The organism is Curtobacterium sp. 320 (assembly GCF_031455235.1).
In the GTDB taxonomy this organism is placed as follows: Bacteria; Actinomycetota; Actinomycetes; order Actinomycetales; family Microbacteriaceae; genus Curtobacterium.
Genome location: NZ_JAVDSI010000010.1, coordinates 57,672 through 115,342, shown reverse-complemented (window position 1 = coordinate 115,342; position 57,671 = coordinate 57,672). Strand labels below are relative to the sequence as shown.

The following is a 57,671-nucleotide window of genomic DNA, read 5'->3' as shown; positions in this document are numbered from 1 at the left end:
GTCGTGCGCTCCGTGTGCGGCGCGACCACCCGGAGCTCTTCACCCGGTACCTCGCGCTCGAGGCGACCGGCAGCGCGGCGGACCACGTGATCGCGTTCGACCGTGGCGGCGCGGTCACGATCGCGACGCGCCTGCCGATCGGGCTCGAGCGGGTCGGCGGATGGGGCGACACCCTCGTGCACGCCGTGCCCCAGGACCGCGTCGACCTGCTCACCGGCCGCAGCGTGCCGGCCGGCCGGGGCATCGCCCTCGCCGAACTGCTCACCGACTACCCCGTCGCACTGCTCGTGCCGGCGCACGTTGCCGAGGCGACGGACCACGGCACGGAGACCCACGCCGACAGCGGGGCGCCCGCCGACAGCGGCTCCGGCTCTGCCGGTGAGTCCGACGCGCAGGCCGAGATCGACATCCTGGAGGGTCACGCATGACCGCACCCGACCGCTACGCCGTCTGGGCGCCGACACCGGAGCGCGTGCGCCTCGTGGTCGACGGCACCGAGTACCCACTGATCCGCGGCACCGACGACTGGTGGACGACCGACGCGATCGTCCCCGTCGTCGGCGCCCGCTACGGCTTCCGCATCGGCGACGACGACGCGGTGCGGCCCGATCCGCGCAGCCGCTTCCAGCCCGAGGGGGTGCACGGCCCGTCCGAGGTCGTCGACCCCGCACGGTTCTCGTGGACGGACGACGCGTGGACCGGGCGTCCGGCACGCGGCGGCGTGATCTACGAGATGCACGTCGGCACCTACACGCCCGAGGGCACGCTCGACGCGGCGGCCGCGAAGCTCGAGCACCTCGTCGAGCTCGGCGTGGAGTTCGTCGAGCTCCTGCCCGTCAACGCGGTGAACGGCGAGTGGAACTGGGGCTACGACGGCGTCGGCTGGTTCGCGGTGCACGCCCCCTACGGCGGCCCGGACGCGTACGACCGCTTCGTCGACCGTGCGCACGCACTCGGCCTCGGGGTCATCCAGGACGTCGTGTACAACCACCTCGGGCCGAGCGGCAACTACCTGCCGCTGTACGGGCCGTACCTGCTGCAGGGGCTCGGCAACACCTGGGGCGACTCGGTGAACGTCGAACACCCCGAGGTCCGTCGGTACGTGCTCGACAACGTCCGGATGTGGTTCCGCGACCACCACGTCGACGGGCTCCGGCTCGACGCCGTGCACGCCCTGCGGGACACCACCCGCCCGCACGTGCTGCAGGCGATGGCCTCCGAGACGGACGCGTACTCCGCCTTCGTCGGGCGGCCGCTCTCGCTCATCGCGGAGTCCGACCTCAACGACCCGATCATGTTCCGCCCGCAGGAGGCCTCGGGCTACGGTCTCGCCGGGCAGTGGTCGGACGACTTCCACCACGCGGTCCACGTCGCGCTGACGGGTGAGACGAACGGCTACTACGCCGACTTCGCACCGCTCTCCGCGCTGGCGAAGGTGCTCGAGCACGGGTTCTTCCACGACGGCACGTGGTCGTCGTTCCGGGGGAAGCGGCACGGGCGACCGATCGACCGCGGGACCTCGCCGACGACGGCCCTCGTCGTCGCGAACCAGAACCACGACCAGATCGGCAACCGTGCCGCGGGCGACCGTCTCGCGGCGACCGTGAGCGACGAGGGTCTCGTGATCGCGGCGGCCCTGACATTGCTCGGCCCGTTCACGCCGATGCTCTTCATGGGCGAGGAGTTCGCCGCCTCGACCCCTTGGCAGTTCTTCACGTCGCACCCCGAACCGGAGCTCGGCAAGGCCACGGCCGAGGGTCGCATCAAGGAGTTCGCCGAGCACGGCTGGGACGAGTCCGCCGTGCCGGACCCGCAGGACCCGACGACGTTCACGAACTCGAAGCTCGACTGGTCGGACGTCGATTCCGAGCGGGGTGCGGCGATCCTCCGGGCCTACCGCGTGCTCGTCGCCCTGCGGCGGACCGACCAGGCCTTCGTCGACCAGCGGTACGAGGCGAACGCCGTGCGCTGCAGCGAGGACCGGCGCTGGCTCGTGCTCACGCGCGGGTTGCTCGGCCCGGACGCCCGGCCGGTGCACGTCGTGGTGAACTTCCTCGACGACGCAGCCGAGGTGCCCGTCCCCGGCGCCACCGGCGAGGAGCTCTACCGCTTCGGCGAGGCCGACGTCGCGACGGACTGCGTCCGCTTCACCGGGCATGGAGTCGTCGTCCTGCGCTGACCAGCGCGAAGCTGGTCAGCCCGGAGCCGACCAGCGCGAACCGAACGGCCCGTGGCGACCCCGCCGCGGGCCGTTCGTCTGCCCGCCCGCACTCCTCGCCGGGCCTGCCTCGCCCCTCGACGGGCGCCTCCGCGAAAGCGACAGACACCCGCCGTCGTCGTCCGGGAACCTGTCGCTGTGCCGCCACGGACGGCGGACGGATCCGCACGGAGTCGCTTTCGCGCCACGCGGACGCGCCACGCGGACGCCCCGCGACCACGGACGCGCCGCGACCACGGACGGACCGGAGGCGCGGTGCCAGCCGGCACCGCTCCTCCAGGAAGCCCGTCAGCAGCCCGTCATGCCGCGTGGTCGGCGACCGCGTGCGCGTTCGCCCGCACCGACGGGAGCCGGCGGTGGTCCTTGACGAGGGACCGGGCCTCACGGATGCGCCGGTCGATGCCCCACTTCGTGACGAGGGTGAGGCTCTCGCGGACGATGTTGCCGCTCATCTTCGAGACGCCGAACTCCCGCTCGGTGAACGTGATCGGGGTCTCGACGACGCGCAGACCGGCCTCGAGCGCGCGCCAGCAGAGGTCGACCTGGAAGCAGTAGCCCTTCGAGGCCACGCCGCCGAGGTCGATGCGCTCGAACGCCCGCGAGGTGAACACCCGGAACCCGCCGGTCGCGTCACGCACCGCGATGCCGAGGGCGAGGCGCGTGTAGAGGTTGCCGCCGCGGGAGAGGAGCTCGCGGTACCAGGGCCAGTTCTCCACGGCGCCGCCCTTGATCCAGCGCGACCCGAGGACGAGGTCGTTCGTGTCGGCGAGCTCGATCATCCAGGGCAGGTACTCGGGGTGGTGGGAGCCGTCCGCGTCCATCTCGACGAGCTTGTCGTACCCGTGCTCGAGGCCCCAGGCGAACCCGGCGAGGTACGCACCGCCGAGGCCGTCCTTCACGGTGCGGTGCATCACGTGCACCCGGTCGGTCTCACGCGCGATCTGGTCGGCGATGTCGCCGGTGCCGTCCGGCGAGTTGTCGTCCACGACGAGCACGTGCACGTCGGCGTCGGTGGCCGCCAGGGTGCGCTCGACGATGGGGCGGACGTTCTCCGCCTCGTCGTAGGTCGGGATGATGACCAGTGTCGTGCTCATGGTGCTCCTTGCGCTTGACATCGAAGATATCGGCCGGTCGCTGCGTCAGTCCGACGAGAGGTCTGCGAACACGATCAGATTGTCCGTGTAATGACCTGTGGCCGTGTCGAACGTGCCGTCACACGTGATGAGGCGCAGCTGGGGTGTGGGGGCGGTGCCGTAGACGTCGCTCGTGGGGAACGCCGACTTCGCCGCCCGTTCGGACCGGTCCACCGTGAAGGTGCGGGTGGAGCCGTCGGACATGGCGACGTGGACCTCGTCACCGGGGACCAGTTCGTCGAGCCGGAAGAAGACGGCTGCGGCGGTGGGGCTGTCGACGTGCCCGGCGATGACGGCGGGGCCGACCTCACCCGGGACGATGCCGTCGCTGAACCACCCGGCGCTGTCCCAGTCCTTCGGCGGGTCGAGTTCGCCGGCGGCGCCGCGGTGGAGGTCCTCGAGCGACGAGGACACCCCGATGGCGGGGATGGTCACGCGGACCGGGGTGGCGTCGGACCGGGCGGCGGGGGCTGCCGGGTCCTGGAAGCCGTCGGTCGCGCTCCCGGCCGCGGGTGCCGCAGTGCCCGACGATCCGGCGGTCGGCGAGGCCGAACCGGCCACCGTCGGTCGCCCGGTCCCGTTGGTGGCCGCGACCGCGACGCCGGTGACCCCGCCCACCACGAGCACCCCGGCCACGACGGCCCCGACGAGGACGCCGCGCCGCCGCGGTCCGCCACCGCCGAGTCTCGGCTCGCCGGACACACCGCGGCCTCCGGCAGCGCGAACTCGTCCGCCCCGCCGAGTCTCGGGCGCGTCCCCGCCCGCCCCGCCCCGCCGAGTCTCGGGCGCGTCGCCGCTCGCACCGGCCCGCCGCCGCCCGCTCACGAGGCACCCCCGGCACGCGTCGCGCACCCACCGAGCACGTCGGACGTGAGCATCGTCGCGCCGAGCGCCGCCCACGCGTCCCCGTAGTACGTCGGCGTCGTCGCAGCCGTCCGGTCCGCCCGGCGCAGGTCCGTCGCCGCCGCTGCCGACTGCCCGGAGGCCTGCTCCGCCGCAGCCCGCGCCACGTACGCCAGCGCGTTCGTGTCCCCCGTCACGGCCGTCCCGCCGAGGTCGAGCTGTGCCGCCAACTGCGTCTGCCGCCGGAGCGTCGGCGCGATCGACCCGGCCAGGGACCGGTCCTGCGCGGCGCAGGCCTCGGCGTACCGGAGCGGCAGCCGCATGGCGTCGTACCCGTACAGCACCCGGTCGTCCCCGCCGGTCGCGGGCATCGGGTCGACCGTGCCGTCGGCGTGCACCTGGGACCAGTCACTCGGCAGGTCGGACCCGGCGAGCACGGCCCGCGTGACCGCTCGCGACCCGGAGCCGAGCGCCTCCCAGCGATCATCGCCGGTCGCCTTCGCCAGCACGTCGTACGCCGCCGGTGACGCGTACGAGGCGTCGTACCGGTACGGCTCGGAGTCGGCCCACGGCCCGGGCAGCAGGATCGTGCCGAGCTCGGTCGTGGCGGTCTCGTGCTCGAGGATCGCGGACGCCATGGTCTTCCCCGCCGTGGTGTACCGGGACTCGTCCCACGAGGACCCGGCGAGCACGAGTGCCCTGGCGGCGTCGAGGTCGGCGTCGCTCGCGGACTGCCCGTCGGCGATGCCGTCGTCCGGCGTCCACCGCCACGCGAGCAGGTGGTCGTCGGTGAGCAGGTGTCGCTTCGTCCACGTCCAGATCTGGCCGAAGCGATCACGGTCGCCGTTCGCGTAGGCGATCAGGAGCCCGTAGGCCTGCCCCTCGCTGACGGTGTCGCCGCCCTGGTCGGTGCGGACGACGCGGCCGTCCTGCACGTACCGGTCGAGGAAGTCCGTCCGCAGCTGCTCCGGCGAGCGCGCTGCGTCCGGCGCCGCCGAGGACGTCGGGGTCGACGCGCCTCCGGCCTCCGGCTGCGAGGCGCCCCACGGGCGCACCGCGACGAGCGCGATGCCGAGCGCGACGAGCACCGCGGCTGCGGCGGTCACGGGGATCCAGGTCCTGCGGGTCATGCGGCCTGCCTTCCTGACTGGGTGCGGTGTGGGACTGGGCCCACGCCGCCGGTTCCGGTCCGACGCGCCAGCGGCGGACCGGCCGTGCCGGTGGGGAGAGGCGCGGACCACGCGGGCGGATCCGCTGGGGTCATCCGCGCCTCCGTTCAGGCGTCAGCGGAACAGCGAGCGGAGCGTCGCGATCAGCTCGTGGGTGGCCTGCTCGACCGGGTCGGCGGCCGCGCCGCCACCACCGGTCTGCACCCCGCCGGACGGCGTGGACGCCGTGGCTGCCGCGTCCGTGACGGGCACGACCGTGAGGTCGCCCTTGCTGTCGTCGAGCACGAACAGCGTCGAGACGGTGTTGCCCGCGAGGTCGACCTTCGCCGTGCCCCGCTGCCCGCTGCCCGAGACGTCGAGCGTCCACTTGCCGGCGTCGACGGTGGCGTACTTCGTGGCGGTGCCGAAGGCGGCGTCCTCGGCGACGGCGGTCCCCTCGGAGGTGCTCACGTCGACCGACTTCGCGGTGGTCGCGGCCTGCACGAGCCGGAGCTTCGCCTTGCCGTCGCCGGGCTGCTGGAGGTCGTCGGTGAACGCGGTCGTCTTGAGCTGCGAGTTCTTGCCGTAGGCGACGACGGTGCTCGCGTCGCCCTTGTCGACCGTGACGTCGGTGGAGATCACCGGGGTCGACTCGGGGGCGTCGGCGGCGCGCATCGACAGGACGTAGGTGCCGACCGGGAGCTCCTGGTACGGGCTGACCTGGCCGTAGGTGACGTCGTCGAGCTCGAAGACCGTCTTGCCGCCGGCCAGGCTCGACAGCTCGACGTCGACGCCCTTCGTGTCCGGGGAGAGGTGGCCGACGCGGAGCCAGCCCTGGTCGCTCGAGGTGGCGGCGGGTGTGGCGGCGGTCGCTGCTTGCGGCGCGAGGCCGACGGCTGCGGCGACGAGGCTCGTGGCGAGGGCGCCGACGAGGAGGGTGCGACGAGGTGCGGGCATGGTGGTGCTCCTTCTGGTCGTGGTTCGGGTGTGGTGCGTGGGTGCGGCGGCGGTCACGATGCGCTCGTCGCGGTCGTGGTCGGGTCGGCGGGGGCGTAGACGACGGTCAGGCGCGACCCGTCCCGCTCGACCGAGTCGGGTCGGAACCCGCTGGCCATGGCGTCGAGGGTGGCCTCGACGCGGGACGCCTCGGCGTTCCCCGGGGCGTGCAGGACGACCCGGCGGAAGGGCTGCCCGGTCTCGCCGGACACCGGCGTGAACCGGTCGACCTCGACGAACCCGTCGGCGAGGACCTGCCCGAGCGCGATCATCGCCCGCGAGTCCACCTGCCCGGCGCGGAACTGCGACTTGGTGCCCTCGTCGGCGAAGAGCGCCGGGTTCGAGGCGAGCTCGGTCCCCATCGTCTTCCGGAGGTCGGTCGCGCGGGTGATGGCGGCCTCGGCGGCCGTCGACCCCTCGGCGTGGATGCGTCGGACGTCGACCCGCTGGTTCCCGGTGCCGAACGCGGCGACGGTCGTCGAGTTCTCGATCGCCTGGCGGATGTCCGACGACGAGTTGCCGCCGGTGCGCATGGAGTCCGTCGTGACGACGTAGTCCGAGTCCTTCCAGCCGTTCGGCGACTGGCGTTCGACCGCGGCGTCGGTGTCGAGCTTGTAGTACCAGATGACGTTGTTCCGGGCGAAGCCGTCCTGCACGAGGTCGACCCACATGGCGTCGTCCACGAGCAGCCGCGAGGACTTCGGGACGTTGTCACCGACCCACTGCTCGGCCTGCTGCATCGGCAGGTCGAGGTTGCCGAGCACGAACCCGCGCAGCTGCGTCCCCCAGAGCGGGAGTGCGACGAGGAGTGCCGCGGACGTCACGACCGCCCACGTGGTGCCGAGGCCCCGGCGGACGACGGCCCGCGCATCGGTCCCCGAGGTCCCGCGCAAGCGGCCGAGCACGGCGAGGACGGCACGTTCGGCGGTGTAGGCGACGAGGAGCGCGGCGAACGGGATCAGCATGATCACGTACGGCACGGGCAGGTACCCGTTCGGGCGGAACATCATGAGCAGCAGGAACACGAGCATCGCCGCGATCGGGCGTACCCGGCGGAGGAACAGCCCGACGAACGCTGCGGCCGAGCCGAGCACGATGAACACCGGGTCGAGCGCCCACCACTGCGCGGCGGCTTCGTTCGCGAGGCTCCCCGCGTCGAAGACCGATCCGCTGGCCGCCCGGGAACCGAGCTGGTAGGTGATGCCCTCGAAGAGGCTGACCCGACCGGTGCCGGGCAGGAGCTCGCCCTTCACCGCGGCGAGCAGCAGGTAGCCGCCACCGATCACGGCGAGCACGGCCCCGGCGACGCTGAGCGTGTACCGGCGAGTGCTCCGGTCGGCCCGGCGCACCGCGATCCAGATGAGGAACGGCAGGGCGAGCAGGTACGTCTCCTTCGAGAGCACCGCGATGCCGAGGCACGCAGCGGCACCGGCGAAGCCGGCGAGCTGCTGGCGACGGCTGAGCACGAGGACGAACGCGGCGAGGAGCCACGGCGTCGCGACGTTGTCGATGTAGACCGTGCGGTGGTACTGCAGGGCCAGGGGCGACAGCGCGAACACGAGGCCCGCGACCGCCGCGGTGGCACGGCCGGCACCGAGTCGGCGGGCGAGGACGAACAGCAGGATGCTCGACACGGCGGCGAAGAACACCATCGCCTCGCGCCCGGCCTCGACGGCGAACGGGTAGCGCGCGAACGCCCCGGTCAGCGAGGTGTACCCGGCGATCTGGATCCAGCCCAGCGGAGGGTGGTCGTACCAGTACGTGTAGTGGGTGATCTCGCCGAGGTGCGTGATCGCCCACGCCTGGGCGGTGTACGTTCCCTCGTCGTCGATCCGCTGCGGCGTGCCGGACATGTTCCACGACTGCACGACGACGGTCACGGCGAGGACGGGGAGGAGCCAGCCGAGGCTCGCGGCGTGCCGGCGGAACCAGGCGCCGACGCCGGAGCGCTGGCGGGCGACGGCGCCCCGGATCGGGATGCCGGTGGTGTCGGTGATGCTGGCGGTCATCGGGTCCCTCCGGTGGTCGACGCGACGAGTTCACGGTCGTCCGAGCGGTCGTCCGCCCGGTCGGTGGTCACGGCGTTCGCGAAGCCGACGACCTCGGCCGACTGCCCGGCCGTGCGGTGCTGCCCGGTGTGCTCGGTCTTCTCCCACCCGTTCTGCCCCTTGGCGTGCCGGACCACGGCCCGGACCGCCGCTGCGGCGAGGAAGATCTGGTACGGCACGAGGCCGAGCACGAGCTTCACGTAGTCGCGGATCCGGACCTTCTCCTTGTAGAGCCGACCGAACTCGTTGAGGCCGACGACCTCGACGGCGAGCAGCATGAGCGTCGGGGCGACGGGCACGAACGACACGAGGGCGATCGCCGTCGGCACCTTGACGAACAGGATCATCAGGACGCTGAGCGGGATGAGCAGCCCCGTGGCCGCCTGGATGAACGGCATCGTCAGCATGTAGCGGGCGAAGAACCGCTGGCGGAACGACGGGAGCTTCTTCCACTCCCCCTTGCCGAGCACCTGCAGGAAGCCCTGGTTCCACCGGGTCCGCTGCTTGAGCAGGGAGGCGAAGGTGGGCGGGGTCTCCTCGCGGGTGACGGCCTCGGGGCTGTAGGCGACGACGACCTTGGCGCCGTCGGCGGACAGTCGGACGCCGAGCTCGCAGTCCTCGGCGAGGCAGTGCGCGTCCCAGCCGTTCGACCAGTCCAGGCGTTCCTTCGTCACGAAGACGGTGTTGCCGCCGAGCGGGATGAACTTCGACCCGGCGTGGAAGTGCAGGCGCGAGCGGAACCAGAAGTAGTACTCGAGCACGTTCCGGAGCGACCACCAGCTCGACTTGAAGTTCATCAGCTGCACGCCGCCCTGCACGACGTCGGCGTCGGTCTCCTGGAAGCGCGAGTCGACCAGGGAGAGCAGCCGCGGGTAGACCTCGTCCTCCGCGTCGAACACGCCGACGATGTCGCCCGTCGCGTACTGGAGCGCGAGGTTCATCGCCTTCGGCTTGTTCTTCGGCGCGGTGTCGTCGACGACCACCTTGATGAGTTCGGGGTGCCGGGCCGCGGCGGCACGCACGACGGCGTCCGTCTCGGGGTCGTCCTCGCCGACGATCGCGATGATCTCGAAGTCCGGGTGGTCCTGCTTCGCGAGCATGTCGAGCGTCTCCCCCATGACGTCCTGCTCGTGGCGGCCGGGGACCAGCAGCGTGAACCGGTGCGCCGCCGGGCGCGGCGTCTGGCTGAAGCTCGTGGACTTGAGCGCGTCGCGCGAGCGCCAGGCGTGCAGCATCCACCACAGCGTGGTGAGCGCGATGATCGTGAGCAGCACGGAGATCGCGATGAGGGCCGAGTACCCGACCCACTCGCCGACCGACCAGGCGGCCTGCGGGAGCTGACCCGAGCCTCCTGTCGGGACGTCGGTCGTGCCGCGGTTCGGGACGCTCGACGGAGCCGTCCCCTCGTTCGGCTGGAGCAGCGGCCCTGCGGCCGTCCACAGCGTGGCGGAGATGGTCATTCGGCGAGCTCCTTCGCGTGAGCGTCGGTGGAACGGAAGACGAGGGCCTTGTACGCGGCGAACCGGAACGCGGTGCCGAGCACGAGACCCACCCCGTTGCCGGCGACGTTGTCGGCGAGGGTGGAGGTGAAACCGAGGACGTAGTGCGAGACGAACAGGCACGCTGCGGCGATGCCGAGCCCGATGAGGTTCGTGACCGCGAACAGGAGCCCCTCGCGGAGGGTCTCGCGGCGGCCGGTCTGCCGCTCGGCCCGGAACGTGATGAACCGGTTGCCGATCCAGGCCACGGCCGTGGAGACGACGGCGGAGACGATCTTCGCGGCGATCGGCCCGTCGGGCATCACGGTCGCGCGGAGGAGGTTGTAGACGCCGAGGTCGATGACGAAGCAGACGGCGCCGATGCTGCCGAAGGAGACGAGTTGCCGCGCGAGCACCACCAGGCGCGCGACGGCCGCGCGCGGAGGGACGGGTACCGCGCCGGTTGCGGATGGCACCACAACGGGGGTATCGGTTCGGGTCATGCCCCCGATTCGGGGGGCTTCTCGAGGCGGTTTGGGTGGGGTACAGACTTACGGATGGTTCTGCCAGTTTCGCGACACCCGCTGTTCACATGCGGGTCGCGGTGGACGCGCCTCCACGACGGACTGGAGGCGCGGTGCCAGCTGGCACCGCGCCTCCAGGTCGGAAGGGTGGTCGCGTCTACGCGGGGCGCGACGCCGGGCTGACGGTCTTCGACGCGTCGCGCTCCGGGATGTCCCCCAGGGCTGCGTCGATCGCCGCGAGGGCGTCGGCGTCCAGGCGCACTCCCGCGGCCTGCACGTTGTCGGTGACCTGCTCCGGACGGGACGCGCCGACGATCGCACTCGCGACGTTGTCGTTCTGGAGCGTCCACGCGATGGCGAGCTGCGCGAGGGTCAGGCCGGCCTGGTCGGCCACGGGCTGGAGGCGCTGGACGGCCTCGAGGACCTCGTCGCGCATGAACCGCTTGATCATGTCGGCGCCGCCCTTCTCGTCGGTGGCGCGGGAGCCCTCGGGGAGGGGCTGACCGGGCTTGTACTTGCCGGTGAGCACGCCCTGGGCGATCGGCGACCAGACGATCTGGCTGAGGCCGAGCTGCTTCGACGCGGGGACGACCTCGCCCTCGATGACGCGCCACAGCATCGAGTACTGCGGCTGGTTCGAGATGAGCTGGAAGCCGAGCTCCTTCGCGAGCGCGGCACCGGCGCGGATCTGCTCGGCGTTCCACTCGCTGACGCCGATGTACAGCGCCTTGCCCTGGCGGACGACGTCGGCGAAGGCCTGCATCGTCTCCTCGAGGGGGGTCTCGTGGTCGTACCGGTGCGCCTGGTAGAGGTCGACGTAGTCGGTCTGCAGCCGCTCGAGCGACCCGTCGATCGACTCCATGATGTGCTTGCGGCTGAGGCCGACGTCGTTGTGCCCCTTCGGCCCGGTCGGCCAGTAGACCTTCGTGAAGATCTCCAGCGACTGGCGGCGCTCGGCCTGCAGTGCCTCGCCGAGGACGGTCTCGGCGGCGGTGTTGGCGTACGTGTCCGCGGTGTCGAACGTGGTGATGCCGGCGTCGAGCGCTGCCCGCACGCACTGGGTGGCGACGTCGTTCTCGACCTGCGAGCCGTGCGTCAGCCAGTTGCCGTAGGTGATCTCGGAGATCTTGAGTCCGGAGTTGCCCAGGTACCTGAATTCCATGCTCCCGACGCTAGCGGGCTTCCCCGCGCCGTGAGGGGCCGTGCGAGTACCTGGGTGCGGGGGCGCGCGGCGCGCGCGGGGCGGGGGCGAGCGGGAGGGGATGCGCGAGCGGGAGGAATACCCACGGGACCGCGCTGGGACCGCGCCGGTTCCGCCCGCTCGCGCCGCGCCTCCCGAGCCGCCTCGAGCCTGCCATCCGTCCACAGGCGGTCGCTTGCGCCAGTCGTCCACAGATCGGGGCGGGCGCCAGTCGCGCGGTGATGCCAGCGGCCACGCTGGCCGCATGCACGTCGACGCGACCTTCCCGATGGCCCTCCGCGGCCGGCCGTTCCGCGTGTGCGAAGCCCTGCACCGCGGCGTCAGCGTCGGCCGACTCCGATCACGAGCGTTCCTCCGCCCGTTCCACGGCATCCGCGCCTGGACCCGTCCGCAGACGCACGACGAGCGCGCGCGAGCGGTGCAGCCGCGCCTGCGCCCGGACCAGGCGTTCAGCCACACGACCGCCGCAGCGATCCTCGGCTTCCCGCTCCCGCGCCGGCTCGAGCGCGATCCCCGCGTCCACGTGACGACGATCGGGACGGACCAGGCGCTCCGCGTCCGTGGGACGATCGGGCACCGCGCCCGCCGCGGCAGACTCCGGGTGGTCCACTCGGGCACCGCGGCGCTGACCCACCCAGCCGACACGTTCGTCGCGCTCGCGACCCTCCTGAGCCGCGACGAACTCATCGTGGTCGGCGACGCGATCATCGGCTGGCTCGGCTGGTGCGACCACGCCGAACTGGTCGCCGCGGCTCGTCGCTACCGCGGAGCGAGGGGCATCCGTCGCGTCCGAGCAGCCCTCGCCGAGATGCGCCCAGGGTCACGTTCGCCCGGCGAGACCCGGCTCCGACTCGCCCTCACGCGGCGCGGCCTGCCGCAACCCGCCCTGAACCACGACGTCGTGGCGGACGGCCGGTGGGTCGCCTGCGTCGATCTCGCGTACCCGGACGCCCGTGTCGCGATCGAGTACGAGAGCGACCTCCACCGCACCGACGATCGCACGTTCCGCAAGGACATCACGCGGGGTGAACACCTGAAGGACGCCGGCTGGTGGCTGCTGCGCGCCACCGCGGACGACGTGGGACCGGCGATCGAGGCGCTCGTGGCGCGCGTCCGTCGCCTCCTCGACGGCGTTGCGACCGGGAGGCACGACCCACGTCCGACACGCCGTCCAGCATCATCGAGATGAACATTGGTTGACGCTTCAACCAAACACGTGCAGAATGGGCTAGCATCAACTTCGATGCAGGCGCATGGAATCGTGGTTCCGCCCGGCGCCTGCTCGGGAACGCAGTCCACACGCTTCGAAGGAGTCACCATGACGCTCACCGCCTCGACCATCCCCGGCTACCAGACCGGTACCTGGAAGATCGACCCCACCCACTCCGAGGTCACGTTCTCGGTCCGCCACCTCGCGATCAGCAAGGTCAAGGGCAAGTTCGAGACCTTCGACGCCACCGTCGTCACCGCCGAGAACCCGCTCGAGTCGACCGTCGAGGCGAACATCGACGTCGCGTCGATCAACACCGGCCAGGAGCAGCGCGACCAGCACCTCAAGACGAGCGACTTCTTCCTCACCGAGGAGCACCCGCAGCTCACCTTCCGCTCGACGAGCATCGAGGCCAAGGGCGACGACCTGCACATCGCCGGCGACCTGACCCTGCGTGGCGTCACCAAGCCGGTCGTCCTCAAGGCCGAGCTCGGCGGCTTCACGACCGACGGCTACGGCCAGGTCAAGTTCGGCGCCGAGGCCACGACCAAGATCGACCGCACCGAGTTCGGCGTGAACTGGAACGCTGCGCTCGAGGCCGGTGGCTTCACGCTCGGCAACGACGTGACGATCAACCTCGACGTGCAGTTCGTCCTCCAGGCGGCCTGACACCTCGTCCCTCCTGACCCGAAGGTCATCGCGTTGCGCGTGACCTGAGGGACATCGAACCGCAGGACACTGCAGTACCCGAAGCGAACGGCCCGGCTCCTCCCCCACGGAGTCGGGCCGTTCGCCGTTGCGGGGTGGGGGCCGCGGGCCGCGGGCGGCGGGCGGCGGGCGGCGGGGCGCGCGGTGCTGGGCGTGAGCTGGGCCTGATCGCTCGCGCGTCCCACCGTCGAGCGGGCGGAGTACGCGCGGTTCGCGGCAAGCGCCCGCCGTCTTCCGCCCGCTCGCCACGACCGCCACGCGTTCCACGTGATCGGCTCCGTCGCGAGCGCCGGCGTCCTTGGTCGCGCGCGCCGGCGTCCCTGGTCGCGCGCGCCACACACGCCGATCGGGCGGATTCGGCGCCGATGGACGTCGCACCCCCGCACATTTCGCCCGCTCGCCCGGCGACCGCGCGCAGTAGCGTGAGACCGCAGCGTCCGCCGACCGGCACCGGGCGACCGCCGCGGGGAATCGGAACCCGAGCTGGAAGGTTGCAGGGGAGCACACGGGAACCCGCCTCCGGGCCGGTCGTCGAACACCCACCAACACGCAGCACCCCGCACCCCGCACCCGCAGGACCCACGAACAGGAGCACCACCATGGCCACCGACTGGATCGCGCTGCAGGCACTCGCGGCAGCCGAGTTCGGCCGCCGCGTCGCCGCCGTCACGGACTGGGACGCGTCGACCCCCGACTCCGAATGGACCACCCGAGACCTCGTCCGACACGTCGTCGAGGAGCAGCGGTGGATCCCGAAGCTCCTGACGGGGTGCGACTACGCCCAGGCCGAAGCGGATCTCGAAGCGGTCGGCTCCGACCTCGCGGCCGAGTGGGCGAAGTTCGCGGCCGAAGCCATCGAGGCGTGGCAGAGAACGCCCGCTGACACGCCGGTGCACCTCGCCACGGACGTCGTCCCGGCCGGGCAGTACCTCACCGAACAGACCAGCGACATCACGATCCACACGTGGGACCTCGCGCGGGCGACCGGCAGCGACGAGACCCTGCCGGACGAACTCGTGCAGGCCGTGTGGGAGCACTTCGAGCCGCAGATCGAGGACCTCGCCGCGACGGGCCTCTACGCCGCACCGGTCGACGTCGGCGAGGACGCGCCGCTGCAGGTCCGCCTCCTCGCGGTCACAGGGCGCGATGCCAGGGTGGCGGCATGACCGAAACCGCCCGCTCGACAAGCCCGGCACCCCCGACCACCCGCCTCGGCGCCTCCGGCCTCCAGATCAGCTCCGTCATCCTCGGCATGATGTCCTACGGCGACCCCGACAAGGGCGCCCACGAGTGGAGCGTCGGCATCGACGAGGCCCGCCCCTTCGTCCGCCGCGCCTACGACCAGGGCATCACCACGTTCGACACAGCGAACGTGTACTCCGCGGGCAGCTCCGAGGAGATCACCGGCACCCTCCTCAAGGAACTCGCCCCGCGCGAGGAGGTCCAGGTCTTCACCAAGGTCTTCAACCGGATGCGCCTGGGCCCCAACGGCGCCGGACTCTCGCGGGCGGCGATCATGCACGAGATCGACGCCTCGCTGACCCGCCTCGGCACGGACTACGTCGACCTGTACCAGATCCACCGTTTCGACCCGCACACCCCGGTCGAGGAGACGATGGAGGCCCTCCACGACGTCGTCAAGTCCGGCAAGGCGCGCTACATCGGCGCGAGCAGCATGTGGGCGTGGCAGTTCGCCGAGATGCAGCACGTCGTCGACCTGCACGGGTGGACGCGGTTCGTCAGCATGCAGGACCAGTACAACCTCCTCGAACGCGAGGAGGAGCGCGAGATGCACCCCTTCTGCGCCCACACCGGCGTCGGCGTGATCCCGTGGAGCCCGCTCGCCCGCGGCAAGCTCACCCGTCCCTGGGACGCGCAGGGCTCCGGCAGCAGGGCCGACACCGACGAGTTCGGCAAGACGCTCTACAAGCAGGACGAGGACGCCAACCGCGCGATCGTCGACGCGGTGCAGCAGGTGGCCGAGGCGCACGACGCGAGCATGGCGCAGATCGCCCTCGCGTGGGTCATGCGGCAGCCCGCGGTCTCCGCCCCGATCGTCGGCGCGACGAAGGAGCACCACATCGACGACGCGGTCGCTGCGACGACGATCGAGCTCACGGACGACGAGGTCACCCGTCTCGAATCCGCGTACACACCCCGGGTGCCGTCCGGTTTCTGACGCACCCACCGGACGGACGGGAGGCGCGGTGCCAGCTGGCACCGCGCCTCCCGTCCGTCAGACGGTCGCGTCCGGAATCCGCCGCTCGCCGCCCAGCCGCGCGATCCGCACGAGCGCCGCGCGCTCCGTCCCCGGCTGGTGCCCGAGCACGGCACCGATGCCGTCGAGCACCACGCCCGCCGTCCGCCGGACCGGGAACTCCACCGGCCCGACCGCAGGCGTCCGCAACCCGAGCATCGAGCGGTGCCGCGGATCGAGGGAGACGACCGCGCCGTCGAAGAGCGCCCGGTACCCGGGGCGCAGCAGGCGTGCGAGCGGCGGGTCCTTGATGAACCGGACGACGTCGAGCGTCCGTGCGGTCGCGACGAGTTCCCCGCGGTCGAGGTACCCGTTCATCTGGGCACGGAGCTCGGCGTCGGACTCGGGGGCGTCCTCGACGCCCATCAGCCGGCCGGCGATCGCCCACTCGCGCACGTAGGCGTCGGCGCCGCCGGGGATGGGGTCGCCCCACAGCTGCGCACTGCGGAGGAAGGCGTCGGTGAACGCGAGGTGCACCCACCGGGCGAGGTCCGGGTCGTTCGCGGCGTACGGCTTCGTGACCCCGTGGCCGTCGACGTACTCGCCACGGACGCGCTCGTGGAGCTTCCGGACCCAGGCGCTCGCGGACCGGGCCGCCGTGGTGTCGCCGTGCGAGACCGTGTAGATCCAGCGGATGGTGCCGGCGAGGCGGCCGAACGGGTCCTCGCGGTAGCGGGAGTGGTCGGCCACGCCGGCGAGCGCCCCGGGGTGGAGCGCCTGGACGAGCAGGGCGCGGACACCCGCGAGGATCGTCTGCTTCCCACCGTGCACCGACCAGGTGGCGGAGCCGGGCCCGAAGAACCCGGCGTCGGTGCCCTGTTCGAGCTCGTCGATCCAGGCCGGGCGCTCCGTCGCACCACCGGTGAACGTGTCGTTGAGACGGGATCGGAAGGCATCGGCGACAAAGGGCATGACGCCATCGTCCGTCGTGCCCCTGACAACGCGCTCGGGTGGCCCGCTAGGTTGGTCGGCGTGAGCATCGACACGCCTCGTCCCTGGCTTGCCTCGTACGCCCCGGGGGTCCCGCACGACATCGACGAGCCGACCGGCTCCCTGTACGACATCGTGGAGGGGTCCGCCAGGCGCTTCCCGAAGAAGGTCGCACTCGAGTTCTTCAAGCGGACGACGACGTACGCCGAGCTCGAGGAGCAGATCCTCCGGGCGGCGAACGGCCTCCGCAAGCTCGGGGTGACCGCCGGCGACCGGGTGGCGATCGTGCTGCCGAACTGCCCGCAGCACATCGTGGCCTTCTACGCCGTGCTCCGCCTCGGGGCCGTGGTCGTCGAGCACAACCCGCTGTACACGCCGCGCGAGCTCCGCCACCAGTTCGAGGACCACGGCGCGAAGGTCGCGATCGCGTGGGACAAGTCGGTGGCGACGCTGCAGGACTTCCCCTCGGACGTGAAGCTCGACGCGATCGTCTCGGTCGACCTCACCCGCGCGATGCCGCGCGGGACCCGGATCGCGCTGTCGCTCCCGGTCGCGAAGGCCCGCGAGTCCCGGGCGAAGCTGACCACCAAGGTGCGCGGCACGACGCCGTGGGACGACCTCGTGTCGAACCGGAAGCTGTCGAAGCGCCACCCCCGACCCGCCACCGACGACGTCGCCCTGATCCAGTACACGTCCGGCACGACGGGCGTGCCGAAGGGTGCGGTGCTGTCGCACGGCAACCTCATCGCGAACGCCGCACAGGCCCGGGCGTGGGTCCCGCAGATCCAGCCCGGTGACGGCAGCGTGGTCTACGCGGTCCTGCCGATGTTCCACGCCTACGGCCTGACGCTCTGCCTGACCTTCGCGATGAGCATGGCGTCGCGGCTCGTGCTGTTCCCGACGTTCGACCCGGCACTCGTGCTCGCCGCGATGAAGAAGCACCCGCCGACGTTCCTTCCGGCGGTGCCCCCGATCTACGCGCGGCTGCAGCACGCGGCGGACTCCGCGAAGGTCTCGCTCGAGGGGATCGAGATCGGCATCTCCGGGGCGATGGCGCTCTCGAAGGAGGTCGTCGAGCCGTGGGAGGCCCGTACCGGCGGCTACCTCGTCGAGGGCTACGGACTGTCCGAGTGCTCCCCCGTCCTGCTCGCGAACCCGGTGTCCCCGGCCCGGCGCCTCGGGTCGATCGGCCTGCCGCTGTCCTCGACCGAGGCGCGGGTGGCCGACCCGGACGACCCGACGAAGGTCCTCGGGACCGACGAGCCGGGCGAGCTCCAGGTCCGCGGGCCCCAGGTCTTCCGTGGGTACTGGGGCAAGGCCGAGGCCACCGACGAGGTCTTCACGCCGGACGGCTGGTTCCGGACCGGTGACATCGTGGCGATCGACGCCGACGGGTACGTCCGGATCGTCGACCGCCTCAAGGAGCTCATCATCACCGGCGGGTTCAACGTCTCCCCGACCGAGGTCGAGGACGCCCTGCTCAAGCACCCGAGCGTGCGCGAGGTCGCGGTCGTCGGGATCACCCAGGGCGGCAACGAGCAGGTCGTCGCTGCCGTCGTGCCGAAGGACCCCGCGACGTTCGACGCCGATGCCCTGCGGGCGTGGTCGCGCGAGCACCTCGCCGCGTACAAGGTGCCCCGCCGGGTGGTCGTGGTCGAGGACCTGCCGCGCTCGATGATCGGCAAGGTGCTGCGGCGGAAGGTGCGCGACCAGATCCTCGGCGAGTAGCGGCGCACCCGCACCCCCGGCGGCGCACCCGCACCCCCGGCGGCGCACCCCTGGCGGCGCACCCGCACCGCTAGGCGCGCGTCCGTTCCGGCACGGCCAGGACCGCCAGCCCGACGACCACCAGCCCGATGCCGACCCAGCCTCCGGCACCGAGGTGCTCCCCCACCACGAGCACGGCGAGCACCGCGGCCACGACGGGCTCGAACAGCGACAGCAGCGTCGCGACCGAGGCGCTCACGGACCGCAGCCCGACGGCGTACAGCGAGTGCCCGAGCACCGTCGGCACGAGCGCCAGGTACAGGAACACCGGCCAGTTCGCCGCGACCCCGAGCGACGCCTGCCCGCCCACGACGGCGAGCACCACGAGCGGGACCGCCGCGAGCCCGAACACCGCACCGACGAAGCCACGCTCACCCGGCAGGGACGCGCGAGCCGGCAGGGCCGCGCGAGCCAGCAAGGAAGCACGGTCCGCCACGGACACACCGCCGGGCAGCGCGACGGGAACGGACACCGCACGCATGCCCCGCGCGACCGCCCACGAGTACAGCGCGTACGTCAGCCCGGCGAGCAGCGCACTCCCCAGGCCGAGCACGAGCGACCCGTCCCGGTCGGCACCGTCCGACGCACCCGCGCCCGCGCCCGCATGCTCGGAGGACCGCGCGAGCGTCACGACGACCATCCCGACCACGCTCACCAGGGTGGCGACGACCCACCTGCGCGTGACGCGCCTCCCGTCCGCCACCCACTCGACGAGCCCCGCGAACACGGGCGACGACCCGATGGCCACCGTCGTGCCCAGCGCGACGCCCGCATCGGCGAGGGCCGCGTAGAACGCGACCGCGTAGACGACGAGCGACGCCGCGCCGAGCAGCGCCCAGCGACGGCTCGCCGGGTCGGCGACCGCGCGGAGCGTGCCGCGACCGGCGCCGAGGGCGAGGACGAACCCGCCGAGGCCGAACGTCACGGCCCCGAACACGAACGCGGGGACCCCGGGCGCGAAGTGCGTCGCGGTGCCGGTGGTCCCCCACACGGCCGCGGCGACGAGGACCGCCGCGAGTCCACCGACGGGCCCGGAGGCGCGGCTCGCGTCCGCCCCGCCCGTCACGACACGTGGACGCTCGGTCGGCGGTTCACGTCGGGCTCCGCCTCGCGCAGCACCTCGCGCGTCACGGGCGCGACGTCACCGACGCCGGTGAACACGAAGCGGATGGCGTTGCGGATCGGGCTGCCCTCGTTCCACTCGAAGTAGATGCTCGGGACGACGCCGGCGATGTCCCGGATCGCGAGGAGCGTCGACGCGATCGTGTTCGGCACGTTGCCCGACCGGACCTTGAGCACGCGGTGCCCGTGGATGACGTGGCCCTCGACGACGAGGTCCTCCTCGAAGTCGGAGGAGTCGGCGGGCAGGACCTCGAGGAACATCGTCGGCACGCGGGCGGGGATGCCGGAGTCGCGGCGTTCCTCGCGCCCCTTCGACCGGTACGCCTCGGCCGTGCCGGCACCCGGTTCGTTCGCGATGATGCAGACCGAGCTGAACTGGTCGGCGTCGGCCTCGATGAACTGCCGGGCGGTGGCGTCGAGCTCGATCGACGACGCACGGAGCTCGAACGACCGGCGGACGCGGGAGACCAGCGAGACCACGACGATCGCGATGATGAAGATCGCGGCGATCCGGACGCCGTCCGGCCGCTCGATGACGTTCGCGACGGTCGTGTACACGAAGACCACGGCGATGATGCCGAACCCGATCGTGCGCTTCTTCTGCTGCTTGCGTCGGGCCGACAGCGTCACCGCGACCGCGGCGCTCGTGATGAGGACGAGCACGCCGGTGGCGTAGGCGCCGCCCTGCGCGTCGACGTTCGCCTGGAAGATGATCGTGATCACGAAGGCGATGAGCGTGAAGATGATGACGAGCGGCCGGGTCGCCCGCGCCCACTGCGGTGCCATGCCGTAGCGGGGCAGGAACCGGGGCACGAGGTTGAGCAGACCCGCCATCGCACTCGCACCGGCGAACCACAGGATCGCGACCGTCGAGAAGTCGTACACGGAGCCGAACACGCCGCCGAGGTACTCGTGCGCCAGGTACGCCAGCGCCCGCCCGTTCGCGCCGCCGCCCGGCTGGAACTCGTGCTGCGGGATGAGGAAGGTGGTGACGATCGACGAGGTGATGAGGAACGAGCTCATGATGACCGCGGCGACGGTGAGCAGGCGCTTCGTCCCGCGGATCCGGCCCTCGGGTCGGGCGCTCGTGTCGTCGGACGCGTCACCGCGCACCTGCGGCATCACCGCGACGCCGGTCTCGAAGCCGGACAGGCCCAGCGCGAGCTTCGGGAAGACGACGAGGGCGATGCCGATCATGACGAGCGGGTTGCTGTGCTGCGCCGTGAGGCCGCTCCACCAGTCGCTCGCCACCATCGGGTGCTCGAACACGTGCCACAGGGACACCCCGACGACGACCGCGTTGAGCAGCAGGTACACCGCGACGAGGGCGACCGCGATGCCGATCGCCTCCTTGAAGCCGCGGAGGAACACGACCCCGAGCAGGAGCAGCAGTGCGAGCGTGAGCGGCACCGGGATCTCGGTGAACCAGTGCGGCGTGAACGGGTTCTCCGCGATGTGCGCCGTCGCGTCCGCCGCGGACAGCGTCATCGTGATCATGAAGTCCGTCACGGCGAACCCGAGCAGCACGAGCACGAAGAGCTTGCCGGCCCACCAGGGCAGGAGCTTCTCGAGCATCATGATCGAGCCGGCGCCCCGGAAGCTGTCCTGCGCGACCCGGCGGTACACCGGCAGGGCGCCGAACAGCGTGACGAGCACGAGCACGATCGTCGCGATCGGCGACAGGAGCCCTGCGGCGAGCGCGGCGATCGCGGGCTGGTACCCGAGCGTCGAGAAGTAGTCGACGCCCGTGAGGCACATGACGCGCCACCACGAGTGGGTCTTCTCCACCTCGACCTGGTGCGGGCCCTGGTGCGAGGCGCCCTGGTCGGCCCCGTGCAGCATCCAGCGACGCACACGGGTGCTTCGGTCGAGGGGAGGCTCGGTCGCGTCGCGTTCCGCGGCCCGCTCGGCGTCTGTCGCGGTCACGGACACGATCGTAGGCCGTCCTAGCGCCGTGGTCTCGCGATCACCGCCGCGACACCGGCCACCACGAGCAGGACCCCGGCGGTCAGGCAGGCCCCGAGCAGGAGCGTCATCGGGTCGACGGTGAACCACGGCAGGGCGCTCACGGCCATCGCGGCGGCGAACACGAGGAGGACGACCCCCCAGAACACCGTGCCGAAGCGGGGTGCGCGGCGCGGGCGGCGAGCGGGTGCCGGGGCCCCGTCGAACGGGGTGGTCGGGGTGGCCCGGTCGTACGGGGTGGCCCGGTCGTACGGGGTGGTCCGGTCGTACGGGGTGGTCGGGTCGACCGGGGTGGTCCGGTCGTCCGGGGTGGTCCGGTCGTCCGGGGTGGTCTCGTCGTTCGTCATCGTCTCGTTCCTCACTGGTCGACGGTCACGGCACGCGGCACGTCGACGCCGCCGCCGATGACCCACACGTGCACGGTCGTGGTCTCGGCGGCGTCCGCCGATCGCGCTGCCCGGTTCTCGACGGTCGTCGTGCCGAGCGCGCCACCGAGGCTGTCGTCCGCGTCGTCGTCCGGACGGAGCTCGACGCCGTACCCGACGCCGCTCACCCGGACCCGGACGGGTGCGTCGGTCGGCAGCTGGACCTCGGCTCCCCCGGCTCCGAGCCAGAGGTTCACCGTCCCGCCGCCGTCGGCCTCGTCGAGCCCGCGGAGGTCCAGCGTCGGCCCACCGACCACCATCGCGTAGTTCCGCTCGGTACCCGGCCGGACGTCGTCCACCCGCCAGGTGGTCCCGCCGACGACCGTGACCTGCGTGCCGGTGGGCAGCACCCCCGTCACGACGAGCGCGACGACCCCGATGGTCGAGAACAGCCCGAGGCCACCGCTCTCCCGTCCGCGTACGCCGGCCACGACGGTCGCCACGGCGAGCACGGCGACCGCGGCGGCGATCCCGAGCACCGGCACGGGCAGGTCGGTCTGCTGCGCCCACACCGCGACGCCGGCTCCGACGACGAGGGCGAGGCCCAGGCTCACGGCGACGTACCCGGCGCCGGGGAGCCGATCGGCTCGCTCCGCTCGCCGTTCCGCCTGACGCTGCCGTTCCGCGCGCATCCGCTCGGTGTGCTGACGGTGTCGGTCCGCCGCGGAGGTCGTGTCCCACTGCCAGGAGGCGCTGCTCGCCCCCGCCGCGGACCCACCGGGAGCGACGTGGTCGGGTCCACCCGCCGTCGTCGCGCCCGTCGCCGCCCACGGCGTCGGCGCGGGGTCGTCGGCACTCGTCCAGAAGTCGCGCCGCGTGCCCGGCTCCGCCGGCTCGCCGTGCGCCGCCGGCTCACCGGCCGCCGCCTGGACGCCGGCTGCCGACTGCGAGCCCCGGCGCGCCAGGACCACCACGAGCCACACGGCGCACCCCACGAGGGCGATCGTCCACGCGGTCCCGAGCGTGGCCGAGAGCCAGCCGGGCATCCCCCACGCCACCGGGACACCCTGCCACCAGATGCCCTGGACGGCGGGGACGAAGGTCAGCACCACGAGGACGCCGATGGCGATGAGCGCCGGGTCGAGCACCCCGCGGACCATCCGCTCGACGTGGATGCGTCCGGACGAGTCCGGCAGCAGCGCCCACCCCGCCGCGTAGGCGAGGAACACCGGGCCGCCGAGGAGCGCCACGACGATCGCGACGCCCCGCACCACGAGCGGGTCGAGCCCGGTGCGCTCGGCGACGGCGCCGCACACGCCGGCGAGCCAGCGGTCGTCGGACCGGGTGACGTGGATGCCCCGGATCCAGTCGAAGAACCGTGTCGCCGACGCGGGGCCGCCGGTGTCCTGTTGTGTCATGGCCACCAGCATCGTGGCCGTCGACGGTCGGCACCATCGGGGTTCACCCTGATCGTCCCCTGATCTCCGCCCCGGAGCCCGCGATCGGCGGACCCGGGGTGCCAGGATTGGCCCATGCCGACCGCCACGATGTCCCGCCCGGCCCTCCGGGTCGTCGGTGGCGTGTGCGGCGGGTTCGCTGCCCACACCGGGCTGCCCGTCGGCGCGGTGCGGCTCGCGACCGCGGTGCTGGCGGTGTGCGGCGGGGCCGGTGTCCTGCTCTACGCCTGGCTCTGGGCGACGACGCCGAGCCAGGGTCCGGCGACGCCGACGTCCCTGCGAGCGGTGCTGACCCGTCCCGCAGCGGACGCCGAGGCCGCGCCGGACGAGCCCGCGCGCCGGGCGCCGGTCGTGGAGATCCTGCTCGGCATCGCCCTGCTGACGGCGGGCGGCGCGATGGTCGCCTCACGGCTCGGCGCCGACGTCCCGCTCGCGTTCATCGTGCCGGCGATCGTCGTCGCCACCGGAGCGGCACTCGCGTGGCGGCAACTCGACGCCCTCCGGAACGTCCGCGCCGCGGGGTCCTCCGCCCTCGTCGTCCGGGCCCTCGGCGCGCTCGTGCTCGTCGTGCTCGGCATCCTGCTGTTCTTCACCTCGAGCACGCACCCGAACGTCTGGACGGTCCTCACCGCCGCGACCGCGGTGCTGCTCGGCGTCGCCGTCGTGGTCGCACCCTGGGTGGTCCGGCTCGTCCGCGACCTCGCCGAGGAGCGCGCCGCCCGCGTGCGGGACGTCGAGCGGGCCGAGATCGCGGCGCACCTGCACGACTCCGTCCTGCAGACCCTGGCGCTCATCCAGCAGCGGGCCGAGCCGGGCTCCGACGCCGCACGGCTCGCGCGGGCCCAGGAGCGCGAACTCCGGTCGTGGCTGTTCGCCGAGCAGGCCGAGCCGACCGCCGACCTCGGGGCCCAGCTCCGGGCGACCGCGGTCGAGATCGAGACCGAGTACCCGGCGCAGGTCGAGGTGATCGCGATCGGTCCGGCGCGGGCCGACCTGCCCGAGGGCATCGTCGCGGCCGCCCGCGAGGCGATGCTCAACGCCGCTCGGCACGCCGGCGGGACCGTCCGGGTGTACGCCGAGACCGCCCACGACCGCGTGGAGGTCACCATCGGCGACCGCGGGCCGGGCTTCGACCCCGCGGCCGTCCCGGAGGGCCGCTACGGCGTCCGCGAGTCGATCGTCGGCCGGATGCAGCGCATCGGTGGCACCGCGACGATCGCGCCGGGGCCGGGACGCACCGGCACCGAGGTCCGTCTGGTCCTCCCCCTGACCGCCCCCGACCGGCCGACCGAGGAGCACCCGTGACCGACGACCCCACCGCGCAGCCGCAGGCCGCACCGCTCACCGTCGCCATCGTCGACGACCACTCCATCTTCCGGGCCGGCGTGCGCGCCGGGCTGCCGCCGCGCCTCCTGGTCGTCGGTGAGGCCGCGACCGTCGACGAGGCCGTCGACCTCGTCGCCGCGACCCGACCGCGCGTCGTCCTGCTCGACGTCCACCTGCCCGGCGGTGCGGGCGGTGGTGGCGCCGAGGTGATCGCACGCGCCGCCCCGGGCCACCCGGACACCCGGTTCCTCGCGCTGAGCGTCTCGGACGCGGCGGACGACGTGGTGCGGGTGATCCGGGCGGGAGCGCGCGGGTACATCACCAAGAGCTCGTCGGAGGCCGACGTCGCCGAGGCGATCGACCGCGTGGCCGAGGGGGACGCGGTGTTCTCGCCGCGGCTGGCCGGTTTCGTGCTCGACGCGTTCGGCGCGGTGAGCGGCGAGACCGCGCAGGTCGACACGGAACTCGACCGCCTGTCGGCGCGCGAGCAGGAGGTGATGCGGCTCATCGCACGCGGGTACGCCTACAAGGAGGTCGCCGCGGACCTGTTCATCTCGGTGAAGACCGTCGAGACGCACGTGTCGAAGGTGCTGCGGAAGCTGCAGCTGTCCAACCGGCACGAGCTCACGGCGTGGGCGCTCCAGCGGAAGCTCCTCTGAGCTCTATTTCGAGCTGATCCGCGTGTACTTGTTCACCGACCACGGCACGAACACCACCAGCATCACCGCGATCCCGATCAGCACCGTCACGATCGGGTGCTGCATCGTCCAGATGTCCGGCACCGGCGCCGAGCCGACGTTGCCGAACAGCTCGCGGGCGGCCTGCACGAGCGACGACACCGGGTTCCACTCCGCGAAGACCCGCAGCACGAGCGGCAGCGTGTCGCTCGGGACGAAGGCGTTGGAGATGAACGTCAGCGGGAACAGGATCATGAACGAGGCGTTGTTGATCACCTCGGGCGTCTTGACGCTCATGCCGAGCAGCGCCATCACCCAGCTGAACGCGTAGCTGAAGAGCAGCAGCAGCGCGATGCCGGCGAGGAACTCCAGCGGCGACGAGTTCACCCGCCACCCGACCGCGAGCCCGGTGAGCATCATGATCGCCATCGAGATGCCGTTCAACACCAGGTCGGAGTTCGTCCGGCCGACGAGCACCGCTGACGCCGACATCGGGAGCGTGCGGAACCGGTCGATGAGCCCTTCCTTGAGGTCCTGCGCCATCGCCGAGCCGGAGAACGTCGCGCCGAACACGACCGTCTGGGCGAAGATCCCCGCCATCAGGAACTGCGTGTAGTCGGTCCCCTGCACCTGGATCGCGCCGCCGTAGACCTGGCTGAAGAGCAGGACGAACATGATCGGCTGCAGCACCGCGAACACGAGCATGTCCGGCGACCGCTTGATCTTGATGAGGTTCCGCTTGGTGACCGTCCAGCCGTCCTCGAACCAGACCGCCGCGGGCGACGTGACGACGACGGGCAGTTGCCGGCCGAGTGCCGTGGCGGGTGTGGTGGCGGTCATCGTGCCGCCTCCTTCTGCTTCGTGGCAGCCGGGTCGACCGCATCGTCGTCCGTCGCCGCGTGGCCGGTGAGCCGGAGGAACACGTCGTCGAGGGTGGGGCGTCGCATGCCGGCGTCGTGCAGCTCGATGCCGGCGTCACCGAGGTCGGCGAGCACCCGCTGGAGTGCCGAGGGTCCGGCCTCGACCGCGATGGCGTGGGTCCGGCCGTCGCCGGAGGCCTCGACCTCACCGACGCCGTAGCGACGCAGGACGGTCGTGGCGGCGTCCGCATCGGCCTGGTCGACCAGCGTGATGACGACCCGGTGGCCGCCGACCTGGGCCTTGAGGTGGTCGGAGGTGCCCTCGGCGATGACCGTCCCGCCGTCGATCACCGCGATGTCGTCGGCCAACTGGTCGGCCTCTTCGAGGTACTGCGTGGTGAGGAGCACCGTCGTGCCCTCGGCCACGAGCCCCTCGATGACGCCCCAGAGCGCGAGCCGGCTGCGCGGGTCGAGCCCGGTGGTCGGCTCGTCGAGGAACAGCACGCGGGGGTTCATCACGAGCGCGCCGGCGAGGTCGATCCGCCGCCGCATGCCGCCGGAGAAGCCCTTCACCGGACGGTCCCCGGCCTCGGCCAGGTCGAAGACGTCGATGAGCTCGCGAGCCCGTTCCCGCGCCGTCCGACGACCGAGGTGGTAGAGCCGCCCGATCATCTCGAGGTTCTCGAACCCGGTCAGGTTCTCGTCGACCGCGGCGTACTGGCCGGAGACCCCGATGGAACGCCGGGTTGCCTGCGGGTCGGCGATGACGTCGATGCCGTCGATCGTCGCCGTGCCGCTGTCCGGCGTGATGAGCGTGGTCAGCACCTTCACCGTGGTGGTCTTGCCGGCACCGTTCGGCCCCAGCAGCGCCTTGACGGTGCCCTGCGGCACCACCAGGTCGAGCCCGGCCAGTGCGTGCACGGGACCGGACTTCGATCGGTACGTCTTGGTCAGCCCGGAGGCTTCGATGATGGCCATGTCGCTCCCTTGTCGAGCATGGAACATATCAGGTGGTCGGTACCGACCGTGACGCGCTACACGTCGAAGTCACCACCGAAGTCGCTGAAGCCACCGCCGAAGTCGGATCCGCTGTCGCCCCAGCCCGCACTCTCGAACCCGCCGCCGTCGGACGCGCCGCTGTCGGACGCGCCTCCGTCACCGGAGTCGGCACCAGTGTCCTCCGAACCACCGTCACCCGCAGCATCGGTACCGCCGTCGAACGATCCGGGGTCCGGCAGGAAGGCGCTCATGATGGCCGAACCGATCACGTAGCCGGCGACCGTCCCGAGGATCGAGGCGCCGATCATGCTGCCGAACGAGGGACCGGAGCGCTGCCCGGCACCGCCGAACATCCCGCCGCGACCGTTCCCGACACCGCCGAGCGAGCGCTCCATGAACCCGGGCTGCCGGATCTCGGAGCGCGTCGCGGCCTGGGCCAGGGAGCGCGGGTCGTCGCCGCGCGGGGCCTCGCCGGCCGGCGCGGACCGGGTGAACTCGTCGTAGACCATCCGGCGCTGCTCGTCCGTGAGCTTCGCGAAGGCCTCGGCGTGGACCTCCTCGATGCGCTCCGGCGGGGCCGTGCGGAGCAGGTAGCGGTAGCGCTCGACCGCACGCTCGTCGTCGGTCGACGCCTGCTGACCACCGGTCGGGTCGCCGCCGCCCCACTGCGGCGTACCGTACTGGCCGCCGGCCGCCGGCGCTCCCGTGGGCGCGGGCTGGTGGTAGGACTGCTGGCCGTAGCGGTACCCCTGCTGCTGCGGCTGCTGCGGCTGTCCCCACTGGTTCTGCTGCGCGGCGCCGTTCTGGTCGCGCTCCGGACGTCCGAGCAGGCGGTCGAGGAATCCCATGGTCGATGCTCCTTCGGGTGCGCCCCGCCGGCGGCGGAGCAGTGCGGCCCGCCGTGGAGCGGTGCCGTGGACTGCCACCCTAGGGAGCGCCGGCGACCACTGACTGAACGCCCGCACAGAGTCACCCGAGAGCCGGCGGTTCGTCACGCGCCCACCTGTGGGCCTGGAGGCGCGGGTCGGGCCCGCACCGCGCCTCCAGGCCCACAGGGGTGACGCTCAGACGGCGGCGAGCGCCGCCGTCCACACGGCGTGCAGTTCGTCCGCCGCACCCGGGTGCGCCACGAGGAACGGCTCGCCCGCCGGCGGGAACCCGTCGACGGGGCCCTCCCGGGTCAGCACGACGCCGCCGGCCTCGTGCACGAGCAGCACCGCAGCACCGTGGTCGATCGGGTCGAACGCCGACACGCACCCGCCGATCCCCCGCCCGGCCGCGACCTGCGCGATCGTCAGCGTCCCGGACCCCTGCACCCGCAGCGTGCACGAGCGGGCCGCGAGGGCGTCGAGGAACGCGCCGAACCCGGGCCACGGCCGGTGCCCGTCGAGCTCGGTCCCGACCACGGCTCCGGCGAGTGCCCGCGGGGCGTCGTCGAGGCGCAGCGTCCGGTCACGGAGGGTGGCTCCGCGGCCGCTCCGGGCCTCGAGCACCTCGCCGCGCCACGGATCGGCGACGACGCCGACGAGCGGACGACCGCCGCGGGTGAGACAGAGCGACATCGAGGTCCACGGCACCCCGTTCGCGAGGTTCGTCGTCCCGTCGACCGGGTCGAGGTACCAGCGGTGCCGGTCGCCGGGTGCCGCGCCGTACTCCTCGCCGGTGAAGCCGTGGGTCGGGAACACCGTCCGGACCCGGGAACGGACGTGCTGTTCGACGAGCCGGTCGACGTCGGTGACGAGGTCGGCCGGGTGCGCCTTCGTGGTGACCTCGCCGACGGGGTGCTCGCGGGTGAAGGCGATCACCTCGTGGGCGATCCGGTACGCCAGTGCTTCGGCGCGTGAGGCCACCTCGGTCTCGGTCGGATCGCGGTCGCGCTCGGGCCAGCCGTCCCGTTCCGCCGCTGCGAGTGCCGCTCGGACCGCGGCGACGTCGTTCGTGGTGATCGAGTCGACGCCGGACATGGCGGCCCAGACCGCCGGCTCGGGGCCGTCCACGGTCCACACCGACACGAGGAGGCCGAGGTCGTGCGCGGCCCGGACGGTGCGCGGGGTGAGGAACGCGACGTCGAGGTTCAGCGTCGAGGGCGCGAGCGGCGCCAGGTCCGCCGGGGTCGGCGCCTCGAGCGACTCCCACGCGAGCCAGACGTCGGCGTCCGGGAGGACCTCGCGGACCGCCGCCATCGCGTCGGGCGCGCCGCACCACGCGACGCCGGTGCTCCCCCGGTGCGCCGCGACGGTCCGCGCGGCGACGAGGGCGTCCTCCGGGTCGGTCAGGTCGACGAGCAGCGAGGTCCGGCAGCCGTCGAGCCGTTCGAGTGCGGCGTCGAGTCGTGGGATCCGGTCGAGGCCGTTCCCGAGCCGGGCGACGTCGCACCAGTCCACCTCTGACACGCGTCGGGCATCGCCCCACATCCGGCCGAGGGTCTCGTCGTGGAGCAGCACGGCGACGCCGTCGGCGGTGCGGCGGACGTCGACCTCGATGGTGTCGGCGCCGAGGGCCTCGGCGACGGCGATGGCCGGCAGGGTGTTCTCGCGCCGGACGCGCGGCGCACCCCGGTGGGCGACGAGGCGGGGCCGACGTACGACGCGCCCGGCGCCGGGGATCGTGCCGGTACCCGCGGCGGCCGGCGCGACCGTGGCCATCGGGCCGCTCTCGGTCGCGGGTGCGTCCGCGGTCGCGGGTGCGTCCGCGGTCATCGGGCTGCCTCCACCAGGACGCCGTCGCGGTACACGAGCACGTCACCGATCCGGACACCGGTCTCAGTGCCGACCGCCGGCGCGACACCGGTCACGAACGCCCGGAGCTCGGCACCGTCGGCGGCGAGCACCACCTCGGCGAAGTGGCCGCGCATGAGCACGCGCACCACCGTCGCGCGGACCGGTGACCCGTCGGTGAGCGTGACCTGCTCCGGCCGGACGAGCACGGCGTCGTCGGCCCTGGGCACCACCGACGTCGCGGCTAGGAACCGTCCGGCGACGACGCTCGTCGACCCGATGAACGACGCGACGAAGCCGGTGGCCGGACGTGCGTACAGCTCGGCGGGCGCGGCGATCTGCTCGATCCGTCCGTCGTGCATGACCGCGATCCGGTCCGAGACGCTGAGGGCCTCGTCCTGGTCGTGCGTCACGATCACGGTCGTGATGCCGAGGCGCTGCTGGATGCGTCGGATCTCGTCGCGGACGCTCACCCGGAGCTTTGCGTCGAGGTTGGAGAGCGGCTCGTCGAGCAGCAGGACGTCCGGCTCCTGCACGATCGCTCGGGCGAGGGCGACGCGCTGCTGCTCGCCGCCGGAGATCGCCGTCGGCTTCGATCCGGCGTGGTGCGTGAGCCCGACGAGCTCGAGCGCCTCGCGGACCCGCTCCGTGGCCTGCTGTCTCGGCACGCGTCGGGTGCGCAGCGGGAACGCGACGTTCTGCGTCACGGTCATGTGCGGCCAGAGTGCGTAGTTCTGGAAGACCATCGCGCTCGGCCGCCGCTCCGGGCCGAGCGTCGTCACGTCGCGGTCCCCCATCGTGACCACGCCCCCGTCGACGGGCAGGAACCCGGCGACCATGCGGAGGGTCGTCGTCTTGCCGCAGCCGGACGGGCCGAGCAGCGAGACGAGCTCGCCCTTCGCCACATCGAGGTCGATGCCGGCGACGACGTCGCGGCCGCCGAGCGTCTTGCGGAGTCCACGGACGGTCAGTCCGCCGTCGGGCGTCGCGTCCGGACGCACGGCCGGGTCGGTGCGTGCCGGGAGGCGCGGTTCGCGTTCCGCGAGGATCGTTGCGTCCGTCATCGGGTCGCCTTTCGAGCTGGGATCGGTCCGGGACGGACGCGCGGTCGGGCCGGGACCGGTCGGTCTGGTCGGTCGGGTGGATCGGGTCGGTCGGTCCGGGCGGGTCATCGGATCTGGAACCCGTCCGCGAGTCGGCCGCCCATGATGTGCTTCCGCGCGAGCGTCATGAGGACGACCGAGGGGATGCTCAGCGCGATCGCGAACACCGCCGAGACCTGGCGTGGGGAGTTCAGCACGAGCGAGTACATCGCGGTGGGCATCGTCATGTAGGTCGGGGCTCCGACGAGGTAGGTGCCCTGCGCCTCGTCGAACGAGGCGAGGAAGCTCATCACCACGGCGACGAGGATGCCCGGCCACGCGATCGGGAACGTGACGCTCCAGAACGTCCGCCAGCGGCTCGCACCCGCGTCGCGCGCCGCTTCCTCGAGGGAACGCGGTACGGCGGAGAACGCCGCCGCCGGGAGCCAGGTCATGAACACGACGCAGCCGAGGACGTGCACGATGAGTATCCCGGTGACCGTGTTCATGAGGTTCAGCGCGGTGAACATCGCGGACATCGTCACGAAGAGCCCCATCTTGGGGAAGGCGTTCGTCGCGAAGAGGCCGACGAGCACGAGCCGCCGCCCGGGGAACTCGATGCGGCTGATCGCCCACGCCGCCGGCAGGCAGATGACCGCGGCGATCGCGACCGTGAGCGGGGCGAGCACGAGGGAGTTCTGGACGGCGACACCGAGGTTCGGGTCGTCGAACACCCGCCCCCACCACTCGAGGGTCCACCCATCCGGCAACAGGTTCGGGTAGGTCCACGTCGTCGCGAACGCCCGGACGGCGAGCCAGAGCAGTGGACCGGCGATGAACACGGCGAGGACGACGGCGGCGGCCCATACGAGAGCGGTGCCGGTGAGACGACGGATCACGACCGACCCTTCTGCTTCTCGAGCTCGCTCGCGTTCGACCGGACGGTGGAGCGGAGGTAGAACACGCTGGCGGCGGCGGCGAAGGCGAAGACGACGAAGGCCATCGCGGTCGACTGCTGCGGACGGTTGTACGCCTGGAAGTACTTCGAGATGTCGACGCCGAGCATCGTCGGCGCGTTCGGTCCGGTGAAGTACGGCACCGTGAAGGCCCCGAGCACCCCGATCACGGTGAACGTCGTGGCGATGACGAGGGGCGTCCTCGCCATCGGCAGGAGCACCTGCCAGACCACACGCCACGTGCTCGCACCGGCGTCCCGGGCGGCCTCGATGAGCGCGTCCGGGGTGCCCTGCAGCGCGCCGGCGACCATGAGGACCGCGAACGGCAGGCTCGTCCACACGCTGCCGAACACGACGGCGACCAAGGTGTACCCCCAGACGGGGACGTCCACGCCGAACTGGGCGCCGAGGCTGCGGAGGAAGCCCTGGGCGTCGGTGAACGTCAGGATCGACCAGCTCGCGATGACGACGGGCACGAAGATCGGGACGACGGCGAGCACGCTGAGTGTCTTGCCGAGGAACCCGCCGCGGAGCCGCAGGATCACGGCGACGACCACGGCGAGTGACACGGTCACCCCGGTGGAGAGCGCCGTGACGCCGAGCGTCGCCGCGAGGTCCCGGAGGAACGTGGGATTGCCCAGCAGCGTGCCGTAGACCGCGAGCGAGAACCCGTGCACCGTGTCGCCGCCGATGTCCGCGAGCGCCTGGTTCAGGCCGCCGGTGAAGCCGAGGCTGAACAGCGCGGCATTGACGACCGGGACGCCGACGAACAGCACGACGACGAGGACCGGGGCGGCGACGAGTGCGAGGCCCTGCCGCCGCCGACGGCGGTCCAGGCGTTCCTGGGTGGTGGGCCGATGCGCGGTGTCCGGCGTGCCGTGGCCGCGGGACGGGGCGGCCGGGAGGCCCGGGGCGGAGTCGCCGCGGGCCTCCCGGTCGACCGCCGGGCCGTGCTGGACGGTGTCCGTCACTGCGGGACCTTCGCGTCCCACGCCGCGTTCATGTCGGCGGCGAAGTCGCTCTGGAAGCCGAGGCGGAGGTTCGAGGGGTCCGCGTCGGCGAACTGCTCGGAGACCGACTTCGGCAGCGAGTCGAGCGGGACGACCGGGTACCCGGAGACGGCGCTCGCGACGAGCTGCTGTCCCTTCGAGCTGAGGACGAAGTCGGCCAGCTCCTCGGCGGCGCGCTTCTTGGCGGCGGGCTCGGTCTTCGGGATGCCGAGGAAGCTCGCGCTGCCGGTGAACGAGGGGTCGGCGATCTGGACGGCCTTGACGGTCTTCGGGATCACGCCGGTCTTCTGCGAGGTGATGAACTGGTCGCTCCAGACGGGCGCCATCGAGATCTGCCCGCTGCCGAGCAGCTGCACGACCTGGTCGTTCCCGTTCGGGTACACGCCCTTCTGGTACGTGGAGGGCCCGAGGTCCTTCAGGGTCCGGAAGCCCTCGTCCCACTTCGACTCGAGCGACTTGTCGTACGTGGTCTGCATCGTCTTCTGCTCGGACGCGGTCAGGTACTTCGCGAGGACGGTCGCGACGAACGAGCCGCCCGAGCCGCCGGACGACGGTGAGTTGTACGCGAACTGCCCGGGGTTGTCCCGGATCCAGGAGAGCAGGTCGTCGAGGGTCTTCGGCGGGTCGGAGACCTTGTTCGAGTCGTAGGCGAGCAGGACGCTGGAAGCACGGTACGGGATCGCGCTCGTGCCGCCCTGCTGCTTCGTCGCCTCGGGGACGTCCTTGAGGTTCGGGATGCTGCTGTCGCTGACCTTCGTGAGGAGTCCGGCCTTGCCGGCGGTCGAGACGAACCCGGCGTCGACGAGGTCGTACGCGACGTCCTTGCCCGCCTTGACCGCGGTGGCGAGGTTCGCCTGGGTCTGCGCGTCGTGCTCGCCGTGCAGGTCGATGCTCGTGCGCACGGAGATCGTGGGGTGCTGCTCCTCGAAGGCGGGGATGAGTGACTTCTCCCAGAGGTCCTGGACGTTGGTGTCGCCGCTGATGAACACGGTGAGGGCGGTCGTGCCGCTGCTGGAGTCGGCGGCGTTCGAAGCGTTGGCGCTCTGCACGCAGCCGGACAGTGCGACGGTCGCGACGGCGGCGATCGCGAGGCCGGCGAGGGCTCGGGTCTTCACGGCGGTGGTCTCCCTGGGGTGTGGGGTGCGGGGTGTGGGGTGTGGGGTGGCTTGCGGAGTGAGTGCGAGTGTTTGCGGGAACGTTCCCGCATGTGCGACCAGTGTGACGCCGCGGGGTGAACGGCGGGTGCCGTTGGGATCGCCCGCGGATGAACTCCGCGCGGCGCGCACGGTGCCGACTCCACCGACCCGTGCGAGGTTGCCCACCCCGTGTCCGCCTATAACCTCGCACCGAGTGGTCACGTCCAACTCGACTGAATCGCCCCGCACGGTGCCGCGGCGACACCCGCAGCCGACGACCTCGCACGGAGCGACCACGCCGCACTCAGACGTCGGCCGGCGCACCGTGCGGGTTCCCCCTCGGTCCCACGAACCCACACGGTGCGAGCTCGATCAGCGTCAGCGCGACATCCGCACGCCCGCTCTGCGGAGCTTCGCGCGCAGGACCCACTCGTTCTGCAGGTCGGACCAAGTCAGCCTGAGCACGAAGCGAACCTCGGGGAACGACCGGAGCCGGTCCTCCCGGATCTTCTCGGCGACCAGCGCCTGCGCGGGGGTCCGTCCACGGAGGTACTCGCTCTTCTCGTACTTCACCGCCCCGTCGAACTCGATCACGACACCGGCGTCGGGGAACCAGAAGTCCACGACGATGTCCGGCTCTCCCGCCGCACGGAAGCGGTGTTGGAGCACGGGCGCGGGCGTCCCGAACTGGTCGAACCGCGCGCGAGCGAACGACTCCCCCGGAGAGTCCGACGCGCCGTCCGCGAACTCGATCGCGCGCAGGGCACGCCGCCGTCCCTTCTGCCCTCGTCGCTTGGCCGCCGACCGCACCGATCCGCGGTCGACCCCGCGCCGGAGGACGGCGTCGAGCGCGACGACCGCATCGGCGAACGGGAGGGTGAGCGCGAGGTCGGTCGCCAGCCGGTCGAGGGCACAGAGCAGCAGTCCGTCGGGAGTCGCGACGACGGTCCGGTTCCGCTCGGGGTCGAGGTCCGCGTGCACCACGAACGTCGCGTTCGTGGTGCGGCGGTCAGCCCCGCGGGAGGTCACGTGGATCCTCACCGGCGGGGGCGTGAGGAGCGGCACGCCGAACACGACCGCCGCCGACACGTGCGACACCAGGTCGCCGGGCCGGACCCGGTCGGCGAACGCGCGCACCCGCACGTGGTGGCGGCCGGTGGCGTTCAATCCGGCCCACGCCGACGTCTCCGCGTAGAGGCCGCGTGCGACGCGGGTGAGTTCTCCTGCGGCGGCTCGGCGACGGATGACCTCGGACTCATCGGGGCGTCGTGCGGAGGTTCGGTAGGTGATGACTTCGGGAGCCGGTGCGAGTTTCAGATCGATCGTCATGCGCCGATGCTCGACAGTCGCATCCCCGAGCCGGACCCCGTCGATGACAACTGTGGATGGTCTTTCCTGCCTCGACGATGTGGACGAGCAGCCCCGGGCGCGAGACTGCGAGAATGATGGGGTGAACACACGCACCTGGGGTTGGCTCGCAGCCGTCGTCGACGTCGTCCTCATCGTCGTCTTCGCGCTCGTCGGTCGGTCGTCCCACGGCGAGGGCAGCACGGCTCTGGGGGTATGGACGACCGCGTACCCGTTCCTCGCGGGGTGGGCGATCGCCTACGTCACGAGCGGTGCGTGGTCTCGTCCGCTCCGGTTCTGGCCGACCGGCGTCGTCGCCTGGATCCTCACGGTTTTCGTCGGCATGGCGATCCGTGTCGCGACCGGCCAGGGCGACGTGGACGGCAACCCCCTGCCGATCTCCTTCGTCATCGTCGCCACGATCGTCCTCGGACTGTTCCTGGTCGGCTGGCGTGCGATCGCTCAGGGCGCCATCCGTCTCGTCCACCGACGCACACGCGCCGAAGGCAGGCCCGCAGGCCGCGGCGGTGACACCGCAGACGGCAACGGGCCGCAGGAAGCCGCAGCGTCCGACGCGTGAACGGCACCCGCGTGTCTCAGCCGACCATCCTCGACGTCGCCGCCCGCGCCGGCGTCTCGAAGTCAGCCGTGAGCCGCGTGCTCTCGGGCACCGGTCGGTTCTCCGACGAGACGCGGGAACGGGTGGAACGAGCTGCCGCCGAACTCGGCTACGTGGCGAACGCGATGGCTCGGGGACTCGTGAGCGGCCGAACGCACACCATCGGCATGCTCGTGCGAGATGCCTCGTCGATGGTCTACACCGCGCTGCACGCTGTCATGGAGCGTCGCGCGTCGGAACTCGGGTACCGCGTCGTCACCACGACCGGCGTTGGTCGTGTCGAGGACGAGAAGTCCGCGCTCGCGGCGCTCGTCTCGATGCGGGTCGACGGACTCGTGGTCTGCAGCGGCCTCATGCCAGCGGCGGACATCGCCGAGTTCGCACCGCGCATCGCAACCGTCGTCGCCGGACGTCCGGAACTGCACCCGGCTCTCTCCAGCGTCTACTGCGACGAGACCGACGGCGGAGCGACCATCGCCGACACTGTCGCGAACGCCGGCCACACCACGGTCGTCGTCCTGACAGTCCCCCTCGACAACGCGATCACCCAGCACGCGCGCTCGAGCGCGATGGTCGAGCGACTCCGCTCCCGTGGAGTGCGCGTGATCGACATCGACGCGAGCTTCGTCCGCACGGCCGACGCCCTCGCCGCCGACGTCGTCGACGCCGTGGCCGAGTCCGGGGCATCGGCGGTGATGTGCCCCACCGACCGGCTCATGCTCGACGTGTGCGACGCTCTCTCCAAGCGGGGCGTGCGAGTCCCGGCGGACGTGTCGGTCACCGGCTTCGACGGGGTGTACCCGCTCGCGAACGACTGGATCGGGTTCACGACGCTCGAGCAGCCGATCGAACGGATCGGCCGGGAGGCGATCGACCTCGTCATCGGCCGCATCGACGATCCCGCTCGGCCCGTCGAGCACCGATCGTTACGCGGCACCGTCATCCCCGGGCGCACGCTGCTCCGACGCTGACCGCCGGACTCAGCACCGTGCGAGGGTGGTCGTCCGGTGGCCTGTTCATCCGGCGCGCACGGTGCGCGGTCGATCAGCTGGTGCGGCCTGCGGCGGCCGGTGCGAGGCTGGCGCAAGGGACACCGTGCGAGGTTGATCGGGCCGTGCGCCGGCCGCGGCTCGGTGCGGTGAAACAGCGACGCACGGAGTGGTCAGGCTCGCACGGCAAGGCGAGCACCGCACCCGACCGCACGCAGCCCGACCCGGCCCGCCTCGACCGCACACCGGTCAGAACAGCCCGGCGCGTGGTGCCTCCGGCCCGTCGAACCCGCGGAACATGTCCGACACCAGGGCCTCGATCTGCGGCTCGACGAGTCGTTCGACCGCCTCGGCGATCCGCGGTCGGTGGTCGATGAGCGCCAGGCAGACCGCCGTGCCGGTGGAACGGGCGCACTCGTCGGAGAGGGCGATCTCGTGACGGAGCGCCGACTTCGCCTCGTCCGACAGGGGTTCGCGCGGCGCCTGCTCGTGCGCGCCCGTGCCGGTCAGCTCGCCGAGGGTGAAGAGGAACGGCTCCCCCGGTGACGGCTCCGGGTCGACGTCGAGGCCCTGGAACTCCGGCTGCAGGCCCTCGGTCGGCTGGTACCCGGCGTGACGCTTGCGTGCCGCGGCCCGCTCGAGTTCGCGCTGCAGCAGGGGCAGGTTCTTGGCGGTGTAGTCGTCGACGGCGTCCTCGATGATCGTCGAGATGCGGCCGATCAACGCGTGCTGGACGGCGTGCGGCACGTCCGGTCCGAAGCCCGCGGCGGTGGCGATCGGTGAGCCGGTGCACTTGCGGCAGATGCGTGTCCGGGGCCGGGCGGTGCCGATCTGCCACCGGGGCAGCCAGCGCAGCCAGACCTCGACAGCGCTGCGCACGCGTCCGTCGATGCCGTCCATGCTACAAGCGTAGGCCTGGAGGCGCGGATCACCCCCGGCATCCCGCGGAAGTCGACGAAACGGCCGGGTCGTCAGTCCTTCGGCTCGGTCACGAAGTCGATGAGCTCCTCGACACGACCGAGCAACTGCGGCTCGAGGTCGGCGAAGGTGCGCACCTGCCCGAGGATCCGCTGCCAGGCCCGGGCGATGTCGGCCTGCTCGGCGGAGGGCCATCCGAGCGCCTGGCAGATGCCCTTCTTCCACTCGATCGAGCGCGGGATCGTCGGCCACGCCTGGAGTCCGACGCGGGCGGGCTTCACCGACTGCCAGACGTCGACGAACGGGTGCCCGACGACGAGCACGTGCGCGCCCCACTTCCCCCGCATCACGGCGTCGGCGAAGCGGGACTCCTTCGACCCCGGCACGAGGTGGTCCACGAGCACGCCGACACGACGGTCGCGCGACGGCCGGAAGTCGTCGAGCACGTCGGCCAGGTTGTCGACGCCGGAGAGCTCCTCGACGACGACGCCCTCGACCCGGAGGTCGGCTCCCCAGACCTTCTCGACGAGTTCGGCGTCGTGCTTGCCCTCCACCATGATCCGGGAGGGCAGTGCCACCCGGGCGCGCTGCGACTCCACGGCGAACGATCCGGACGCGGTGCGGAGGCGACCACCGTCGGACGCGTGCCGGACCGCCGGGGCCGAGCCGCGCCTCCCGGGACCCGCGCCGTCCGCCGGACCGGCACCCGCACCGCCAGCCGGAGCGCGCCGCCCCACCGGCGCCTGCGGGCGGCCCAGCGTGACGAGCTCGCCCTCGAGCAGGAACTGCCCGCTGAAGGGGAACGACCGGGTGCGTCCCTTCCAGTCCTCGAGCTCCACGTTGCCGGCCTCGAGCCGCACCACGGCGCCGGCCCAGCCGGTCGTCGGGTCCTCGAGGACCATGTCCCGCTCGAGCGGCACCTGCCGCACCTTCTGCACCCCGCGCGAGCGCCAGTCGCCCGAGAGCACGTCACTGCCGTACCGGTCGTCGTCCACCCGTACGAGGGTACTGTCGTCCCGGGCCCGGACGACGTCGACCGGCCGCACACCCCACCATCTCGACGGAAGGCACACCCTTGCGCGCTGCGATCATCCACGCCCCGAACGACATCCGTGTCGAGGACCGCGACCAGCCCGACCTCATCACGCCGAAGGACGTCGTGGTCAAGGTCGTCGCGGCGTGCGTGTGCGGGTCGGACCTCTGGCCGTACCGGGGCGTCACGCCGACGAAGCAGCCGCGTCCGATCGGCCACGAGCTCGTCGGCGAGGTCGTGGCGGTGGGCGACGCCGTCACGGACCTGCACGTCGGCGACTTCGTCATCTCCCCCTTCACCATGAACGACGGCACGTGCCAGGCCTGCCGCCACGGCATGACGACCGGCTGCGACCACCTGTCCGGCTTCGGCGGGAAGGACGCGTACGGCCACCCGGTCGGCGGCGCCCAGGCCGAGTACGTCCGCATCCCGGACGCCTCCGCGACGCTCGTCGCGGTGCCGGGCCCGGTCGACCCGGCGCTCGTCCCCTCGCTCCTCACCCTGTCGGACGTCTTCTCCACCGGGCACCACGCCGCGGTGTCGGCAGCCGTGGGCCCGGGCAAGACGGTCGTCGTGGTGGGCGACGGCGCGGTCGGGCTGTCCGCCGTCCTCGCGTCGAAGCGGCTCGGTGCCGAGCGGATCATCGCGATGAGCCGGCACGCCGACCGACAGGCGCTCGCGCGCGAGTTCGGCGCGACGGACGTCGTCGAGGCGCGTGGCGAGGAGGGCGTCGCGGCGATCCGCGAGTTGCTCGGCGGCGACCTGGCCGACTGCGCGGTCGAGGCCGTCGGCACCGAGGAGAGCATGGACCAGGCACTGCACTCGGTCCGCCCGGGTGGCAACCTCGGCTTCGTCGGGGTCCCGCACGGGGTGCCGACGATCGGCACGCGGTACCTCTTCGACACGAACATCACCGTCGCGGGTGGCATGGCCCCGGCGCGCAAGTACATCCCCGAGCTGCTGCCGGACGTGCTCTCGGGTGCGATCGAGCCGGGCCGTGTCTTCGACCTCGAGCTCCCGCTCGACGAGGCGGCGGAGGCGTACCGCGCGATGGACGAGCGTCGCGCGATCAAGGTGCTCCTGCGCCCGTAGTGCCCGTCCGCGACGTCGACGTTCCGCTCCACGCGTTTCGCGGAGCGGAACGCGTGTTTCGAATCGGTAAACAAACCTTTCAGTAAAGAAGGTTGTCCGTTACAGTCCTCGACATGACCACTCGAGGACGCACCCCCGGCCAGCCCGGCCTCCTGCGAGTCCTCAACGACCGGGCCGCGCTCGAGCTCCTGCTCGACGACGGGCCGCTCACCCGCAACGAGATCGCCCAGCGCACCGGCCTCAGCAAACCGACCGCGGCCGAGATCATCCGGCGGCTCGAGGCGGCGGACCTCATCCGCGAAGCCGGCACCGCATCGCAGGCCGGTCGCCGGGGCCCGAGCGCGGTGGTCTACGAAGCGATCACCGACCGCGACCTCGGCGTGGCGGTCGACGTCCAGCTCGTCGACGTCCGGAGCACCGTGGTGGACGCCGCGGGCCGGACCTTCCCGGTCGCGACCCACACGATGTCCCCGGCCGAGATGCGCGCGCCCGGTGCCGACATCGTCGCCGCCGCGATCTCCCGGGCCGCGGCGGCCGCGGGCGTCGACCCGGACCTCGTCACCGCGGTCGGCGTCGGGGTCCAGGCGAGTGTCGACCACGCGACCGACACCCTCATCTTCACCGACGGCCTGCCCGGCTGGCCCCGTGACCGGGTCGCCGCGACGCTCTCCGCCGCACTCGGGGTCCGCGTCGTCATCGAGAACGACGCCAACCTCGCGGCGATCGCCGAACGGAACATGGGCGCCGGACGGACCCCCGGGTCGTTCGCCCTGTTCTGGATGGCCGAGGGCCTCGGCATGGCGCTCGACCTCGGCGGCCACCTGCACACCGGCGCGTCCGGTGCCGCCGGCGAGATCGGCTACCTCGGCGTGCCCGCAGACGCACGCTCCATCGACCCGACGGCCACGATCGTCGCGGACCTCATCTCCGAGTCCGCGATCATCGCACTCGCCGCCGAACACGGGATCACGGCACCGGACGGCACCGCTGCCGACTGGCGCCAGGTGCTCCCGCAGCTGCCCGGGCTCCCCGAGCAGCACCCGTTCACCACCGCCCTCGGCGAGCGTGTCGGGCACAACGTGCTCCCCGCCCTCGCCGTCGCCGATCCCGAGACGGTCGTGCTGCACGGCCCGACCGGGATCGCGGGCGGACCCGCCCTGGCCGCCGCCGTGACCGCCTGGCTCCGGACCCGCACGCGCTGGTCCACCGCCGTCGTGGCCCCCGGCGTCCCCGACACCCCCGTCCTGCACGGTGCGCGGCACGTCCTCATCGACGTCGTCCGCACCGCGCTCGCGGACCGGCTCGAACGCATCAGTGACGATGTGCCCGCACCGGACCCGGCCGAGCGCCCCTGACCAGCACCACCCCACCCGCACCACTCGAGGCACCATCACCCGGCCCTGTCCCAGGGCTCTTCGGCGCGCCCGGAAACGACGTCGCACGCCCGGATCCGTCCGGCGTGCGGCACCGCGACCGCACCGCGTCGGAGCGAGACCAGAGAGCGAGTACCGCAGTGTCCCTCCCCCAACCGAACGTCCCGCACCGCCGGACGTTCCGCCGCATCGTCACCGCCACGGCCGTCGCCGCCGTGGGCGCCCTCGTCGTCGCGGGCTGCAGCTCCGGCAGCAGCGCCGACTCGATCGAGAAGAGCGCACCGAAGGACCTCAAGGGCACCGTGTCCCTGTGGCACTTCTTCACCGGGCGCGAAGCCGGCGTCGTGAAGAGCGCCGTCGCCGGCTTCGAGAAGGAGAACCCCGGCGTCACGGTCGACATCCACGCCGGCCAGGACGACGAGAAGCTGCAGAAGGCGATCTCGTCCGGCCAGAACATCGACGTGGGCCTGTCGTACTCGACCGCCATCGTGGGCAGCTTCTGCTCCTCGGGCGCCTTCCGCGACCTGTCGCCGTACATCAAGCGTGACAAGGTCGACCTGTCGGACATCCCGAAGGCCGTGCAGTCGTACACGCAGTACAAGGGCACGCGCTGCACCCTGCCGGCCCTCGCCGACGTCAGTGCGCTGATGTACAACAAGCCGCTGCTCGCGAAGGCGGGCATCACGACCCCGCCGAAGACGCTCGACGAGCTCAAGGCCGACGCCCTGAAGCTCACCACGTACAACGCCGACGGGTCGATCAAGCAGCTCGGCTTCAACCCGCTCATCGACTTCTACGAGAACTCCCCCGAGCACTGGGCCCCGATGGTCGACGGCTCGTGGCTCGACGCGAAGGGCAACAGCGTGATCGGCACGTCCGACGCCTGGAAGAAGCTCATCACCTGGCAGAAGGGCTTCGTCGACGAGATCGGCTACGACAAGCTCAAGGCCTTCACCTCGGGGCTCGGCCAGGAGTTCGCCGCCGACAACGCGTTCCAGACCGGTCAGGTCGCGATGCAGATCGACGGCGAGTACCGCACCGCCTTCATCAAGGACCAGAAGCCGGACCTCGACTACGGCACCGCACCGACCCCGGTGATGGACGGCCTCGGCAACTACGGATCGACCTACATCGCGGGCAACGTGGCGGGCATCGCGAAGGGGTCGAAGCACCCCGAACTGGCCTGGGCGCTGCTGAAGTACCTCTCCACGAACACCGACGCGCAGGTCACGATGGGCAACGGGCTCAAGAACATCCCGACGCTCACCTCGGCCCTCGAGTCACCGAAGCTCGAGGTCGACGAGAACTACAAGACCTTCGTCGACGTCGCGGGCGACAAGGACACGATGACCTCGCCGGGCACCGCGGACGGCGCCGCCTACATCGGCACCTTCACGAAGTTCTGGCAGGCGTACCAGCAGAACGGCGGCGACCTCGACGCGAAGCTCAAGAAGCTCGACTCGGACATCGACAACGCCAACCAGCTGGCTGGTCCGTGACCATGACCGACGTCACCACCCCTGAGACCGGCAGCCTGGAGGCGCGGCCCACCCGCGCCTCCCGGCCGCCGGTCAGCGCCGGGTCGCGTTCGACGGCCCCCGGGAGTCGGCCACGTCGGCGCCGCTCCGCCGAGTCCCGCCGTCGCCTGGTCGCGCTGACGATGCTCGCCCCGGCCCTGGCGGGCCTCGTGATCTTCTTCGCGTACCCGCTCGTCGCGTCGATCTTCTACTCGTTCACGCGCTACAACCAGCTGCAGGAACCCGAGTTCGTCGGGTTGCTGAACTACCGGTTCCTCTTCACCCAGGACCCGCAGATCGGCCCCGCGGTCGTGAACACGCTGTGGTTCGTGGTCATCCTCGTGCCGGTCCGGATCGTCTGCGGGCTGCTCGTGGCGGGACTGCTCAGCCGCGCGAAGACGGCGACCGGGTTCTGGCGGACGCTGTTCTACCTGCCCGCCCTGGTGCCTCCCGTCGCGAGCGTCGTCGCGTTCGTGTTCCTGTTCAACCCCGGCACCGGCCCCGTGAACCAGATCCTGCGGGTGTTCGGCATCGACGGCCCGCTGTGGTTCAACGACCCCGCGTGGTCGAAGCCCTCGCTCGTGATCATGGGCGTCTGGGTGATGGGCGACATCATGATCATCTTCCTGGCGTCGCTCCTCGACGTGCCGCGCGACCTGTACGAGGCCGCGTCGCTCGACGGGGCGAACGGCGTCCAGCAGGTGCGGCACATCACGCTGCCGACGATCGCTCCGGTCATCGGGTTCGCCGCCGTCACGGGGGTGATCGCGGCCCTGCAGTACTTCACCGAGGCCGCCGTCGCGTCGGGCGTCGCCAGCGGCAAGGCCACGATCGGCGGAGGCACCGCGGCGCAGCTCGGCTACCCGGGCACCTCGCTGCTCACCTACACCGAGCTGCTCTACCAGCACGGGTTCGCGAACTTCCAGTTCGGCTACGCGTCCGCGATGGCCGTGGTGCTGTTCGTGGTCACCGCCGTGGTGCTCGTCCTCACGATGCGCCGCATCTCCGTCTTCAGACCCGAGGAGTCCTGATGACCGCCGTGTCCCAGTCCCCGCTCGCCCGGGCTCCCCGCGGTGCGGCGTCCGGCTCCGCACGCGGTCCGCGCCGCAGCCTGCTGGTCTGGATCGCCGAGCACGCCGCACTCGTCGCGCTCGGCGTCCTGACCATCGCGCCGATCGTGTTCGTCATCCTGACGTCGCTGATGTCGAGCAACCAGGCACTCACCGCGTCGATCGTGCCGCGCCCGTTCGACTTCTCGAACTACGGCCGGGTCTTCACCGAACTGCCGCTCGTGCAGTGGTTCGGCAACTCGTCGATGTACGCCGTGCTCGCCACCGCGTTCATGCTCGTCAGCTCGGTCCCGGCGGCGTACGCGCTCGCCCAGATCAAGTTCCGTGGCGCGAACCTGATCTTCACCGTGATCATCGTCGCGATGCTCCTGCCCCCGCAGGTCACCGCGGTGCCGGTCTACGTGATGTGGTCCGAGCTGCACCTCACCGGCACGCTCTGGCCGCTCATCCTGCCGAACCTGCTCGGCGACGCGTTCAGCATCTTCCTGCTCCGTCAGTTCTTCATGACGATCCCGAAGGAGTACGGGGACGCCGCTCGCATGGACGGATGCAGCGAGTGGGGCGTGCTGTGGCGCGTGGTCGTCCCCATGGCCCGCCCGGGCATCGCGTCGGCGGCGATCTTCATGTTCTTCCACTCGTGGAACGACTACTACGGACCGCTCCTGTACGCCTCCGAGAACCAGGCCGCCTGGCCGGTGGCGTACGGGTTGGCCACGTTCCGCGGCCAACACGGCACCGACTGGTCGATGACGATGGCGATGACCGTCGTCGTCATGGTGCCTGTCGTCATCATCTTCTTCTTCGCACAGAAGGCATTCGTCGAGGGCATCGCGCTCACCGGCGTGAAGGGATAGCACCACAGTGAAACTCGCAGTCATCGGTGGCGGATCCACCTACACCCCCGAACTCGTGGACGGCTTCGCCCGGCTCCGTGACCAGCTGCCCATCGACGAGCTGTGGCTCGTCGACCCCGATCCCGTCCGGCGCGAACTCGTCGGCGGTGTCGCGAAGCGGATGTTCGCCCACGCCGGCCACCCGGGCACGATCCACGTCACGGACGACGTCGTCGCCGGGGTCTCGGACGCCGACGCCGTCATGTTCCAGCTCCGGATCGGCGGGCAGGCCGCCCGGCACCAGGACGAGACCTGGCCGCACGAGGCCTGCTGCATCGGGCAGGAGACCACCGGGCCCGGCGGGTTCGCGAAGGCGCTCCGCACCGTGCCGGTCGTGCTCGAGTACGCGTCGCTCGTCAAGCGGTACGCCAAGCCGGACGCGTGGATCGTCGACTTCACGAACCCGGTGGGCATCGTCACCCGAGCACTGCTCGAAGCGGGGCACCGGGCCGTCGGGCTCTGCAACGTGGCGATCGGGTTCCAGCGGCGCTTCGCGAAGGAGTTCGACGTCGCTCCGTCGGCCGTCCGGCTCGACCACGTCGGTCTGAACCACCTGACGTGGGAGCGCGGCGTCCACGTGTCGGACGGCTCCGGTGAGCGCGACGTCCTGTCCGACCTGCTCCGTGCCGACACCGGTGCCCTCGACCGGATGGCGGAGAGCGTGCACATGCCGGCCGACCTCATCCGGCTGCAGCACGCCGTGCCCTCGTACTACCTGCGCTACTTCTACAGCCATGACGTCGTGCTCGAGGAACAGCTGCACGCGCCCACCCGTGCCGAGGCCGTCATGGAGACCGAGCGGGCCCTGCTCGCGAAGTACGCGGACGAGTCCGTCGTGACGAAGCCCGCCGAGCTCGAGCAGCGGGGCGGCGCCTACTACTCCGAGGCGGCGATCGACGTGCTCTCCTCGATCCTCGGCGACCGCGGTGACGTGCAGGTCCTCAACGTGCGCAACGACGGCACGTTCCCGTTCCTCCCCGACGACCACGTGATCGAGGTCCCGGCCCGGGTCACCCGCGCGGCGATCACACCGTTGCCCGTCGCGCCGCTCGACGCCGACATGGTCGGACTCGTGTCGCACGTCGCCGGGTACGAACGCCTCGCCCTCGACGCCGCCGTGCACGGAGGCCGCGACCGCGTGCTCCGCGCGATGTGGGCGCACCCGCTCGTCGGGCAGGTCGACAAGGCCGAACGGCTCACCGACCTGCTCCTGGCCGCGAACGCGGAGCACCTGCCGTGGACGCGATCGGAGCAGCTGACGTGGGCGGGCTGAACGGAGCCGGAGCGTCCGGGGGCGGCGTCGGCACCGCCCGAGCGACCCGTCCGCCCGCTCCCGTCCCGCCGGCGCCGAGCGACGTCGTCCTGGCCGTCGACGGTGGCGGCAGCAAGACGGACGTCGTCGCGATCGCACTCGACGGTTCGATCGTCGGGCACGCACGGGGCCCCGGCTCGAACCCGCAGACCCGCGGGTGGGACGTCGCCGGGCCGATCCTCGACGACGTCCGGGCGCGGGTCGTCGGCGACCTCGGCGACCGTCGGATCCGGACGACGCACGTGTACCTGGCCGGGCTCGACCTGCACGACGAACTCGTCGCGGCAACCGAGGCGCTCACGCACTGGGAGGCCGACGGCGGCGCGCCGCACGTCCTCGACAACGACCTGTTCGCACTGCTGCGGGCGGGGACGCTGTCGCCGGACGCCGCCGCGGTCGTCTGCGGCACGGGAATCAACGCGCTCGCGGTCCGGGCCGACGGCACCACCGCACGGTTCCCTGCCATCGGGGACGTCTCGGGCGACTGGGGCGGCGGCGCGTACCTCGGCAACCGTGCGCTGTGGCACGCAGCCCGCGCCGACGACGGTCGCGGACCGGCGACGGCCCTGGTCACGGCCGTCCCGGCGGCACTGGGTCTCCGCAGCGTCCGCGAGGTGACCGAGGCCATCCACTTCGGCCGCCTCGACCAGCGGGTGTTCAACCGGCTGTGCCCGGTGCTGTTCGAGGTCGCCGGCACGGGTGACGCCGTGGCCGTCGGCGTCGTCGCGCGGCAGGCCGAGGAGATCGTCCTGCTCGCCGCGGTCGCGCTCGAGCGTCTCGGTCTGGGTGGCTCGGCTTCGAGCCCGGTGCCCGTGGTCCTCGGCGGCGGCGTGCTCGCGGCACGGGATCCCCTGCTCGTCGAGGGCGTCGTCGACGGCCTCGCTGCCCGGGTGCCCGGAGCGGTGCCGACCTGGGTGACCGATCCTCCCGTGCTCGGGGCGGGGTTGGCGGCGCTGGAGTCCGTCGGGGCCGACGACGCCGCGCTCGACCGCTACCGGCAGGCCGTGCGCTCCCGCGCCTTCGCGAGCACCACGGCGCTGATCCGCTGACGCGGCGCACGGTGCGCCGCGCGGCCGCACGCCGCGCCGCGCGCGCCTGCGCGGCCGCCGCGTCCGCGGCGCCCGCCGCGTCCGCCAAAGCGACAGTGCACCGCACAACGATCGCGGCACACTGTCGCTCCAGCGGCAGCACCATCGCGCGCACCCTGTGCGCTGTCGCTTCCGCGGCACGACCCACACCGCGCCCGAAACGCACGCACGCACGGACGGGAGGCGCGGTACCAGCCCGCACCGCGCCTCACGTCCGACCGTGCTCGCGACCATCCCGTGGTCGCGCGCTCCGAGACTCGGCCGGGCGGACGAGATGCGGGCCGCCGCGCCGCGAGACTGTCCGCCGAGCCGAGACTCGGCGAGACCGCCGCGCCTTGCCGCGCGCCGCGCTACGCGCGCGCCAGCAGCCCCAGCATGTCGACCACCCGGTTCGAGAACCCCCACTCGTTGTCGTACCAGGCGACCACCTTCACGTGCCGCCCCTCGTCGACACGGGTGAGCAGCGAGTCGAACACGCTCGACTCCGGCCGCCCCGTGATGTCCGTCGACACGAGCGGGTCCGCCGTGAACGCCAGCACCCCCGCGAGCGGCCCGGCGGCGGCGGCACGGTAGGCCTCGTTGACCTCCTCGACGGTGACGTCCCGCGACACCACGGTGTTCAGCTCGACGATCGACCCCACCGGCACCGGCACCCGGATCGCGTCACCCGACAGCTTGCCGTCGAGCCGCGGCAGCACGAGCCCGATGGCCTTGGCCGCTCCGGTCGACGTCGGCACGATGTTCACCCCGGCGGCACGCGCCCGACGCAGGTCGCGGTGCGGACCGTCCTGCAGGTTCTGCTCCTGCGTGTAGGCGTGCACGGTCGTCATGAACCCGTGCTCGATGTCCGCGAGGTCGTCGAGCACCGACGCCAGCGGCGCGAGCGCGTTCGTCGTGCACGAGGCGTTCGAGACGACGGTGTGCACCGCCGGGTCGTACACGTCGGAGTTCACGCCGTACGCGATGGTGGCGTCCGCGCCGGTGGCTGGCGCGCTGATGAGGACGCGGCGGGCTCCCGCGGTCAGGTGTCCCGCCGCTGCGTCGCGCGCGGTGAACCGGCCGGTCGACTCGAGCACGACCTCGACGCCGAGGTCACCCCACGGGAGCTCCGCCGGCTCGCGCGACGCGAGGACGCGGATCCGCCGTCCGTCGATGACGAGGGTGTCCCCGTCGACCTCGACGGTCCCGGCGAACGGGCCGAGCGCAGAGTCGTACCGGAACAGGTGGGCGAGCGTCTCGGGTGCGGTGAGGTCGTTGACGGCGACGACCTCGAGGTCGTCGCCTCCCCGGGCGAGGAGCGCGCGGAGGGTGTTGCGTCCGATGCGGCCGAAGCCGTTGATCGCGATGCGGGTCATGTGGACTTCCTTTCGTTCCGCGGTCCATGCTCACGGCCCGGGAGGCGCGGCTCCAGTGGCTGGGAAGCCAGCGTTCGAAAGGATGTCGCCACCACGGCGGCGGCGAGGTCAGTCCTGGAAGGTCCGCCGGTACTCGGTCGGCGAGGTCCCGAGGATCCGACGGAAGTGCGTCCGCAGGTTGGCGTCCGACCCGAGCCCCGCCCGCTCGGCGACCTGGTCGACGGCGAGGTCCGAGCGCTCGAGCAGCTCCCGTGCGAGGTCGACCCGAGCCCGGAGCACCCACTGCATCGGCGTGTACCCGGTGTCCTCGACGAAGCGCCGCGAGAACGTCCGCGGCGAGACCGTCGCGTTCCGGGCGAGGACCTCGAGCGTCAGCGGGTCGGCGAGGTGCCGGAGCGCCCACTCCCGCGTCTCGGCGAAGACGTCTCCGAGCGGCTCGGGCATGCTCCGCGGGACGTACTGCGCCTGCCCGCCGCTCCGGTACGGGGCACTCACGAGGCGCCGAGCGACGTGGTTCGACAGCCCGACCCCGTGGTCCTGCCGGACGATGTGCAGGCACAGGTCGATCCCGCTCGCCGCTCCCGCACTCGTCAGGACCGACCCGGCGTCGACGAACAGCACGTCCTCGTCCACGTCGACCTCGGGGTACCGGTCACGGAGCACCCGCGTGTAGTGCCAGTGCGTGGTCGCACGGCGGCCGTCGAGCAGTCCGGCGGCGGCCAGGGCGAACGCCCCGGTGGAGATCGCCGCGATCCGGACGCCCCGCTCGTGCGCCTGCCCGAGCGCCGCCACCACGTCGGCCGGGGGTGGCGTGTCCGCGGGGAACCGGTACCCCGGCACGAAGACCGTCTCGGCCCACTCGAGGGCGTCCAGCCCGTGGTCGACCGCGTACGCGAGGCCGTCGCCCCCGGCGATGCGTCCCACGCGGGGGCCGCACACCCGGACCTCGTACGGCATGCTCGGGCGGTTCGAGAAGACCTGCGCCGGGATCCCGACGTCGAGCGGCTTCGCCCCGTCGAGCACGAGGACCGCGACGCGGTGCAGGTGGGGCGTAGCCATGCAGCGACGCTAGCGCCCTCCGGGGACGTCAGGCGTCGCGGATCGCGAGGACCCGGTGCGGTGCCGCCCGCTCCGCCCGCCACCCGGTGGGCAGGACGTCCTGGAGTTCCGGCAACGTGAAGCTCCGCCGGATCGAGCGCAACCCGTCGACCCGCACGAAGGTGCCGGCCGCGATCAGCGTCGAACCGACCGCGTACGCCCGGTAGGCCGAGCGCGACCGCCGGATGTCCGAGTGCAGGCTGCGGCTCGTCGCCAGCTGTTCGGAGTCCGCGAGGAACCCGCGCCGCTCCTCGTCGCCGAGGTGGTGCAGCACGTGGTTCGACACGACGACGTCGAACCGCTCCCCCGCGGCGATGAGCTCGGCGCTCGACTGCTGCCGGAAGGTGACACCGCGCGGGGTGGACCGGGTCGCCGCGTCGATCGCCCGCGCGTCCGGGTCGGCCCCGACGACCTCGACGTCGAACCCGTCGGCAGCGGCCCACCGGACGAGCGCCCGCGCGAGGTCGCCGCCACCGCACCCGAGGTCGAGCACGCGCCCCCGCCCGTTCGCGGGGAGCGCCGGCGCGACGTGCGTCCGCCACGCGGAGCGCCAGCCGCTCACGAGTGCGTTCACCACGGCGAAGCGCCGGAACGTCCGAGCGAGCGCGCGCGGGTCGCAGTCCGGGTCGTCCATGAGTTCGTGGAGGTCCAGTGCGCGCGTGGTCAGGTCGACGGCCGGGAGGCGCGGGTCGATCCCCTCGGTGCGGCTCACGAGACGCCCGTGGTCGCCGTCTCGACCGCGTGGTCGCGGGTCTCTGCCGTCGCCGCCTTGGCCGGTTCGTCCTGCTCGCGGGTCGGGATCGACGGTCGCGTGCTGCCGACGGCGGTCAGTCGGGCGGCCTCGACCGTCAGGCCCGGCCCGAACGCGAGCGCGATGACGGGGGCACCGTCGTCGATGCCGTCGTCGAGCACCTGGCGGAGCACGAAGAGCACGGTGGCACTCGAGACGTTCCCGTGGTCGCGCAGGACGGCACGGCTCGCCGAGAGGGCGGCGTCCGGCAGCCCGAGGGCGACCTGCGTCCGGTCGAGGATCGCGCGACCGCCCGGGTGCACGGCCCAGGTCGGGACGTCGACGGCGGCGGAGCCCACGGCGGACAGCAGCGGTGCGACGGCCTCGGCGACCGTGGCGCCGACGAGCTTCGGGACGGCCGTGCTGAGCACCATCTCGAAGCCCTCGTCGCCGATGTTCCACGCCATCTCGGACGCGCCCTCGGGCACGACCGTCGTCGCGAAGTCGTCCAGGCGGAGTCCGGCGCCGTCGGCGGTGACCACGGCCGCCGCCGCACCGTCCCCGAAGACGCTGTTGGCGACGATCTGGTCCGGGTCGTCGCTCGCCCGGACGTGCAGCGTGCAGAGCTCCGCGCAGACGACGAGCACCACGGCGGACGGCACCGACTCGGCGAACGCCGCAGCGATGCGGAGCGCCGGGAACGCCGCGCAGCACCCCATGAACCCGATGTGCTGGCGGAAGACCGTGCGCGGGATGCCGAGTTCGGTAACGACGTCGAGGTCGGGGCCGGGCTGGGTGAACCCGGTGCACGAGACGGTCACCACGTGGGTGATCGATTCGGGTGTCACACCCGCGCGGTCCACGGCGTCGCGGGCGGCCGCCACGAACAGGGCCGGGGCGAGCTCGCGGTACCGGTCGTTCCGGGTGCCGGTCGACGGGGACCGCAGCACGCCGTGGTCGTCGCGGAAGGCGCCGGACGGCCGCGTGCTGTCGAGTTCCTCGAGCACCGTGTGCCGGTGCTCCACGGCGGAGGCGTCGAACGCGGCGGGGACGAGCCGCCTGCCGAGCCGGCCCAGGTCGGGCTGCGACGCGAAGAGGTCGCGCACCGCAGCCTGCTCGAGTGTCGTCTCGGGGACGGCGGTACCGATGGCGCGGATCGTTGCGGACACGACTCATCCTGTCACCGGGTCGCTGACGCGTCCCCAGGATCGACGGGAGGCGCGGTGCCAGCCGGCACCGCGCCTCCCGTCGATCGTGTGGTCCGGACTACGACTGCTGCGCGCGCTCCAGCACCAGCTCGCGGACGCGGGCGGCGTCCGCCTGGCCCTGCATGGCCTTCATGACGGCACCGATGATGGCGCCGGCGGCCTGGACCTTGCCGTCCTTGATCTTGGCGAGGACGTCGGGCTGCGCGGCGAGCGCCTGGTCGACCGCGGCGGTGAGCGCCGAGTCGTCCGACACGACCTTGAGCCCACGAGACTCGACGACCTGCGACGGCGACCCTTCGCCGGCGATGACGCCTTCGAGGACCTGGCGTGCCAGGCGGTCGGTCAGGTCACCGGACTCGACGAGGGCGATGAGCTCGGCGACGTGCTGCGGCGAGACGAGGTCACCGGGGGCGGCGTCCCGCGTGTTCGCGACACGGCTGATCTCACCCGTCCACCACTTGCGGGCGGCCTGCGGTGCGGCACCGGCGGCGACGGTCCCCTCGAGCTCGTCGAGCAGCCCGCCGTTCACGACGTCCTGGAACTCGAGGTCGGTGAACCCCCAGTCGCCCTTGAGCCGACGGCGTCGTGCCACCGGGGCCTCGGGCAGGGAAGCGCGGAGCTCCTCGATCACGGCCGGGTCCGGCACGACCGGGAGCAGGTCGGGCTCCGGGAAGTAGCGGTAGTCGTCGGCGTCGGACTTCGGACGACCGGCCGAGGTGCGACCGGTGTCCTCGTGCCAGTGCCGGGTCTCCTGCGTGATCGAGCCACCGGCGGCGAGGATCGCGGCCTGACGCTGGATCTCGTAGCGGATGGCCCGCTCGACGGCCCGGAACGAGTTGACGTTCTTCGTCTCCGTGCGCGTGCCGAGCTTCTCCTGCCCGCGGGGACGCAGCGAGATGTTCGCGTCGCAGCGGAGGTTGCCGCGTTCCATTCGCGCCTCGGAGACGCCGAGCGCCCGGACGAGGTCACGGATGACCTGCACGTACGCCGCACCGAGTTCGGGTGCGCGCTCCTCGGCGCCGAAGATCGGCTTCGTGACGATCTCGACGAGCGGGACCCCGGCGCGGTTGTAGTCGACGAGCGAGTACTCGGCACCCTGGATGCGGCCCGTGGCACCGCCGACGTGCGTCAGCTTGCCGGCGTCCTCTTCCATGTGGGCGCGCTCGATCGGCACGGTGAAGATGGTGCCGTCGGCGAGCTCGACCTCGACCTCGCCCTCGTACGCGATCGGCTCGTCGTACTGCGAGATCTGGTAGTTCTTCGGGTTGTCCGGGTAGTAGTAGTTCTTCCGGGCGAACCGCGAGGACTCGGCGATCGAGCAGCCGAGCGCGAGCCCGAGCTGGATCGAGTACCGCACGGCCTGCGCGTTGACGACCGGCAGCGACCCGGGGAGCCCGAGGTCGACCGGCGTCACGTTCGTGTTCGGCTCGCCACCGAAGAAGTTCGGCGCGTCCGAGAACATCTTGGTCTTCGTCGCGAGCTCGACGTGGACCTCGAAGCCGAGGACCGGCTCGTACAGCCGGAGTGCCTCGTCGAAGTCCATCAGCGCGTCCTTCTGCGCCATCAGATCACACCTTCCTGCGCAGCGGACTGCTGACTCTGGTCGAGGTCCGGGATGCTGTCGATGAGCGGGCGGCCCCACTGCTGCTCGAGCAAGCGTTCGAGGGCGGCGCCGTACCGGTAGAGCCGGGCGTCCTCGCGCTGCGGTGCCATGAGCTGCACGCCCGTGGGGAGCGAGTCCTCGGGAGCGAGGCCGTTCGGGATGCTCATGCCCGGGACGCCGGCGAGGTTCGCCGGGATCGTCGTCAGGTCGTTGAGGTACATCGCCAGCGGGTCGTCGATGCGCTCACCGATCGGGAACGCGGTCGTCGGGGCCGACGGGCTGACCAGCAGGTCGACCTGCTCGAACGCGGCCTGGAAGTCGCGCTGCACGAGGGTGCGGACCTTCTGCGCCGACCCGTAGTAGGCGTCGTAGTAGCCGGCGCTCAGCGCGTACGTGCCGAGGATGATGCGGCGCTTCACCTCGGGACCGAAACCGGCCTCGCGCGTGGCGGCCATGACGTCCTCGACGGTGGCACCGTTCTCGGGCGTCACGCGGAGCCCGAAGCGCACGGAGTCGAACTTCGCGAGGTTCGACGACGCCTCGGCCGGGAGGATCAGGTAGTAGGCGCTGATCGCGTAGGCGAACGACGGAGCGTCGATCTCGACGACGACCGCACCGGCCGACTCGAGCAGGGCGACGGTCTCGTGGAAGCGCTGGGTCACGCCCGCCTGGAAGCCCTCGCCACCGGCGAGCTCCTTCACCACGCCGACGCGCAGGCCGCGCAGCGTGTCCGCCTGCAGGCCCTCGCGCGCAGCGGCCGCCATCGACGGCCAGGCGTCGGGGATGCTCGTGGAGTCACGCGGGTCGTGCCCGCCGATGACGTCGTGCAGCAGCGCGGCGTCGAGGACGGTGCGCGACACCGGGCCGACCTGGTCGAGGCTGGAGGCCAGGGCGATCGCGCCGTAGCGGCTCACCCCGCCGTAGGTCGGCTTCACGCCGACGGTTCCGGTGACGGCGCCCGGCTGACGGATCGAGCCGCCGGTGTCCGAGCCGAGGGCGAGCGGTGCCTCGTGCGCGGCGACCGCGGCCGCCGAACCACCACCGGAGCCACCGGGGATGCGGTCGAGGTCCCACGGGTTGTGCGTCGGGCCGTACGCCGAGAACTCGGTCGTCGAGCCCATGGCGAACTCGTCCATGTTCGTCTTGCCGAGCGGCACGAGGCCGGCGGCACGGAGCTTCGCGACCGGGGTGGCGTCGTACGGCGGCACCCAGCCTTCGAGGATCTTCGAGCCGGACGTCGTGGGCATGTCCTGCGTGCACAGGACGTCCTTGATCGCGATCGGCACGCCGGCGAGCGGACCGAGGTCGTCACCGGCGGCACGGCGGGAGTCGATCGACTTCGCCGCGGCGATCGCGTTCTGGTTGACGTGCAGGAAGGCGTGGACGTCGCCGTCCACCGCCTGGATGCGGTCGAGGTGCGCCTGGGTGGCCTCGACGCTCGAGACGTCGCGCGCCACGAGGGCGTCGGCGAGCGCCGCGGCGCTCAGCTTCGTGATGTCGGTCACTGCTCTTCTCCCAGGATGGCCGTCACGCGGAACCGTTCGCCGTCGGAGTCGGGTGCGCCCGAGAGCGCCTGCTCCTGCGTGAGGGTCGGACCGACCACGTCGGGTCGGGTGACGTTGCCGAGCGGCACGGGGTGGCTGGTCGCCGGGACGTCCGGGGTGGCGACCTCGGTGACCTTGGCGACGCTGTCGACGATGTGCGACAACTCCCCCGTGAGCTTCTCGATCTCTTCGGGCGTGAGTGCGATACGTGCGAGGTTCGCCAGGTGGGCGACCTGCTCGCTCGTGATGTCAGGCATGGTGCTCCGTCGATCGGTTCGTGGATTGCGCACCAGTCTATTGGTGCCTCAGTGGCCCTTCTGCTTCCCCTGCGGCTTCTGTGGAGACTGCTGCGCTCCCGTCTGCTGACCCTGCTGCTGGCCCGACTGCTGCGTCGCCGCCGCGTCACCCTGGGAACCGCTCGACGATCCGCTCGACGACGAGTGGCTGGCCTGGCCGATCATCGCCGGGTCCGCAGCCGGCAGCGTGCCACCGCCGACGGTCTGGTCGAGGTACGACATCATCGACTTGCCGACGCCGAACTTCGCGCTGTACCCGGTGGTCCCCTGCAGGAACGGCCAGTTCGCCAGGCTCACGTTGCCCTGGACGTTGCCGATCCAGGTCGCGTTCGTGTACTTCGTGCTCGACGCGACGAGCCAGTTCTGCACGTCACCGTCGGTGGTGCCGGTCTTCGCGAACTTCGGGGTGCTGTCGCCGGGGTTGGCGCTCGCGGCCGTGCCGGACCCGGTGAGGACGCCCTGCAACGCGTAGTCGACCGTCCCCGCCACGTCGGCAGCGACACCCTGCGTGCAGGACGACGGCGTCGGGGTGATCTTCGTGCCGTCCGACTCGGTGACGGAGTCGATGGCGGTCGGCGTGCAGACGACGCCGCCGTTCGCGAAGCCCGCGTAGGCCTCGGCGAGGTCGATCGGGGACAGGTTGTTCACGCCGAGGATCGACGACGGGGTCTGTCCGAGCGAGCCGCCGGCCGCCGGGTGGATGCCCATCGACTGGGCGAGCTGCGCGATCTTGCACAGGTCGAGCTGCTTGCCCATCGCGGCGTAGGCGGTGTTGATCGACTCCGACGTCGCGGCCTGCACGGTCATCGACGACGGCACGTTCTCGGCGTTCGACACCGGCCAGGTCCCGCCGCTGACGTTCTGGCAGGTGTTCGTGAACTCCGAGTTCTGGAACGTGTGCTCGGTCGTCGACACCGACTGCGAGAGCGTGTGCCCGGTGGCGAGCCACTCGGCGAGCGTGAACACCTTGTACGTCGAGCCGGTCTGGAACCCGCCCGAGTTGCCGTACCCGCTGTCGGCGCTGTAGTTCACCGCGGTCGACCCGGCGGTCGAGGTGTCGCCCTGGGTGTACTGCGTGTTCTGCACCATCGAGAGGATCCGGCCGGTTCCCGGCTCCACGGTGACGTTCGATCCGCCGACGTCGACGCCGGCCATCGTCGACGGGACGTAGGTCGACAGCGCGGTCTGCGCCTGGGACTGCAGGTCGAGGTCGAGCGAGGTGTGGATCTCGAGGCCCTTGGTGTCGAGCGTCGCGATGCGCTCGGCGGCCGTCTTGCCGAACGCCGGGTCCTGCAGCACCTGGTCGCGCACGTAGTCGCAGAAGTACCCGGCGTCGTACCCGGTCGCGGCCGAGGAGCAACCGTTCGCCGTGGCGGTGATCTTCGGCGTGACCGGTGTCGCCTTCGCCTGCTCGAGCTGCGCCTTCGTGATGTCGTGGTGGACGTACATGCGCTGCAGCACGTAGTCGCGGCGTTCCTTGGTGGCCGCGTAGCCGTTCTTCGCGCCGTTGTCGGCGTTCGACGGCTGGTCGATGCGCAGGTTCGACGGGTTGTTGAGGATCGCGACGAGCGTGGCCGACTGGACGAGCGAGAGGTCCTTCGCGTGCACGCCGAAGTAGTACTCGGCACCGGCCTCGGCGCCGTACACGCGGCCGCCGAGCCCGACGAGGTTCAGGTACCCGGTGAGGATCTGGTCCTTCGAGTACTTCTTGTTCACGGCGATCGCGTACCGCATCTCCTGGAGCTTGCGCTGCGGGGTCACGCCGGCGGCGTCCTCGTAGCACGCGGCGACCTTCTTCTCGGTGTCCGCGGCGTCCTTGCCCGTGAGCTCCTCGCACTGCTGCACGAGGACGTTCTTCACGTACTGCTGGGTGATGCTCGACCCGCCCTGCACGTCACCGCCGACGACCGTCGCCGCCGCACCACGGAGCGTGCCGACGACGTCGATGCCGCCCTCGTCGTAGAAGCGGGGGTCCTCGGTGTCGATCGCCGCCTGCTTGAGCGTCTTCGCCATCGCCCCGGACGCCACGGTCGTGCGGTTCTCGGCGTAGAACGAGGCGATCTTGACCTGCTGTCCGCCCTTCTCCGCGTAGACGGAGGAGACCTGCTGCGGCGTCTGGATGTCGAGGTAGCTCGGCAGGTCCTCGAAGAAGGACACCGCCCCGGACGTGCTCTCGCCCGCGACGGCGACCCCCGGCGTGACGGCCACGGCGACGAGCATGCCGGCCAGCGCCGACATCGCGACGAACGTCAGGAGAGCACCAGGCCATCGCACCACACGCATGCAGGGCACCGTACGGTCACGATCTGGACTGGTTCTGCCGTGGAACGAGTCCACGCTGCACCGCCGCTCAGGTTCCCACCCAGGATCAGTCGCGGGGCTGGAGGTCCTGCGGTCGGACGAGGTACATGTCCGGCGACGCCTGCGGCAGCCCGTCGCCACCGCGCTCACCG

51 protein-coding genes (2 of these 51 cut by a window edge) are annotated in these 57,671 nt (G+C 71.9%); 18 read left to right on the top strand and 33 right to left on the bottom strand.

Annotated elements, in window-relative coordinates:
- Both treY and treZ read left to right on the top strand, forming a co-directional pair.
- Positions 1-428 carry the 3' end of a malto-oligosyltrehalose synthase gene (treY, locus tag J2X60_RS14105; RefSeq protein WP_309888321.1) on the top strand. It extends 2,035 nt beyond the left edge of the window, so only the last 428 of its 2,463 coding nucleotides appear in the window; its start codon lies off the left edge, out of view; it ends in the stop codon at positions 426-428.
- Positions 425-2,179 carry a malto-oligosyltrehalose trehalohydrolase gene (gene treZ, locus J2X60_RS14100; RefSeq protein WP_309888320.1) on the top strand — a complete coding sequence of 585 codons (1,755 nt, stop codon included), beginning with the start codon at positions 425-427 and terminating at the stop codon, positions 2,177-2,179. The genes treY and treZ overlap by 4 nt, the downstream gene beginning before the upstream one ends.
- Before the next feature lie 338 nt (positions 2,180-2,517).
- Here the strand turns inward: treZ and J2X60_RS14095 are convergent, their stop codons facing one another.
- From J2X60_RS14095 to J2X60_RS14060, 8 genes are all read right to left on the bottom strand, one after another.
- Positions 2,518-3,312, bottom strand: a complete 795-nt coding sequence (locus tag J2X60_RS14095) for a polyprenol monophosphomannose synthase (protein WP_309888319.1) — start codon at positions 3,310-3,312, stop codon at positions 2,518-2,520.
- Positions 3,313-3,357: 45 nt separating this feature from the next.
- Positions 3,358-4,053, bottom strand: coding sequence for a class F sortase (locus J2X60_RS14090; protein ID WP_309888317.1), 696 nt, complete (start codon positions 4,051-4,053; stop codon positions 3,358-3,360).
- 119 nt (positions 4,054-4,172) lie between these two features.
- Positions 4,173-5,324, bottom strand: a complete 1,152-nt coding sequence (locus tag J2X60_RS14085) for a glycosyl hydrolase family 8 (RefSeq protein ID WP_309888315.1) — start codon at positions 5,322-5,324, stop codon at positions 4,173-4,175.
- A 153-nt stretch (positions 5,325-5,477) separates the two neighbouring features.
- On the bottom strand, positions 5,478-6,299 hold the full coding sequence (locus tag J2X60_RS14080; RefSeq protein ID WP_309888313.1) for a DUF4397 domain-containing protein: 822 nt from the start codon (positions 6,297-6,299) through the stop codon (positions 5,478-5,480).
- Between the two features lie 53 nt (positions 6,300-6,352).
- Positions 6,353-8,347: a glycosyltransferase family 39 protein gene (locus J2X60_RS14075; RefSeq protein ID WP_309888311.1), complete on the bottom strand. Its 1,995-nt coding sequence runs from the start codon at positions 8,345-8,347 to the stop codon at positions 6,353-6,355.
- The gene (locus J2X60_RS14070; protein WP_071295931.1) at positions 8,344-9,846 is read right to left on the bottom strand and encodes a glycosyltransferase; all 1,503 of its coding nucleotides are present in this window, start codon (positions 9,844-9,846) and stop codon (positions 8,344-8,346) included. Before J2X60_RS14070 ends, J2X60_RS14075 begins: the two co-directional genes overlap by 4 nt.
- The gene (locus J2X60_RS14065; protein ID WP_071295941.1) at positions 9,843-10,340 is read right to left on the bottom strand and encodes a GtrA family protein; all 498 of its coding nucleotides are present in this window, start codon (positions 10,338-10,340) and stop codon (positions 9,843-9,845) included. Before J2X60_RS14065 ends, J2X60_RS14070 begins: the two co-directional genes overlap by 4 nt.
- Before the next feature lie 205 nt (positions 10,341-10,545).
- The gene (locus tag J2X60_RS14060) at positions 10,546-11,550 is read right to left on the bottom strand and encodes an aldo/keto reductase family protein (RefSeq protein ID WP_309888309.1); all 1,005 of its coding nucleotides are present in this window, start codon (positions 11,548-11,550) and stop codon (positions 10,546-10,548) included.
- A gap of 283 nt (positions 11,551-11,833) precedes the next feature.
- Here J2X60_RS14060 and J2X60_RS14055 point away from each other — a divergent pair, with 283 nt between their 5' ends.
- The 4 genes from J2X60_RS14055 to J2X60_RS14040 all read left to right on the top strand — a co-directional run bounded on the left by J2X60_RS14055 (position 11,834) and on the right by J2X60_RS14040 (position 15,686).
- Entirely contained in the window at positions 11,834-12,778 is a 945-nt protein-coding gene (locus J2X60_RS14055) for a hypothetical protein (RefSeq protein WP_309888307.1), read from the top strand.
- 129 nt (positions 12,779-12,907) lie between these two features.
- A complete protein-coding gene (locus tag J2X60_RS14050) occupies positions 12,908-13,468 on the top strand; it encodes a YceI family protein (protein WP_070416635.1) in 561 nt (186 codons plus the stop codon).
- A 638-nt stretch (positions 13,469-14,106) separates the two neighbouring features.
- Entirely contained in the window at positions 14,107-14,673 is a 567-nt protein-coding gene (locus J2X60_RS14045; protein WP_309778965.1) for a TIGR03086 family metal-binding protein, read from the top strand.
- On the top strand, positions 14,670-15,686 hold the full coding sequence (locus J2X60_RS14040; RefSeq protein WP_309888305.1) for an aldo/keto reductase: 1,017 nt from the start codon (positions 14,670-14,672) through the stop codon (positions 15,684-15,686). Before J2X60_RS14045 ends, J2X60_RS14040 begins: the two co-directional genes overlap by 4 nt.
- Before the next feature lie 57 nt (positions 15,687-15,743).
- Here the strand turns inward: J2X60_RS14040 and J2X60_RS14035 are convergent, their stop codons facing one another.
- On the bottom strand, positions 15,744-16,676 hold the full coding sequence (locus J2X60_RS14035; RefSeq protein WP_309888303.1) for an oxygenase MpaB family protein: 933 nt from the start codon (positions 16,674-16,676) through the stop codon (positions 15,744-15,746).
- A 60-nt stretch (positions 16,677-16,736) separates the two neighbouring features.
- On the opposite strand from J2X60_RS14035, the gene J2X60_RS14030 reads away from it, so the two are divergent.
- Complete coding sequence (locus J2X60_RS14030) at positions 16,737-18,422, top strand: long-chain-fatty-acid--CoA ligase (RefSeq protein ID WP_070416639.1); 1,686 nt, start codon at positions 16,737-16,739, stop codon at positions 18,420-18,422.
- Positions 18,423-18,492: 70 nt separating this feature from the next.
- Here the strand turns inward: J2X60_RS14030 and J2X60_RS14025 are convergent, their stop codons facing one another.
- The 4 genes from J2X60_RS14025 to J2X60_RS14010 form a co-directional block, all read right to left on the bottom strand.
- Positions 18,493-19,527 (bottom strand): EamA family transporter, encoded by a 1,035-nt coding sequence (locus J2X60_RS14025; RefSeq protein WP_309888301.1) that lies wholly within the window; start codon positions 19,525-19,527, stop codon positions 18,493-18,495.
- Positions 19,524-21,425 carry an amino acid transporter gene (locus tag J2X60_RS14020; protein ID WP_396127757.1) on the bottom strand — a complete coding sequence of 634 codons (1,902 nt, stop codon included), beginning with the start codon at positions 21,423-21,425 and terminating at the stop codon, positions 19,524-19,526. The genes J2X60_RS14025 and J2X60_RS14020 overlap by 4 nt, the downstream gene beginning before the upstream one ends.
- Positions 21,426-21,529: 104 nt before the next feature.
- Positions 21,530-21,895 (bottom strand): hypothetical protein, encoded by a 366-nt coding sequence (locus tag J2X60_RS14015; RefSeq protein ID WP_309888299.1) that lies wholly within the window; start codon positions 21,893-21,895, stop codon positions 21,530-21,532.
- 11 nt (positions 21,896-21,906) lie between these two features.
- A complete protein-coding gene (locus J2X60_RS14010) occupies positions 21,907-23,331 on the bottom strand; it encodes a PspC domain-containing protein (protein ID WP_309778961.1) in 1,425 nt (474 codons plus the stop codon).
- A gap of 114 nt (positions 23,332-23,445) precedes the next feature.
- Here J2X60_RS14010 and J2X60_RS14005 point away from each other — a divergent pair, with 114 nt between their 5' ends.
- Together J2X60_RS14005 and J2X60_RS14000 are read left to right on the top strand one after the other, a co-directional pair.
- Positions 23,446-24,675 (top strand): PspC domain-containing protein, encoded by a 1,230-nt coding sequence (locus J2X60_RS14005; RefSeq protein WP_309888297.1) that lies wholly within the window; start codon positions 23,446-23,448, stop codon positions 24,673-24,675.
- Positions 24,672-25,355, top strand: coding sequence for a response regulator transcription factor (locus J2X60_RS14000; RefSeq protein WP_070416644.1), 684 nt, complete (start codon positions 24,672-24,674; stop codon positions 25,353-25,355). Before J2X60_RS14005 ends, J2X60_RS14000 begins: the two co-directional genes overlap by 4 nt.
- A gap of 3 nt (positions 25,356-25,358) precedes the next feature.
- On the opposite strand, the gene J2X60_RS13995 is transcribed toward J2X60_RS14000, so the two are convergent.
- The 9 genes from J2X60_RS13995 to J2X60_RS13955 form a co-directional block, all read right to left on the bottom strand.
- Positions 25,359-26,213, bottom strand: a complete 855-nt coding sequence (locus J2X60_RS13995; RefSeq protein WP_070416645.1) for an ABC transporter permease — start codon at positions 26,211-26,213, stop codon at positions 25,359-25,361.
- On the bottom strand, positions 26,210-27,211 hold the full coding sequence (locus J2X60_RS13990) for an ATP-binding cassette domain-containing protein (RefSeq protein ID WP_309888295.1): 1,002 nt from the start codon (positions 27,209-27,211) through the stop codon (positions 26,210-26,212). The genes J2X60_RS13995 and J2X60_RS13990 overlap by 4 nt, the downstream gene beginning before the upstream one ends.
- 56 nt (positions 27,212-27,267) lie before the next feature.
- On the bottom strand, positions 27,268-28,080 hold the full coding sequence (locus tag J2X60_RS13985; RefSeq protein WP_083295011.1) for a hypothetical protein: 813 nt from the start codon (positions 28,078-28,080) through the stop codon (positions 27,268-27,270).
- Positions 28,081-28,296: 216 nt separating this feature from the next.
- Positions 28,297-29,931, bottom strand: coding sequence for an inositol monophosphatase family protein (locus tag J2X60_RS13980; RefSeq protein WP_309778956.1), 1,635 nt, complete (start codon positions 29,929-29,931; stop codon positions 28,297-28,299).
- Positions 29,928-31,013 (bottom strand): ABC transporter ATP-binding protein, encoded by a 1,086-nt coding sequence (locus J2X60_RS13975; protein ID WP_309888292.1) that lies wholly within the window; start codon positions 31,011-31,013, stop codon positions 29,928-29,930. Before J2X60_RS13975 ends, J2X60_RS13980 begins: the two co-directional genes overlap by 4 nt.
- Before the next feature lie 104 nt (positions 31,014-31,117).
- On the bottom strand, positions 31,118-31,930 hold the full coding sequence (locus J2X60_RS13970) for an ABC transporter permease subunit (RefSeq protein ID WP_309778954.1): 813 nt from the start codon (positions 31,928-31,930) through the stop codon (positions 31,118-31,120).
- The gene (locus J2X60_RS13965) at positions 31,927-32,958 is read right to left on the bottom strand and encodes an ABC transporter permease subunit (RefSeq protein WP_309888290.1); all 1,032 of its coding nucleotides are present in this window, start codon (positions 32,956-32,958) and stop codon (positions 31,927-31,929) included. Before J2X60_RS13965 ends, J2X60_RS13970 begins: the two co-directional genes overlap by 4 nt.
- Positions 32,955-34,112, bottom strand: a complete 1,158-nt coding sequence (locus J2X60_RS13960) for an extracellular solute-binding protein (protein WP_309778952.1) — start codon at positions 34,110-34,112, stop codon at positions 32,955-32,957. The genes J2X60_RS13965 and J2X60_RS13960 overlap by 4 nt, the downstream gene beginning before the upstream one ends.
- Positions 34,113-34,511: 399 nt before the next feature.
- Entirely contained in the window at positions 34,512-35,462 is a 951-nt protein-coding gene (locus J2X60_RS13955) for a hypothetical protein (protein WP_309778951.1), read from the bottom strand.
- 121 nt (positions 35,463-35,583) lie between these two features.
- Here J2X60_RS13955 and J2X60_RS13950 point away from each other — a divergent pair, with 121 nt between their 5' ends.
- Positions 35,584-36,060, top strand: a complete 477-nt coding sequence (locus J2X60_RS13950; protein WP_309778950.1) for a DUF3054 domain-containing protein — start codon at positions 35,584-35,586, stop codon at positions 36,058-36,060.
- A gap of 11 nt (positions 36,061-36,071) precedes the next feature.
- Positions 36,072-37,070: a LacI family DNA-binding transcriptional regulator gene (locus J2X60_RS13945; RefSeq protein ID WP_309888288.1), complete on the top strand. Its 999-nt coding sequence runs from the start codon at positions 36,072-36,074 to the stop codon at positions 37,068-37,070.
- A gap of 267 nt (positions 37,071-37,337) precedes the next feature.
- On the opposite strand, the gene J2X60_RS13940 is transcribed toward J2X60_RS13945, so the two are convergent.
- Positions 37,338-37,988 (bottom strand): spermidine/putrescine ABC transporter substrate-binding protein, encoded by a 651-nt coding sequence (locus J2X60_RS13940; RefSeq protein ID WP_070416650.1) that lies wholly within the window; start codon positions 37,986-37,988, stop codon positions 37,338-37,340.
- 71 nt (positions 37,989-38,059) lie between these two features.
- Complete coding sequence (locus tag J2X60_RS13935; RefSeq protein ID WP_309888284.1) at positions 38,060-39,001, bottom strand: DUF3097 domain-containing protein; 942 nt, start codon at positions 38,999-39,001, stop codon at positions 38,060-38,062.
- A gap of 80 nt (positions 39,002-39,081) precedes the next feature.
- Between J2X60_RS13935 and J2X60_RS13930 the strand changes: the two genes are divergently transcribed.
- The 7 genes from J2X60_RS13930 to J2X60_RS13900 all read left to right on the top strand — a co-directional run bounded on the left by J2X60_RS13930 (position 39,082) and on the right by J2X60_RS13900 (position 47,345).
- Positions 39,082-40,131, top strand: a complete 1,050-nt coding sequence (locus J2X60_RS13930; RefSeq protein WP_309888282.1) for a zinc-binding dehydrogenase — start codon at positions 39,082-39,084, stop codon at positions 40,129-40,131.
- Between the two features lie 113 nt (positions 40,132-40,244).
- Positions 40,245-41,486, top strand: coding sequence for an ROK family transcriptional regulator (locus J2X60_RS13925; protein WP_309888280.1), 1,242 nt, complete (start codon positions 40,245-40,247; stop codon positions 41,484-41,486).
- Between the two features lie 158 nt (positions 41,487-41,644).
- Complete coding sequence (locus tag J2X60_RS13920) at positions 41,645-43,003, top strand: extracellular solute-binding protein (RefSeq protein WP_092384142.1); 1,359 nt, start codon at positions 41,645-41,647, stop codon at positions 43,001-43,003.
- 2 nt (positions 43,004-43,005) lie between these two features.
- Positions 43,006-44,052: a sugar ABC transporter permease gene (locus J2X60_RS13915; RefSeq protein ID WP_309888325.1), complete on the top strand. Its 1,047-nt coding sequence runs from the start codon at positions 43,006-43,008 to the stop codon at positions 44,050-44,052.
- Positions 44,052-44,945 (top strand): carbohydrate ABC transporter permease, encoded by an 894-nt coding sequence (locus J2X60_RS13910; RefSeq protein ID WP_071295012.1) that lies wholly within the window; start codon positions 44,052-44,054, stop codon positions 44,943-44,945. Before J2X60_RS13915 ends, J2X60_RS13910 begins: the two co-directional genes overlap by 1 nt.
- Positions 44,946-44,952: 7 nt before the next feature.
- On the top strand, positions 44,953-46,257 hold the full coding sequence (locus J2X60_RS13905) for a 6-phospho-beta-glucosidase (protein ID WP_070416654.1): 1,305 nt from the start codon (positions 44,953-44,955) through the stop codon (positions 46,255-46,257).
- Positions 46,245-47,345, top strand: coding sequence for a BadF/BadG/BcrA/BcrD ATPase family protein (locus J2X60_RS13900; protein WP_309888277.1), 1,101 nt, complete (start codon positions 46,245-46,247; stop codon positions 47,343-47,345). Before J2X60_RS13905 ends, J2X60_RS13900 begins: the two co-directional genes overlap by 13 nt.
- Positions 47,346-47,734: 389 nt before the next feature.
- On the opposite strand, the gene gap is transcribed toward J2X60_RS13900, so the two are convergent.
- From gap to J2X60_RS13855, 9 genes are all read right to left on the bottom strand, one after another.
- Positions 47,735-48,739, bottom strand: coding sequence for a type I glyceraldehyde-3-phosphate dehydrogenase (gap, locus tag J2X60_RS13895; RefSeq protein WP_309888274.1), 1,005 nt, complete (start codon positions 48,737-48,739; stop codon positions 47,735-47,737).
- Between the two features lie 108 nt (positions 48,740-48,847).
- Positions 48,848-49,798 carry a GlxA family transcriptional regulator gene (locus tag J2X60_RS13890; protein ID WP_071302956.1) on the bottom strand — a complete coding sequence of 317 codons (951 nt, stop codon included), beginning with the start codon at positions 49,796-49,798 and terminating at the stop codon, positions 48,848-48,850.
- A gap of 28 nt (positions 49,799-49,826) precedes the next feature.
- Positions 49,827-50,549 carry a methyltransferase domain-containing protein gene (locus tag J2X60_RS13885; protein ID WP_309888272.1) on the bottom strand — a complete coding sequence of 241 codons (723 nt, stop codon included), beginning with the start codon at positions 50,547-50,549 and terminating at the stop codon, positions 49,827-49,829.
- The gene (locus J2X60_RS13880; RefSeq protein WP_309888270.1) at positions 50,546-51,736 is read right to left on the bottom strand and encodes a type III polyketide synthase; all 1,191 of its coding nucleotides are present in this window, start codon (positions 51,734-51,736) and stop codon (positions 50,546-50,548) included. Before J2X60_RS13880 ends, J2X60_RS13885 begins: the two co-directional genes overlap by 4 nt.
- A 97-nt stretch (positions 51,737-51,833) precedes the next feature.
- Complete coding sequence (gene gatB / locus J2X60_RS13875; protein ID WP_071295008.1) at positions 51,834-53,339, bottom strand: Asp-tRNA(Asn)/Glu-tRNA(Gln) amidotransferase subunit GatB; 1,506 nt, start codon at positions 53,337-53,339, stop codon at positions 51,834-51,836.
- Positions 53,339-54,883, bottom strand: coding sequence for an Asp-tRNA(Asn)/Glu-tRNA(Gln) amidotransferase subunit GatA (gene gatA / locus J2X60_RS13870; protein ID WP_070416659.1), 1,545 nt, complete (start codon positions 54,881-54,883; stop codon positions 53,339-53,341). The genes gatB and gatA overlap by 1 nt, the downstream gene beginning before the upstream one ends.
- Positions 54,880-55,179, bottom strand: coding sequence for an Asp-tRNA(Asn)/Glu-tRNA(Gln) amidotransferase subunit GatC (gatC, locus tag J2X60_RS13865; RefSeq protein ID WP_070416660.1), 300 nt, complete (start codon positions 55,177-55,179; stop codon positions 54,880-54,882). Before gatC ends, gatA begins: the two co-directional genes overlap by 4 nt.
- A gap of 48 nt (positions 55,180-55,227) precedes the next feature.
- Positions 55,228-57,501 carry a transglycosylase domain-containing protein gene (locus J2X60_RS13860; protein WP_309888267.1) on the bottom strand — a complete coding sequence of 758 codons (2,274 nt, stop codon included), beginning with the start codon at positions 57,499-57,501 and terminating at the stop codon, positions 55,228-55,230.
- An 85-nt stretch (positions 57,502-57,586) separates the two neighbouring features.
- A protein-coding gene (locus tag J2X60_RS13855) for an alpha/beta hydrolase (RefSeq protein WP_309888265.1) crosses the window boundary here: on the bottom strand, positions 57,587-57,671 show its 3' end. Its footprint extends 1,130 nt past the window's final position; only the last 85 of its 1,215 coding nucleotides appear in the window; its start codon lies off the right edge, out of view; the stop codon is at positions 57,587-57,589.

Excerpts from the sequence above, each read along its gene's own strand:
- treZ (WP_309888320.1), top strand. The coding sequence starts at position 425 with ATGACCGCACCCGACCGCTACGCCGTCTGGGCGCCGACACCGGAGCGC.
- J2X60_RS14095 (WP_309888319.1), bottom strand. The coding sequence starts at position 3,312 with ATGAGCACGACACTGGTCATCATCCCGACCTACGACGAGGCGGAGAAC.
- J2X60_RS14085 (WP_309888315.1), bottom strand. The coding sequence starts at position 5,324 with ATGACCCGCAGGACCTGGATCCCCGTGACCGCCGCAGCCGCGGTGCTC.
- J2X60_RS14080 (WP_309888313.1), bottom strand. The coding sequence starts at position 6,299 with ATGCCCGCACCTCGTCGCACCCTCCTCGTCGGCGCCCTCGCCACGAGC.
- J2X60_RS14075 (WP_309888311.1), bottom strand. The coding sequence starts at position 8,347 with ATGACCGCCAGCATCACCGACACCACCGGCATCCCGATCCGGGGCGCC.
- J2X60_RS14070 (WP_071295931.1), bottom strand. The coding sequence starts at position 9,846 with ATGACCATCTCCGCCACGCTGTGGACGGCCGCAGGGCCGCTGCTCCAG.
- J2X60_RS14060 (WP_309888309.1), bottom strand. The coding sequence starts at position 11,550 with ATGGAATTCAGGTACCTGGGCAACTCCGGACTCAAGATCTCCGAGATC.
- J2X60_RS14055 (WP_309888307.1), top strand. The coding sequence starts at position 11,834 with ATGCACGTCGACGCGACCTTCCCGATGGCCCTCCGCGGCCGGCCGTTC.
- J2X60_RS14050 (WP_070416635.1), top strand. The coding sequence starts at position 12,908 with ATGACGCTCACCGCCTCGACCATCCCCGGCTACCAGACCGGTACCTGG.
- J2X60_RS14045 (WP_309778965.1), top strand. The coding sequence starts at position 14,107 with ATGGCCACCGACTGGATCGCGCTGCAGGCACTCGCGGCAGCCGAGTTC.
- J2X60_RS14040 (WP_309888305.1), top strand. The coding sequence starts at position 14,670 with ATGACCGAAACCGCCCGCTCGACAAGCCCGGCACCCCCGACCACCCGC.
- J2X60_RS14035 (WP_309888303.1), bottom strand. The coding sequence starts at position 16,676 with ATGCCCTTTGTCGCCGATGCCTTCCGATCCCGTCTCAACGACACGTTC.
- J2X60_RS14020 (WP_396127757.1), bottom strand. The coding sequence starts at position 21,425 with ATGCTGCACGGGGCCGACCAGGGCGCCTCGCACCAGGGCCCGCACCAG.
- J2X60_RS14015 (WP_309888299.1), bottom strand. The coding sequence starts at position 21,895 with ATGACGAACGACGAGACCACCCCGGACGACCGGACCACCCCGGACGAC.
- J2X60_RS14010 (WP_309778961.1), bottom strand. The coding sequence starts at position 23,331 with ATGACACAACAGGACACCGGCGGCCCCGCGTCGGCGACACGGTTCTTC.
- J2X60_RS14005 (WP_309888297.1), top strand. The coding sequence starts at position 23,446 with ATGCCGACCGCCACGATGTCCCGCCCGGCCCTCCGGGTCGTCGGTGGC.
- J2X60_RS13995 (WP_070416645.1), bottom strand. The coding sequence starts at position 26,213 with ATGACCGCCACCACACCCGCCACGGCACTCGGCCGGCAACTGCCCGTC.
- J2X60_RS13990 (WP_309888295.1), bottom strand. The coding sequence starts at position 27,211 with ATGGCCATCATCGAAGCCTCCGGGCTGACCAAGACGTACCGATCGAAG.
- J2X60_RS13985 (WP_083295011.1), bottom strand. The coding sequence starts at position 28,080 with ATGGGATTCCTCGACCGCCTGCTCGGACGTCCGGAGCGCGACCAGAAC.
- J2X60_RS13980 (WP_309778956.1), bottom strand. The coding sequence starts at position 29,931 with ATGACCGCGGACGCACCCGCGACCGCGGACGCACCCGCGACCGAGAGC.
- J2X60_RS13975 (WP_309888292.1), bottom strand. The coding sequence starts at position 31,013 with ATGACGGACGCAACGATCCTCGCGGAACGCGAACCGCGCCTCCCGGCA.
- J2X60_RS13955 (WP_309778951.1), bottom strand. The coding sequence starts at position 35,462 with ATGACGATCGATCTGAAACTCGCACCGGCTCCCGAAGTCATCACCTAC.
- J2X60_RS13940 (WP_070416650.1), bottom strand. The coding sequence starts at position 37,988 with ATGGACGGCATCGACGGACGCGTGCGCAGCGCTGTCGAGGTCTGGCTG.
- J2X60_RS13925 (WP_309888280.1), top strand. The coding sequence starts at position 40,245 with ATGACCACTCGAGGACGCACCCCCGGCCAGCCCGGCCTCCTGCGAGTC.
- J2X60_RS13915 (WP_309888325.1), top strand. The coding sequence starts at position 43,006 with ATGACCGACGTCACCACCCCTGAGACCGGCAGCCTGGAGGCGCGGCCC.
- J2X60_RS13910 (WP_071295012.1), top strand. The coding sequence starts at position 44,052 with ATGACCGCCGTGTCCCAGTCCCCGCTCGCCCGGGCTCCCCGCGGTGCG.
- gap (WP_309888274.1), bottom strand. The coding sequence starts at position 48,739 with ATGACCCGCATCGCGATCAACGGCTTCGGCCGCATCGGACGCAACACC.
- J2X60_RS13890 (WP_071302956.1), bottom strand. The coding sequence starts at position 49,798 with ATGGCTACGCCCCACCTGCACCGCGTCGCGGTCCTCGTGCTCGACGGG.
- gatB (WP_071295008.1), bottom strand. The coding sequence starts at position 53,339 with ATGGCGCAGAAGGACGCGCTGATGGACTTCGACGAGGCACTCCGGCTG.
- gatC (WP_070416660.1), bottom strand. The coding sequence starts at position 55,179 with ATGCCTGACATCACGAGCGAGCAGGTCGCCCACCTGGCGAACCTCGCA.
- J2X60_RS13860 (WP_309888267.1), bottom strand. The coding sequence starts at position 57,501 with ATGCGTGTGGTGCGATGGCCTGGTGCTCTCCTGACGTTCGTCGCGATG.